This is a genomic window from Mycolicibacterium elephantis DSM 44368, from assembly GCF_004014805.1.
In the GTDB taxonomy this organism is placed as follows: Bacteria; Actinomycetota; Actinomycetes; order Mycobacteriales; family Mycobacteriaceae; genus Mycobacterium; species Mycobacterium elephantis.
This window is the reverse complement of record NZ_ATDN01000023.1, coordinates 1-56,928: the sequence shown is the minus strand read 5'-3', so window position 1 is coordinate 56,928 and position 56,928 is coordinate 1. Positions and strand designations below refer to the sequence as shown.

The window sequence follows — 56,928 nt, the reverse complement described above, 5'->3', positions numbered from 1 at the left end:
CATCAGCACCCCCGGGCTCTCCAGCCAAATGTTGATGAAGACGTCGATCAGGTACAGCTGGAACAGGCCCTTCCTGGTCACCCCGGTGCTGTAGACCCGGTAGGACAGATAGGCGAGCCCACCGACATACCAGATGTAGACGAAGTTGATGTACAGCGGGAAGTCGCGGCCCATCGCGGAGAACGTGGTGAGCGTCGCGCCCTCGCGGATGTAGCACAGCCCGAGCGTGTCGACGATCGGCTCGAACAGACACGCGATCCCGCCGCCGATCAGACAGAAGGCCAGCAGCGGACCGCGCCCGGTGACCAGGTGCTTGATCGCGAAGAACACACCGAACACCACCGGGATCCCCAGAAAGATCGTGAACAGGATCTCGGCCATGAACGGCACCGGTGTGGTGGGGTGCTCGGGTACCGGCGTTGCGGCCATCAGGTTGTCGATCGTCGTCTGCAAAGTCATCGAAGAGATCCTCAATCTGGTCTGGCGTCTGCTGCCCGATCGGGTGTGAAGCGGACGCGCGGACTGAAGGTGACGCGGCACACACTAACGCCAATCGATTGAAGTATCAATGATGAAAATTGATTCATTTTCGAGGCCGTTCCCCGCACGCCCGGTGCCGTGCATGCAACGATGGTCGGGTGACTGCAGAACCGGTCGGGGTCGGCCGCCGCGAGAGGCGTAAGGCGCGCGCCAGGGAGAAGTTGCTCACCGCCGCGCGTCAGTTGATCGCCGAAAACGGGGTCAGCGCGTTGCGAATCGGCGATGTCACCGACCGCGCCGATCTGGGATTCGGCACCTTCTACACGTACTTCGAGTCCAAAGAAGCACTGGTGGAGGCCGTGGTCGCGGACACGCTGACCGGGCTCGCCAGCTCGATCGGCGCAACCGCCGTGGCGGCCAGCGACGCCGCCCGGGCGGCTGCGGACGCGTACCGGCGGTTCCTCCGTTTCGCCACGTCGGAGCCCGAATTGGCCCGCCTGGTAGTCGAACTCAACCGAGCCGACGCCGCGTTCGAGGACTCCGTGCGGCCATGGGCTCGCGAGACCCTGGAACACGGTTGCGCCAGTGGACAATTCGCTATCGAGGACATCGAGTTGGCGCTGGTGTCGATCAGTGCCGCCGCACTGGCCGCCATCCGCGCCATCCTGTCGGGCCTGCTCGAACCGGGGCCCGAGACCGAATCGCGGGGTGCGGAGATGATGCTGCGCGGATTCGGAGTCGACCCCGAGACCGCGCACAAGATCGCCTGGCTGGGACTGCCCGACATCGACACCGCCTCTTAACGCCACTCGAAACCGCGGTTCCACACCGTCATTCGGTGGTGGAGGGCAGCCCACATCCGGACCACACCTGGCGTTCGACAGGCGCTGGACGCTACGTCCAAACTCGATTTGTGAATCGTTATTGATTTTTAAATCGTGTTGATGCCACGATGGCGGTATGACCTCCCCCACACCTCCGCCCGCGCCCGCAGTGCCCCGTGAGACCGACTACGTCATCATCGGCGCAGGTCACAACGGTTTGACCGCCGGCTGCTATCTGGCGCGAGCCGGTCACCAAGTGACCGTCATCGAAGCCTCCCCGCAGATCGGCGGCATGACGACCACCAACGCCATCCTCGAGAAAGCGCCGAACCACCTGTTCAACGAGGGCGCCATCCAGGCGACGGGGATCTTCGGGCTGTCCGGCATCTCCGAGGAACTGCAGCTGCACAGGTACGGCCTGCGGATGATCCCGGTCGACCCGGCGCACGTCCAGCTCGCACCCGACGGCAGTTCGTTGGCGATCTGGCGCGACGCCAGCAAGACCGCCGACGAACTGCGGCGCTTCTCACCGGCGGATGCCCGGGCCTGGCTCGACCTGGCCAACGCGCTGGCCCCCGCGATGAAAATCGTGGTGGCGTACATGAAGGCACACCCGCTGCGGCCGTTCACCAAGGAGATGGTCACGGCGCTCGCCAACGCCGTACGTCAGCCCAAGCGGCTGTGGTCGCTGCGCAACTTCGCCACCGCGTCGCACACCGAATTCCTGGAAGAGACGTTCGAGTCGGAGCTGCCCAAGGGCGCGCTGGCGGCGATGGCGGCGTTTTCGCAGATGCGGCTGGACATGACGGCCTGGGCGATGATCTACCTGGGCGTGGTGCAGCAGGTACCCAACCTGATGCCGATCGGCGGAACCGGTTCTCTCCCAGCAGCTTTGCATCGCTGCCTGACCGCACACGGCGGTACTGTGCACACCAATTGCCGGGTGCAGGAGCTCGTGATCTCCGGTAATCGGGTCACCGGCGTGCACCTCGACAACGATCAGGTCATCCGTCCACGCAAGGGGGTCCTGAGCACCTGCAATCCGGTGATCACGCTCAACGAGCTCTTGCCGGAGGGTGCGCTTGAGCGCAAATTGGCAGTGCGGGCCAAGGACATTCCGCTTCGCAAGACGCACGCCACGTCGTTGAAGATCAACGTCGCCCTCGACGGCCACGTCTCCATGAAGCGGCATGAGAAGTGGCGCGGCAACGATCTCGATCTGCGCCGCCACCTCGCCGCGTGGCACACCCTCGAAGAGCAGGACGCGGCCTGGAACGCGGTTGTCCGCGGCGAGTGGCCGGACCCGGTTCCGGTGAGCTGCTCGATGATTCCCTCCGCCGTCGACGCGTCCCAGGCACCCGAGGGAGGCAGCACGTTCTATCTGTGGTCCGGGGTGATACCCGTGACGCCCAGAGAACCGTGGGAGGACGTCCGCGACAAGATCGGCGACTCGGTGCTGCGCGACTGCGCCCAGTACTACGAGGGCCTCGACAGCCTGGAGATCGATCGCGCGGTGCTCGGCGGGCCCGACATCGAGGAGCGGTTCAACGCACCCGCTGGCAACGTCTACCACGTCGATCCGCTGATCACCCGGTTCGGCCCGATGAAACCGGCGCCGGGGCTGGGCGCCTACCGCCTGCCGATCGACGGTCTCTACCTCAGCGGCGCCGGGACCCACCCCGTCGGCGGTGTGTGCGGGCTGCCCGGCAAGCTCGCCGCCCAGACGGCCCTGCGGGATTCGGAGAAGTAAGACATGCGACCGGCATCCGGTCTGACGGACACGATCGGTGCGGAATCCACCGATCGTGAGCCCGGCATTGCGTCGGCCGTGGCGAAATCCTTCATCGGAGCGTCGCGTCCACAGTTCTTACCCGGAGCTGGTGCGGCGACCGCTGATCCCAGGCGGGGCGGCGCGGTCACCGTATGGGCCTGCCTCGGCGCGCTCTGGCTGGTCTTCATCGGACAGGTCATGTTCCGCTGGGTCACCAGTACAGACGGATCATTCAGTCCTGCAACGATTCTCGGGCCGAACGAGTACGAAACGTGGCGGCTCGCCGCGATGCGGGTGATCGAGGGCATCAGCGTCGTGATCATGGTCTCGATGGCGTGGTATCCACCGCGTCCGGCCCCGGGCCCGGTTCCTGACCCGCCAGCTGGCGCTCATCGGGTTCTTCGCCTTCTGGGCCGCGATCACGTACTTCCTGCCCTGGAGTTGGCTGTCGGTGAAGGTCGATTCCGATGTCACCCACCTACTTCCGTCGTACATACTGCCGTCGCGGTTGTAGCGGCCTCGCAATCGAACAACCCAATCCAACTACCCGAGGAGAGCCATGGCACTGAAGAATCAGACCGACCCGCAGTGGGCGGCAGGTCAACTCACCGAGGCCATCACCCGGCACGTCGCCCCCACCTCCCCGGTGGAGGTCACCGACGTGACCATCCCCCATTCCAACGGCATGTCCGGGGAGACCGTGCTCTTCGACGCGACGTGGGACGGCATCAAGCACGCCCTGGTGGCGCGGGTGCAGCCCTCCGGTCCGGCGGTATTCCCACGCTACGACCTGCAATTGGAGTTCGAGGTGATGCGGGCGGTCGGTGAGCACAGCGCCGTACCGGTGCCACGGATGCTGTTCAGCGAACCGGATTCGGCATTGCTCGGCGCGCCGTTCATCGTCATGGAACGCGTCGACGGCCGGATACCGTCCGACGATCCGCCGTACACCATCGAAGGCTGGGTCCTCGAGCTGACGCCCGAACAGCAGGCGACCCTGTACGACAACGCGCTGTCGCAGGTCGCGGCCATCCACGCCGTCCACATCGACGCAGCGGGACTGGGCAAGCTGCGCGACCACCCCGAGGCTGGCTTCGACGGACAGCTTCGGTTCTGGGAGAACACCTTTGCATGGGCGGCCAACGGCGAGGCCAATCCGACTGTCGAGCAGGCGCTGGCCTGGATCCGCGAACATCGGCCCACGAGTTCCGGGTCCGAAGTGCTCAACTGGGGCGACGCGCGGATCGGCAACATCATTTTCGACGACCAGCTTCGGGCGGCCGCGGTGCTGGACTGGGAGATGCTCTCGGTGAGCCCGCGTGAACTCGACCTGGGCTGGTGGCAGTTTCTGCAGCGGTACTACACGGAGGGTATCGGCGCGCCGCCGCTGCCGGGATTCTCGACGCCCGAACAGACTCTCGCCCGCTACAGCGAGTTGGCCGGGGTTGCGGTCGACCCGGAACTGGTCGCGTTCTACGAGGTGTTCGCCGCAACCCGGTTGTCCATTCTGATGCACAGGGCCGGCAACATGATGGTGGAGGCGGGGCTTCTTCCGCCAGGAGCACCGATGCGGTTGTCCAACCCCGCGAGCCAGACACTGGCGCGACTGCTCGATCTGCCTGCGCCCGAAGGGGAAACGCAGAGCTTCGTCGGAAACCGCTGAATGGACGTCGTTGCGCACGGTCCGGAGTCTGAACTGCCCCAGACTCCGGACGCCGACGAATGGTGGCAGGACAGCGCGTTCCTGGTCTTCAACGACCGCGACGCGGGCATTGGTGGTGTCTTCCGCATCGGCCATGAACCGAACCACGCCGGCGGCATCGCCGCACTCTGGTTCGGTCTGGTCACTCACGACGGAATCCGGCTCCGCCGCAACACCACCAATGCCCTCGGGAAGGGCGACCGGCTACCCGACGGGTTCGGCGCTCTCGGTGGCCGGTACCGCATCACCCACGACGGGCAGCGCCTGCGCTACCGGGTCGACGATGAGCACTGCCGCGCCGATCTGACGGTCGAGGATTTCTATCCGCGCACCGACTTCTTTCCCAAGAGTTCGGGATCACTGGTCGACGAGTTCGCCAGCTCGCATTTCGAATGCTCGGGCGCGATCACCGGCACGATCGAGCTCGACGATCGCACGTATCAGGTCAACGGCCTGTGCCATCGGGATCGCTCCTGGGGGCTGCGGCGCTGGGACACGCTGCTCAACCACCGCTGGATCCCCGGCACCATCGGGCCCGAGCTGTCCTTCGGCTCCATCGCATGGCACGCCGTCGATGGCAGCATCCGGCAGTTGGGCTACCTGGTCCGCGACGGCGAGATCACCTATGCCGACGATGTCGACATCGTGGTGCATATGGAGGTGGACGGCACCAGCTATCGCGGTGCGGTCGCGACGTGGACGTTCCCCGACGCGGAACCCTTTGTGCTGCACTGTGTGCCATACGATGCGATGGTGTTCGAGCACCATAACGTCGGCGACGTCGATGCCATCTGCGAGATCGAGGTCGATGGCAAACCCGGGTTCTGTGATCTGGCGGTGTCGACCAATCCGCGGCTGGGCAGCGGACCCATCACCGCCGCGGTGCGCGCCGTCACCACCGACGGGCTGAGTCACCAACCCCCCATTTCCGGGCGAGCAGACGCAAAATTGCCCATTTTCCACCTTGGGTTTTGGGGGTGATTGCAGCAGCCACCTAACTGGAGGTTGTTGTGAACCTAAAGGCCTACCCGCAGGTTGTTTGTCAGTTTGAACCGTCCTGGTTCCGCTGGAGACTCTCATCAGCCGGAGAGGATGAGAGCATGGCTGCACAGCGGAAGTACCCGGAGGAGTTGAGGGAGCGGGCAACGAGGATGGCCCTGGATGCGCGGCGGGATCCTGCGACGGCGAGGGGCGCGATCAAGCGGGTCGCCGACCAGTTGGGCGTGCATCCGGAGGCGCTGGGGACCTGGGTCAGGCGGGCAGAGATCGACGGGGGCGACCGGCCGGGCACCGTTAGCGAGGGCGCGGCACGGATCGCCGAGCTTGAACGGGAGAACCGCGAGCTGCGTCGTGCTAATGAGATATTGCGAACGGCGAGTGCGTTTTTCGCGGCGGCGGAGGTCGACCGCCGACTTCGGTGATTGTCGAGTACATCGACGCGCACCGGCAACGGTTCGGGGTCGACCCGATCTGCCGCGTGCTGACCGAGCTGGTCGGCGTGCAGATCGCCCCGTCCAGCTATTACGCCGCCAAGCAGCAGGGGCCGGTGTCGGCGGCCGATCTCGACGACGCCTACGACGCGAACACCCTGTTTGACCTGTGGGTGGCCGATCGCCGGGTCTATGGCGTGCGCAAGCTCTGGCACGCCGCCAAACGCGCAGGTCACGGCTGGGGCCGCGACCGGGTGGCGCGGCTGATGCGGATCGCTGGCATCGACGGTGTCGTGCGTGGTAAGCGCACCACCAAGACGACCGAGCGTGACAAGGACGCCCCGTCGCGGCATCCGGACCTGATCAATCGGGCCTGGTCGGCGCCGACGCGTCCGGATCGTTGGTGGGTGGCGGATTTCACGTATGTCTGGACGCTGCAAGTATTTTGCTACACCGCGTTCTGCGTGGATTTGTTCTCTCGCCGCATCCTGGGATGGCGGGTGATGAGCAGCAAGACCACGGTGCTGGTGACGTCGGTGCTGGAGCAGGCCTTGTTCACCCGGCGCTACGCCGAGTTCCGGTTCACTGCGACGGGTTTGGTGCATCACTGGATGCGGGCAGCCAGTACACCGCGATCGCGTTCACCGAGGCGCTCCGTGACGCCAGCATCGCCGGGTCGATCGGCAGCGTAGCGGACGCCTTGGATAACGCGTTGATGGAATCCGCTGTGGGACTGTATAAGTCGGAGCTGTCGAGAGCCGTCCGGCCTTCACCGGCCGTGCCGAGCTGCAACGGGAAACCGCCTCTTGGGTGCATTGGTATACACGTCCAGGCTGCACTCGTCGATCGGGTACCTTCCACCGATCGAGTACGAGCAAGGCTACCATCGGGCAGTCACCTCGACCGAGGTGGCGTGAGCCGAGAGTCTCCGGCATATTGTCGGCCAGTTCGCCGTCGAGCGCGACGATACGTTTGGCCAGCCGGACCGCTTCCTGTCGGCAGGTAGCGGCGACAGCATCTTCGCGACGGTCACACCAGCTGGCAATAACCTTGAACTGACTGTGCGACAGTGCTTTACGCGCATCAATACCGAGGTCAACCGTACGCAAGAGTGCGGTCAACGCGTTGATCGCACGGGTACGCTCAGCGACCATCTCCTCACGAGCGACCGTCAGAACGCGCAGCACCACCCGCTGACCAGTGGCCCGCGGCCACCGTAGCCGTGAAGTATCGACGGCCACCGAGCGTGCGATGCGGACCGCGTCCAGCGCATCGGTCTTGCCGACACCGCGACGCTCGGCTGCCGGCATCACAGACGGTTCGGCCACCAGCAAACCGGCGTTGGCCACCCGGTCAGCAAATCCCGCCCCGTAGGATCCCACACCCTCGATGACCACCAGCGCCGACTGGCCGCCGACCTGGCCGGTGATCCAGCTCAATGCTCGATCAAGCCCGGCCCGCGAGTTGGGGAACACCGCCCCAGCGATCACCCCGCCAGTCACGGCGGTGACCAGCGCTAACGAGTGGGTGGCGGCGTGGGTGTCGACTCCGATGACAAACGCATACTCCTCTGCGACATGGGCATGGCGACGTGGTGTTCCTTCCAGTAGACGACGTCGTAGCGGCGTCGGGCCGGAAGAAAGCACTTCGAGGCAGGCCTGTAATGGGCCACGACTTCGCGGCAACGAGTCGGGCAGGCTTCTAATCAAGCCACCGAAGCAAGACCGGCCGACGTCGCCGCCCATGACCGGATGGACAGATCCTGGGAAGAGCACCCTTCACGGGGCCAGGCGATTCACGAGTCACACCCAATCAGGACGGCGACACCGATCCTGTCAGCCAGCACCGGGCCAGCCCTGCAAATACTTACAGACGGTTCAGTTTTGGGATCACATCCGTGATGGGATGTCGGCCGCTGATGCGGGTGTGGTTGTCGGCGTGTCGGTCTTTACCGGGCGTAAGTGGTTTGCTGATGCTGGCGGGGTGAGACCGATATTTCCTGCCGACGGCCCACGTAAGCGGCCGACGCTGACCCTGGGCGAGCGTGTGATCATCGATGTGGGCGTCAGGATGGGCAAGTCCATCCGCAAGATCGCCGATGAATTGGGTCGGGCGCCGTCGACGATCATGCGTGAGATCAAGCGAAATGCGTTCTGTTATGGGCGATACCGAGAACGGTATCGCTTCGGTGCGCCAAACAAAGGCGGCCGCGACGCCAAGCCACGCTACAACGCCGCCGGGGCGCAGGCCCGCGCCCAGCAGCGGGCGCGCCGGCCGAAGCCGCGCAAGCTGGCGGCCAATGAGAAATTGCACGATGAGGTGCAGACTCGGCTGAAGGACAAACACAGCTCCGAGCAGATCGCCCAACGGCTGGTGCTGGACTTTCCCGACGATGCGGAGATGCGGGTGTCAGACGAAACCATCTATCAGTCGATCTACGTGCAGGGCAACGGCAACCTGCATCGTGAACTGCACCAATGCCTGCGTACTGGGCGGGCACTGCGCAAACCGCAACGGCGCCCCGACGAGCGTCGGGGTCGCATCCGCGACATGGTCCACATCAGCGAACGCCCACCCGAAGTCGAGGACCGCGCCGTGCCCGGGCATTGGGAGGGCGAAGTTATTGTGGACGCCGAGGGCAAGTCGGCGATCGGCACCTTGGTCGAGCGGATGACCCGCTTCGTCATCCTGCTGCACCTGCCTGCTGACCACGACGCGGTTGCGGTGCAGGACGCGATCGTGGCGAAAATGGCTGTACTGCCAGCGATCCTGTGCAAAACCCTGACCTGGCATCAGGGCCGCGAGATGGCCAACCACGCCGCCATCGCCGCCGCGACCGACCTGGACATCTACTTCTGCGATCCGCACTCGCCATGGCAACGCGGCAGCAACGAAAACACCAACGGCTTGCTCCGCCAATACTTTGCTAAAGGCACCGATCTATCGGTCTTGCCCGCCGACTACCTCGACTACGTCGCCATGCAACTGAACACCCGACCCCGCAAGACTCTGGGCTGGAAGAAACCCGCCGAAGTCCTCGACGAACTACTCTCAGACCCGCCCCAACCACCCACTGCTGCAATCACCGCGTGAAACCGCCCACGAATTTTGGGCAGTTTTGCGTCCGCTCGCCAGTCTAGGGGGACCGGCTAGCTGTAGCAGGGTCCGCCGCCGGGCGGGCTGCACGATGCCGGGCCGAGCACCATCCAACTGAGGTCCATCCACGGCGGCGACAGCCAGGTTCTGGTGGGTTCGATGAGAAAGCGCAGCGGGCCGCGTTCGCAGTAGGTGAAGTTGTCCGGTGTCACCGCGCAGGTAGTTCCCTGGTGGGTGATGGAACTGCGCGGCGGCAACGGCTGCTGCGCCTGCGTCGGGGGAAACCGCACGGCCATCGACCAGTCGTAGTGCACCGCGCGGTCACCGTCGATCCAACCGATGTGGGTGGTCGCGGCCGGAGCACCCGGGATCGGCCCCGCACAACCGAAGTTGCCCAGACCCCAGATGCCGCAGGACTGCCCGGTCGGGGCCCTGAACCAGATTCCGCCCGGAAGCACGAAAGCGTTGGGATCCAACCGGTCGTAGTACCGGATGTCCGGCCACGGCTCTGCCTGGGGGACAGACTCTTCGGGCTCGGCGAGCGCAGGGCCTGCCGTTGCGAGCGCCGCCGTGATCGCACCCGCGATCGCCAATACCAGCTTCATGGCCGGCTTCATAGCCCGGCACCTCCGCATGTCCGTCGAGTTCGTGATCATGTGACCCGCCGCGTGATGCCGTAGCAGGCGGCATTGCCGAGGTCGAGGGTGTTCTGGCAGATCACCTCGCCTCGGTAGATGATCCTGACCGTGACCCAGTTGGCGGGATAGGCGTTCGGCCGCCAGTCGGCGCGCACCTGGCTACCCCCCGGCGGCGGCCCCAGCGGGTCGCGCATGCGGACGTCCGCGCGCCACGGCAGCGGAGCCCACGCCGCGAATCGCCGCCCGGTGTCGTCCTGCCACTGGATGTTCGCCGCTCCGATCCGATCGGACACCACCTCGTAGGTGATCGACTCCTCGGTGACCGCATCGTCGGCCCGCGCAGCAGAAGCGGAAACGGCGACAGTGCTGGCGCACAACGTAGTTGCGCCGGCAACCAACGCGACGCTGCGGCGAACCCAAGGCCTGCTCATGGGCCCACCATCACGACAACGGCGAGACTGTAGCCCGACTCCGGTTCGTAGAGCATGCTGACCCCGTAGTCGGTGTACCCGCAGTCGGACAGGGCCTGGTACCCCTCGATCAGCACGCCCTTGATTGCGTCGGTTTCGGTCCTACCCGCACCTTGAAGCGACATCACCATGGTGCCTTCGATCCCCAGGTCCTTGGCGATCGCCGTCGGGTGCGGGTCGTCGGCGGGGATGTTCTCCGCGGTGAAATTCATGTAGTCGTGCGTCGATCGGTTGACGATGTCCGCGGCATGCTCGGCCTTCGGATTGTAATGCATTGCACCGCAAGGGGCGCCCGCCCGTGCCGAGTTGACCGCCTCGGCCAGCGCCGGATGCGGATCGGCCGCGCCGGACGGCATCCCGAGCCACCCGGCGGCAGCGAACGTCACGACAGTGGCGGCCATGGTTACCTTCCGGCGGTAGACCGCCGACCATTCAGCGTCAATCGCAGACATGGGACCTACTGATCTTGTTACCCATACGTTGTGCATGCAGGAATGACGGTCCGGTGAACCATGTCGGTTGGCGGGCCTTCAATCCGTTGCTCACGTTCGACAACTGCTGCCACAGTGCGTAGAAGGCATCCCCCTGATAGATGGGGAAGTACATGTCTCCCGCGGAGTCGTAGGCCTGGGTCAGCGCCTGCGCCCGCGGCGTCATGAATGCCAGCGACTGATCGAGGTTGGCTACCACGACGTCGAAGCGCTGGCGCACCTCGGGGGCATCGAAACTGCCGTTGTGCCGGATGATGGCGTTGTTCAGGGCCTCGATCTGGTCTTTGAGTTCGAAGAACTGGGCATTGAACCACTGGCACAGCTCCCGTTCGGCGGTGATGTCCCGCTCGGTGACGAAGTGCCGAAGCTGGTCGTACGGGAACGGATACTTCGGCTCCCAGTCACTGGGAGCGGGTACGATGACCGGAAGCGGCTGCGGCAGACCGTCGTGATCGGGAAGCGGCTGTGCGCCAGCCGAAGCGGTGGGGAGCAGCGCTCCCGCCAGCGCTACGGCAACCGTCGCGGCTGCGAGTCCGATGCGTCGCACCGCGGCTACTTTCCGAGGGCAGCGTCGATACCGCCGACATCCGTGATCTGCCAATCGTTGTTGCTGTCCAGCGTCACGCTGTAGGTGGCGGTGGACTGCAGGCCGTCCGGCGCCTGCATCGTCTTGGTCAGTACGCTGACGAACGCGTCGACGACGTAGATCCCGTTTGACTCCGAGCGCACCTTCGCGGTCAGCGGGCGTGCACTCGACTTCCATTGCAGCGGTGTGAGGATCTCCTGGATCGACCCCGCGGCCGTGGCCAACTTCTCGTTCAGCTCCGGCGATGTTCTGTTGACCAGCTTGACCTTCCACTCCTCGAAGTCCTGGTAGTCCATCTGGGCAGCGTTGACCGCGTAATCCAGCGCGGCCTCTTCGGCGTGCTTGCGCTGCTCGTCCGCACGCGCCTCGGCGCTCAACTTGTTCGATGCGCCGATGTACAGCCAAGACAGTACGCCGACCGCCACGGCCAGGACGGTGATGACCGAGCCAATGGCGAGGCTCTTCAGTGAGATCGAGACCTGGCGTCCCTTCTTCACCTCGCGAGAGGTGTCGCCGGCTTCGGCTATGGTCTCGACGCTGTCGGCGGTCGATCCCCCTGTGTCGTCGGTGCTTTCGGGCTTTTCAGTGTCGGTGGTCGACATCGTCTCTCCTCATTACCTATGTGCTTTACCTATGTGCTCTATCAGTTTTCAGCGGTCTGGGATGGTGACACGCAGTGTGATCGCACCCTCTTCCGGTATCCCGGACAGCGCGTTGTCCAGTAGCCGCCCCGTGTCGAAGTTCATCAGGGCGCCGCCGATTCCGCTGAACTGGGGAGTCAACGCCTGCGCCAGGACCTTCACATCGGGACCCCGTGAATCCAGGAAGGCCTGGATGCGCGCGAGGAACTTGCCGAACAGGTCCATGTTCTCGGGGGTGTTCCAGGCGATGGTGTTCATCATGCCGCGGAATGTGCCTGCGACACCGTCGCCTGCCGCGCGGGCCTGGGGGGCGATGTCGGCCAGCGTCGGTCCCACCCAGTCGGAGTTCTGCAACAGGGTCTGGAAGTTGGCGAGCACTTCCTGTCCCCTGCCGTCCATGCTCACCGTCATGTTTCTGAGCAGCTGACTGGCTCGGACCAGATTCGGTAGCAGCCGATCCGGATCGGGAAGCGCCAGGTCCGCTTCGTTGACCGTGCGCTCGAGTTGGCCGGGATCCAGTTGGTTGAGGACGCGGACCACACTGGTGGACAGCTCTGAGATGGATGGTGCAACCACCACCTGCGCCGCGGCGATGTGTTGCCCGTCCTTGAGGACAGGTCCCTCATCGGTGCGGGGAATCAATCCGACGTAAGTTTCGCCCAGCGCGGACAGATTGTCCAGCCGGACATCGGTGTCGACCGGGACGCGATGATTTCGGTCGACGTAGAAGTGGACAGTGGCGTTGCCGACCGACGTCTCGACCGCGGTGACCTTGCCCACCGGCACGCCGCGCAACAACACCCGTGAGCCTGCGACCAGGCCCTTGACGTCGGGCACGTCCATGGAGATGTCGATCCGGTCGTCCGGCGCGCCAGCGTGTAACCTGAACGAGGCGATGTAGCTGACCGTGACCACCACGATCACCGCGAACGCGGCGAACGAGAGTACGTTCTTGACCGTTCTCATGGCATCGCCCCCAGGATCCGCAGAACGTCTTCGACGTTTCCGATCAGTTCGCGGCCATCCGGTGTCTTTATCGAGGTGATGTTGATCGCCGGGTTCTTGTCCTGGGGAAGCCAGTAATCAAGGAACAGCTTCCGCCAGGCCGGCACCTCGGATTCGACATTCCATTTCGTCTGCTGAACCGCGCCCATCGCATCGGCAAGTGAATTCAGCAACGGGACCAGCCAGTAACCTCCGCTGTAGATGCTGCCGATCGAGGGCAGCACCGTTCCGATGTAGGCTGCCGCCTGCGTCGCCCGGTCGAAACCGACCATGCCGGCAGGGGAGAACCAGTACTTGTACACCTCCTGGTTCTGACGCATCACCTCAGCGGTGCCTGCGACGCCATCGAGCCAGAGGTCGACCGTCTCGATGTTGTTGGAGAGATCGGCCAGGTCGACCGTGACCCGTTCCACCATCCCGCGCAGTTCCTCGGTGCGGGCGGGGGTGACCCTGTTGATTTGGAGGATGGATTTCTGAATCCGCTGAATCGAGCCGCTACCGACGAAGTTGGCCAGGTTTGCGAGCGTATCCTCAAGCTGTGGCGGCGAGGTGGTCTGCGCCAACGGAACTCGCTCACCGGGTCGCAGGGCCGGAATGTTGGCGTCACCGAACGAGGTGCGCTCGAGCGCCACGTACGTGTCGCCGAGCACCGTCGACTGCTGAAGTGTCGCGTGGATATCGGCAGGCACCGCGACGTTCTGTTCGATGCGCGCGATGACGTCGACGCGGTTGCCCTTGAGCTCAATGCGGTCGACGGTCCCCGCCACCGTGCCGTCGAGCACGACCTTGGCCCGGTCGGGCAGGTTCAGCACGTTGTCGAACTCGAGGACGGCGTCATAGCCGTTCCCGCCCTTGGCCCCTGGCTGTGGCAACGAGTTGACGCTGATCGACGCGCACGACGACAACAGCACGGCAAGCGCCGCACCCACGGCTGTTGTCCAGATCCGCCGCATCATCGCTGATTCGCCTGCATCAGGACGTACTGCAGCAGTGCGACGTCGACGGCGTACGGTATTCCGTTCACGTCGGCACAGCTCCCCGGCATGGTGCTGTTCATGAAACCGCAGAGCGCCAGACCGTTGTGTGCTCGTACCCGGAACATCGGTGGTCGATAGGCGATGTTGAAGATGTTTAGGTGCCGCTCGTTGTAGTGGTTCGCGATGGAGTTGATCCACCACGGCACCGGATCCAGCAGCCCCGCAAGGGCGGTGGCATGCGGAGTGACTTTCCGGACCGTCGCGCTCAGCGTGTCCAGGGTCAGCTGCGTTTCATCGCCGAGGCGGGTCTCCACCACCGCGACCGCCTCGATCAGCGGGCCGAGGTTGCCGATGTCGGTCGTGCCGGTCAACCGGGTCGTTCCGTCCAGCGCTGTGGCGACATCGCCGGTGGTGGTCCGGGCGTCCAGGAGGATCTCCTTCAGCGGTCCCCTCATATCCTTCAGCGCCGTGGTCAGCTCGGCGAGGTTCTGGATGATCGAGCCGATGTCGCTGATCGACTCGTCGGGGCTGTCGAGAAGAGCCGATGTCCTCGTGACGAGTTCACCCACAGCTGCGCCGTTGTCGTGTGCGAGCTGATCGATACCGCGGACGGTGTCGGCGATATTGGTCGATCCGTCAGGGCTGATCGCGTCGATGAACGTGTCTGCCGAACCGATGACCTCCGACAACGTCTTGGGAGACATCGACCGGTCCAGCGGTACACACCCGCCCGGCTCCAATCGTGGGCCGTCGATGTAGTTGCCGACCAGCTCAAGGGATCGGTCGGCGAGGATCGACGGGGATCGGATCACCGCTTTGACATCCTCTGGCAGGGGCCGGTCCTCGGTGACCGTGAAATCGACGCGCACGCTTTGCGATCCAGCGGTAATGCCGGTGACTTCACCGATCCGGTAGCCCATCTGGGTGACCGGATTGTCGACATAGAGACCGATGCTGTCCGGCATCATCGCGCAATAGGCCACCTTCGCGGCACTCCCCGCGGCGGTACCGCAGGAGGTTGCCGCAGCGGCGACCGTCGCGGCCGCCGCTAGCACCGTGGCCGTGTGTGTCCATCTGCGAGTTGAGGCACCACCCATCAGCACGGACTCCCCGGCATCGGGATGCACAGATCCGTGGCGAGTAGCTCCGGCCTGGCGTTCTGCGCGTCCAACACCCGCTCGATCTTGTTCCGGATGCGCCGCAGCCGCGGAATGATCCGGCTGTTGTTGTCTGCCCATCTTCTGAACCTGTCCTGCCATTCGCGGACCTTTTCGATGAACTCCTCGCGGTGGTTCACCCAGAACCTCCCAAACGGCTCCAGGAAGGCGTCGCCGATGTCGCCCATCCCGGCCAGCGCGCCGCTGAAGCCCTTGCCGTATATGACGAGCGTCTGCTCGAGAGTGGCGATCTTCGACACGAGTTCTTGGAGTTTTCCTTTGAACTGGCTGAGCTCGCGGATGTATTCGTGTGATATGGAGAGGATTTCGGAGATCTGGCCGCGTTGCTTCTCAATAGTGGTCGTCAGGGCATTGCCCGCGTCGATGATCGCCGACAGGGTGTCGACGTTCGTCCCCCGCAGACCCTGTTGAAGTTGGTTCAGCGATTCGTTGATGGGCTTTGGGTCGACGCGGTCCGTGACCTTCGTCGCGTCTGTCAGCGCCTGCATCAGGTTGTAGGGAGCGTCGACGCGTTTTGCCGGAATCGGGTTGTTGCCCAGCGGTCTATCGCCCAGCGAGATGAGGTTGACGTAGTAGCCGCCGACCACCGTGAGCATGCGCACCTGGACCTGCGACTGGTCTCCGACGAACGCGTCGCCGTCGACCGTGGCGCGCACCCGCACCTGCTCGGGTTCCATCGCGAGGTCCTTCACCTTACCGACGGTGATCCCGGCGATGCGTACGTCGTCGCCCTGACGAATGGCAGCAGCGTCGGTGGTGTAGAAGACAACCGTCTGCTCCCCCGGTGGGCTGATGTAGACGACGGCCGCGGCGACGGCCACTACCGCCACCATCACCAATGCGGTGATACCCCAGAACACATGGCTGGACAAGAACTTCAGGGATTGCACAAGATCACCCGCTGTCCGTTGAGCAAGATGTCAAGCGACTCCGGCAACCGCGCCTGGCCTCGTGAGCATGGCAGCGGCGCATCCGGTTCGGGCGGCAGTTGGACGTTGTCCCACATCACCGGGATCCGCTTGAAGGCATCGCTGTAGTCGTCGAAGACGGTGATCGCGCGGTCGATACCGTCGTCGATATTCGCCTGTCCTGGTTTGAATCCCATGTTGTGCAACAACCGAACAGCAGCAGAGGTAAAGCCCGGCCCATACAGTTCGGACTTACGGAACTCGTCCAGCACGGTCAGCGATGCATCGATCGGACGGTTGAGCCACTCCAGGACCTGAACCAGATCCGTTGAGTGCCCACCGAATGTTTCGGCCAGGCTGGACAGGTTGCGCATCAGCGCCGCCACCACCTCCTGGCGGTTGGAGACGAACTCGGTGAGCTTCCGAATGCTGTCGAGCATCGGTCCCAATCCGCTGCCGTCACCGGACAGAAACGACGCGACGTTTTCTGTGAAGATGTCGATGTCCTCCGGGCTCAGGGTGGCAAGCGCGGGCTCGAGCCCGTTGAACAGGGTGGTGATGTCGAACGAAGGCTGTGTCTGACTCAGCGGCACGTGGCTCACGACTCCCTGTCGCGACTCGCCCTCGGCCGGGTCGGCCACATCGATGTACCGCAGGCCGGTCAGTGCCTGGTACTTGACCGCGAGGCGGGTGTTGCTGACCACCGCGTAGTTCTTGTCGAGGCTCATCTTGACCAGGGCAATGCTCTGCCCGGCCTTGCGTTCCAGATCGATCGACGAGACCTTGCCGACCCGTACCCCGCGCACACGCACGTCCGAGTCGACGTGCAGACCCGACACGTCGGTGAACTCCGCGGTGTAGGAACGGATCTCGCTGGCCACCGGCTGCCGTAACACATTGACGATCACGATGAAGATGAGCGCCGCGACTGCGGCGGCCACTAGGAAGCGCCACAGCGCACCCAATGGTTTCATCACGGTCCTCCCAACGCATTGACGGGCGCCTGCACGCCGGGAAGGTTGTCGAGCAGGATGTGCACCTGCAGTGCACGCTGCTCCGGCGAACCGGCGTAAAGCTTTTCGAACCGCGTCCGCAGTTCCACCATCGCGTCGCCGATTCCGGCGGGTGCCACCAGGCCCGGAACGGTATCGCTGATGGTCTTGACGAGGTTCACGGCGGGCAACAGATCACTGGGGTGGGAGGACAGCAGCTTGCCGACCGCGCCGAAGAACGAGTTCGCGAGCAGGTCGAGCGTGGCCCGCGACCGGGTATCCCAGAACTCCTGCGATTGGGGATTTCCGGGAATCGGGACCTCGCCGGTGCCGGGCAGTGCCGCCTCGCCTGACACGTTGAACGTCACGAACCCGCTGCGCTGGTTGAATCCGTAGCCGGCAGCGGTCGCGGCGTCAACGAAGCCGGGGAAGGCCACGCTGATCCCGGTGGCGTTGCGGAGGAGTTGCTCGGTGCTGACCGTCTGCACCTTGGTGATCGCCCCCGCGGTCAACACCATCGTCTCGAGAAGCGGGTTAAGGGCGTCGGTATACCGGGTGGCCTTGTAGACGACGTCGATCAACTGGGGTGTCACCACTCCGTCGGTGATCTCCCCGAGACGGGAGAGCAGAGTCTGCAGTGTGAAGTTGCCCTTGGGCGCCACAGTGATCCGGCTGCCGTCACGCAGGGGTGAACCACCCTGTCCGGCAGACAGATTGATTCCCGTTACGCCGAAGTAGTTGGCCGGCCGGAAATCCACGACCATCGCATCTGTCAAGCTGGCGGTGGGTCCCGACTGCAGTTCGGTGTCCAGCCGCACCGCGCCGCCGGGCAGGTTCGACACCTTCGTGACCTGCCCGACCTCGACGCCGTGCAGCAGCAACGGCGTTCCCGCCTCGACCCCTTGGCCCACCCACGGCAGCACCAACTCCACGTCGAGCTGCCCTTTCGGGCGGCCGGCGAAGGGATTGAACGCAGCGAACAGCGCGACCGCCGTCACGCACAGCGTGAGCACTGTGCCGATGATGGCCAGCCGCCGCGCCTCGGCCTCCGCCGACATCCGGAACAACACCTTGCGACCCCTATCCCTTGAACACGAATTCCGGCCGCAGCCCCCACAGCAGGATGGTCGTGGCGAGGTCCAGCACCATGATGGTGACCAGGCTGGTGCGGATCGCCCGCCCGGACGCCTCACCGACGCCAACCGGCCCGCCTGCGGCGAAAAAGCCGTAGTAGCAATGGATAAGCGTCACCGCCGTGCAGTACACGACGGCCTTCAAGAGTGACTGAGCCACGTCCGTCACGGTCAGGAACTGCACGAAGTAGTGGTCGTAGGTGCCACCAGGCTGGCCGTAGATGATCTTGATCATCACGCTCGACGTGACGAAGCTGATCGCCAACGTGAGCAGGAATCCGGGAATGACACACAGCAGACCGCCGATCACCCGGGTTCCGACCACAAAGGGGATGGCGCGCAAGCCCATCGCCTCGGTGGCATCGATTTCGTCGGCGATCCGCATCGAACCGATCTCTGCGGTCATCCGGCATCCGGCCTGCGAGGCGAAGGCCACCCCCGCCACCAACGGGGCCATTTCGCGCACATTGCCCCAGCCCCCGATCACACCGGCCAGAGCGCCCAACCCGATGAGGTTGAGCGTGGCAAAGGCCTCGATCGCCACAATGGCGCCGACCGTCACACCCAGGATCCCCAGCACGCTGACGACACCGCCGTCGACGATGATCGAACCCCGCCCCCAGGCGAGATTGTTCATCACCACCATCGTTTCGCGGCGGTACTTCCGGATGGTGACCGGTAGCAACCAGAACGTCTGGGCCACGAACGTTAGCCACCGCCCGGCGCTCTGCATGGCCCGCACTAGTCCGTTGACGGGTGCCCGCAACAGGCGCAGAGGCTTCACCAGTGGCTTCGAGGGCACCGATGCGGTGTGCTGGGATAAGCCGGCCATCATGCCACCGCCATTGGGAAGAACATCGTCTGCAACTGCGTGATCGCGAGGTTCACCACGATGATCAGCAGCACGTTCAGCACCACCGAAGCGTTCACCGCATCCGCCACCCCGCGCGGACCGCCCTTCGCCTCCATCCCGCGCTGGCAGGACACGATCGCGACGATCGCCGCGAACACCAGACCCTTGCCCATGGTGAACCAGACGTCGACCATCTTGGCGAACGCCCCGAACGACAGCCAGAAGCTGCCCGGCGTCACGTCATTGACGACGGTCGCGATCAGGAATGCGGCCCCCACACCCATCGCGATGACGATCACGACCAGAATCGGGGTGATCAGCTGCAGCGCCAGAAACCGCGGCACCACAAATCGTCGCACCGGATCGACACCGAGACTTCGCAGTGCGTCAAGTTCCTCACGTATCGCCCGTGCACCGAAGTCAGAGGCGATCGCCGCAGCAGCTGCACCGCCCATCAACAGCCCTGCCGTGACGGGTGCGCCCTGACGAAGCACCGCGACGCCCGTGATGGAGCCGACCAGAGAGTTCGCACCGACCTCGTTGACCAGACCCGACACCTGCACCGCCACCATGGCCCCGAACGGAATGGCCATCAGAACTGCAGGCAGCGCAGTGACTTTCAGCAGGGTCCAGGCCTGGATGATGAGCTCACCGAACGGAAGTTTCAGCGTGAGTGTGTCGGTGACGGCGTACCGCAGCACCTTCGCAGCGAGGAGCACACCCCGCCCCGTGGTGGCCACGCTCGTCGACGGGATTGAGCCTGCTTTCGACGCCGCCCTGCTCGCGGCCTTGCCGAGTCCGTTCACCACCGCACGGGTCGAGGCCTGAAACCGGTCGGTCTGCGGACCTGCCGGATCCACTTCGACCGGCCGGCGATCCAAGACGGCGACGGCACCGCCGGGATGGGCGTCCGCCGCCTCGTCGTGAGCCAGTCCGGGCGCAGCCGACAAGAGCTGGCCCTGGAGTTCGTCGCGATCAGACTGGCCGGTCAACGGTCGTTCTCGTACTGGTCCGTCACCGATTCCATCTCTGCGCTCCTGCCTCCCGTTATGCCGTCGTTCTTCACCACCGATCCGGTCAGCTTACTTCTAATTAAAATTAAATTTGTCAGGTAAAAAAATTTGGCTACCACGGACCCGCCGGAAGCGCCGAAAACGCGGGTACCTGCTGGACTGTCCATAGGAGTCTCCCGTTCTCAGTGGGTTCTGAATTGTCTGGGGTCCGAATCTCAACTTCGTGGGCCGACATTCGCCGAAGCGACTTCTGTTAGCAGCGGCCCGGCCGACTCGGGGTGTGATGGTATGACGCGGGTCATAGTGAGTCAACCCGTGTGATCTGAGTTGCCGAAATCGGGCGGCCCAGCCGCCTTGAGCACCCGGCGCAAGCAACATCCCCAGCGTCCTGCGTCAAACAGCACTTGAATTTCGTTGAATTGGACTCAAATTGAGAACTTGCCTCACATCAGCCGAAACGACGCGTTATCGCAAGTCATCAGCGTCATCCTTGGACCGCGCCGACATCGAGATAGCTGGCAACCAGCCGTTCGAGGGCGTCGCGGAACATCCGATCGTCCCGACTGGCCGATATCAACTGGTCCTGCACCCGTTGAACCACCGGGGCCTCGACGCCTGAACGCGAGAAGTCGTTACCCCCACGGCCACGTCGTGAAGTCCGGTAGAGCGCACTGCCCAGGGCCAGGCTGAAAGCAGAGACGACAAGGGTTGCGGCGTCGTCTCCGGTGACGCCGCTGCGATGGAGAAGCGCCAGCACCTGATCGCCGATTCGAGTCGCCACCGGCCCGACAAGTGGCCGCTCGCCTGCAGCCCGCGCCAGCCCGGGGTGCACGAGCAGGAACTCGTAGAGCCCGCCGAAACAACGGAGCAGTTCGGGTACAACGTCCCCATCAGGGTCGACCAGTGGTACAACGCCCAACGATTCGTCGACGACGACGTCGATCAGCCCCGACTTGTCCGGCAGGTAGCGGTACAGCGCCATCGGAGTTACCCCCAACTCCTGTGAGACGCGGCGCATGCTGACCGCCTCGATGCCCTCGGCGTCAGCAATGTGAACCGCGGCACGCACGACCGCCTGACGGTTCAACCCCGCTCGCGCCATGCGTGCACCTCCAACTGGACGTCTCGCGGCCATGACCCGGTTGCGTCCGCCAAAGTATACGCCGTAGACTCCATTTTTATTCTTGATTCGAAACGTGACGGGAGTCGCAATGCAGCGTGACTTGATGTCGGATCTCACCAAGCCAACCCCGCTGCATATGACGTCGCCGGCCGAGGCGACCTGGAGTTCGATCAACCTCGCCGAGGCGGTTCCCGGTGTCATGACGCCCTTGACCGCCAGTGTCTGGGTACCGGCCAGCGAGCTGGGCCTTCGCGAACCCTTCGTGGCGATGGGAGCGCTGCCGCCCCATCGCCGGGGCATTCCGCAGGATCCAGCGGAGCACATCACCGGCGCCTTTTTCGGTCGCATGGCCGTTCGAGTGGACTTCCTATGCGAGATGGGCGATCTCATACCAGGCCACTCCGGCGAGGCGCTGGCCCGTGACTTCTTCGGATTCGTGCCGCCGGACTTCCACAGCCGTCCCTCCAACCGACGGCTGCCCTTCATCGCGGCGCGCTATCCCCGGACGCTGCTAACAATCGGGCGCAGGATCGACCGGTTGCGGGTTGACACCGCCACCTGGTGGGGGTGGGAGATCGCAGGCATGCACCTCAAGGACCTGGCGCATGCAAAGCGGACAGCTGCCGAGGCACGCGACCGGTTCTTCGATGCCCTTGCCGCTCAAGCTGTTATCTCCGCGACCGTCATCCAGCCCGTGCAGGATCAGCTGTCGAAACTGGCCGCGGCCGGCGGTGTCGACGCCGCCGCGCTGCTACGCGGCAGCTCCCACGAGGAGGGCGCAGTCCTCGAGGATCTGTGGGCCGCATCCCGTGACTCGCTCGATGAGGCGGAGTTCATCCGCAGGCACGGCTACCACGGCCCCGGGGAAGGTGAACTCGCCACGCGGGTCTGGCGGGAGGATCCCGAGGCCGTGCATGCGCTGGTGCAGCGATATCGCGCAAAACCCGACTCGGAATCGCCTCATGCCAACGCTTTTGACGGTCTGCGCCAGCGCGCCGAGGCCGAACGACGGCTCTTCTCCTCGCTGTCGCCTGCGGCCGCGGTCCGGGCCCGTCTGGTGCTCCGCCTGGCGCGTCGCTACATTCCGCTTCGCGGCACCGGCAAGGTCTCGTACTTGCAGTCCCTCGACGTACTGCGCGCCGCCGCCCGTCATATCGGCGCGATGCTGGTCGATGCCGGCCGACTGGCTGACCCCGAAGACGCGTTCTACCTCACCATCGACGAACTCACCGGCGACGTCGTCGCCGACGCCCGCACGGATCTCGCAACCCTGCTCAATGCACGACGCCTGGAGCGCCGCGGATACCAGGCCGTGGCCATCCCCAGTGCCTGGACAGGGCAACCGACACCGCAGCCGACGGGTACCTCTGATGCCACCGACGACAGCGAGACCGGCTTGCTGTCCGGAATCGGTGCGTGCGCAGGCGTTGTCGAAGGTCGGGCCGTTGTCGTGCACGATCCAGCCGAGGCCGACATCACCGACGGCGACATCCTGATCACGCATACCACCGATCCGTCCTGGGTGTCGCTGATGTTTCTCAGTGCCGGGCTCGTCGTCGACATCGGCGGTCTGATGAGCCACGCCGCCGTCGTCGCCCGCGAACTCGGCATCCCGTGCGTGATGAACACCAAGACCGGAACCACGGTGTTACGCACCGGCGACATCATCAGGGTCGACGGAGACGCCGGCACCGTACAGGTTTTGAAGTCCGCCCACCTGTCCACAGCGACCCTAGAAAGGACGTCTCGATGACCGAAACCCTTGCCGCCGAAGCCTCGCCGCACGCGGGCGGCATCGCTGCCTGGGGCCCGTTGGCCACCTCCATTCATGCCGATGCCGCGGGTCCGGACGATCCGATCTGGAAGGACAACGCGTACCTCTCGTTCTGGGATGTGGCCGGAGGTGTCTACGGCAGCATCCACGTCTCCACTTCTCCCAACGACGCCGAGGCGCGCCGCGCCCGGTTCTCGATCCAACTCGGCCCCAAGAGCGGTGCGGAAGCCGTCGAGATCATCGAGGACCTGCCCGCCGGTTCCTTCTCCAGTGAATCTCTGTCGTTCGAGCTCGATGGAACGATCCGCGTGGATCATCCCGACCTGAAGGTCTTCTTCGGCAATGCGCCGCTGTGGACGCCTGCCGACTTCAGCCTGAACGACTTGATCCCACCGCTCGTCCCAGGCAAGCCCCTCCAGCATTTCCAGCAGGCCTGTACGCTGCGCGGCACGGTCGAACACGCCGGAATTGAATATCGGGTCGACGCAACCGGGATGCGCGACCGCACTTGGGGTTTCCGCGACGAGGCCGCGCAGTGGATCGAGTATGCGGGCCTGGTCGGCGTCATCGACGGAGCGTTCCTGTCCGCGATGAAGTTCCTCGGAGCCGACGGATCGCTTCGTTCGGACGGCTACTGGGTCGATGACAACGGCGCCGTTCATATCACCGACATCCGCTTCCGGCGCAACGCCGCGGCCCAGTTCCTCGCCGGCACATTGACGTTGGCCGACGGCCGCACCAAGACCGTCACGATGGCGACTCGCGAGGCCAGCTTCTTCGTCCCGATGGGCCGCGAAACCGACGGGCCCGCCTTTGGCACTTACGACGACTTCATGACGCTGCGCTGCGGTGAATCCAGCGGCGCCGGCTTCGTCGAGCAGGGCGTTGTCCACCGCGTGCACTGAGAGCAGACAGGAACGATGATGGCTACACCGACAGATAACAAGGTGGATCTGGACCGGCTCCGGTTGCTCCGGACACTGCAACTGAAGGGCCTGGTACTCGCCGCCGATCTGCCCGCCTCGACCGGGCTGCCTCAGCCCCGGTGCACGGAGTTGATCGAGCAGTTCATCGCCTCCGGTTTCGTCGATGAAGTTCGCGGTCGGCTCAAGGTGACGGCCCAGGGCCGCGACCACCTCACCGATCAGCTCGACGCGGAGCGGCAGACGATCGACGGCCAGCAGATTGCAGCGCTATACGCCGAGTTCGGCTCCTTCAATGCCGAGCTGAAGGCCCTGATGACTCGCTGGCAGCTCAAGGACCCGGACACCCCGAACGACCACAACGACCCCGACTACGATCAGGCGATCATCGATGACCTTGCGACGCTCGATGTGAAATTCCGGGATCTCTTGGCGCGTATAGTCGCTGCCGCACCTCGCCTCGAGCACTATCCGGCTCGGTTCGGCAACGCAGTCGACCGGGTGGCTGCCGGTGACCATTCGTGGTTCGCCAAGCCGCTGGCCGACAGCTATCACACCGTGTGGTTCGAACTGCACGAGGACCTCATCGGCCTGGCGGGGCTCTCCCGTGCGGAAGAAGCCGCGGCTGGGAGGGCGGAGTGAGCGCACCGGCCCACAGCGTCACCCGACGGGTGCAACCGCTGCACGTGCACGGAGATCTCCCCCGCGAACTCATCGGCGGAAAGGCCTGGAGCATCCAGAGGATGCTGTCGCTGGGGATTCCCGTCCCCCCGGCCTTCGTGTTGACCACCGATGTATGCCGCGAATACCACCGCGCGGGCCGGAACCTCCCAGTCGAGCTCGACGCCGAGGTGAGATCCGCGATGGCGGAACTCGAGCGGCGCAGCGGTCGCGCCTTCAGGCAGGCAACAAAGCCCCTGCTGGTTTCGGTCCGCTCGGGCGCCGCGATCTCGATGCCCGGAATGATGGACACCGTCCTCAACCTTGGTATGACTCCGGCCGTCGAGGCCGCGCTGGCAGAGGAGACCAAAGACGCTGGTTACGCCGCCGACACTCACCATCGATTTCGCGAGCAGTTCGAAAAGGTCGTCGGCACAACACCGCCCGATGACCCGTGGGCGCAACTGGACTTGGCCATTCGCGCCGTGCTGGACTCCTGGCACTCGAAACGCGCTGTGACATATCGGCAGTCGCGCGGCATCTCCGATGAGGGCGCAACGGCCGTCACCATCCAGGCCATGGTATTCGGCAACCTTGACGATCAGTCGGGCACCGGAGTGCTCTTCACCCAGAACCCGCTGACGGGTGCGGCCGAGCCCTACGGCGAGTGGCTGCCCCGCGGACAGGGTGAGGATGTCGTCTCCGGCCGGGCGGATGCGCTGCACCTCGCCGACCTCGCCGAACAGATGCCGGCGGTGCACCGTGAGCTACTGGCCGCCGCCGCAACCCTCGAACGCGATGGCCGCGACGTCCAGGACATCGAGTTCACCGTGCAGAGCGGCACGCTCTGGCTGTTGCAAGCGCGGCCCGCCAAGCGGACACCCCGAGCCGCGCTTCGATGCGCGACACGGTTTCAACGCAACGGGCTGATCAGCATCGCCGAGGCGCTCGACCGAATTACCGCCGACCACGTACGCGCGCTGCTGCGGCCACAACTCGATCCTGGCGCCGTCGCCGAGTCACCTCCCGTGGCTGCCGGCAAATCGGCATGTCCCGGTATCGCCACCGGTGTCGTCGTCACCGATGCCGATGAGGCTGAACAACTCTCGGACGAAGGGCATCAGGTGGTCCTGGCGCGCCCCACAACCGACCCAGACGATGTCGCGGGCATGGCGGCGTCGGTAGCGGTCGTGAGCGAGATCGGGGGATCCACCTCGCACGCCGCCGTGGTATGCCGGGAGATGGCCGTGCCGTGCGTCGTCGGCTGCGGTGTCGACACCGTCACCGCACTGGCCGGTCAGGTCGTGACGGTGGACGCCGACGCGGGCACCGTCCACCTCGGTGAATTGCCGGTTCGATCACCGGACCCGAAGAACGATGAAGACCTCAACCTGGTGGAGCGTTGGCTGCGGGATGAACTGGGTGAGCCCGATCCCGCAGTCGATCTCGTGAGCCTTGTAACCCGACGCCAAGACCAGGATGGAGCCCGGTGACGACTCTCGAGGCCATGTTCGACTCCCTCAATACGACTGATTCTCGCCCGGACCAGACCTGGACCACCGGCAACGTCGCCGAGGCGTTCCCCGGCGTATTCACCACCTTTGGGTTCGATTTCGTCTTCACCGCAATGGAGATGGCGTTTCGGCGAATTTTTTACAACCTCGGCGTCTACTCGAAGCAAGAGCTGGTCGTACCCGCCCGCGCCGAGGACTGCTTCTGGGCGGTGTTCGAGGGTTGGGGCGCAGGCAACATCGACAAGTTCCGGGAGATCGCTAACCGCATGCCGGGCACCACCGCGAGCGCGGTCGAACAGCAATTGTTCGGGTTCGTCCGCCCGGGGACAGTCAACGAGAACAGCTTCCGCCGCTACCCCGCTATTCTCACGAAAGCACCTCGGTGGCTGGTCCGGACGCCGAAACGGCACGACACCATGTCCGCCGAGCTGCGCGGATGGCGGCTGGAGAAGCTCGCGCAGATCGCCGATATGGATGAACGCGCCTGCCTGGCAACGCTTGCGGACGCGCGGGTCAGGTTCGAGGACATCATGAGCATCCACATGGGCGTGGCGATGGTGAGCTCGTCTCTCGCCGAGAAGGTCGCCGCACTCGCAAAATCCGCCGACCGGCCCGGTCTGGAGGCGGCGCTGCTGTCGGGTGTCGGCTCGGACGAGAACGAGGTGGCCCACGACCTGTGGGCACTGGCCCATGAGCAGATCTCCTTGCGGGAGTTCACCGATCGGCACGGCTATCACGGCCCCAACGAGGGACAGCTGTCCGGAGTCACCTGGCGGGAAGACCCGGCACCGGTGCTTGCGCGCCTTGACGACTACCTCTCGATCAGCGCCGACAGTCCGCGTGCGCCCCGTAACCGCAGCGCCGCACAGGCCGCAACCCGGGCTGAGGCCCTTCAAGATCTGCTGGCCGCGACGCCACGGCTGAAGCGGCCCCTCGTCGCCGGGGTCGTCAAGCTCGCCACCCGTTATCTGGTGCTGCGCGAGCAGGGCAAGGCCGGTTATCTGCGGACCTTCGATGTGGCGCGAGCCGCGGCCCGCCGGATGGGCACGCTGCTGGCCGAACGCGGGCTGATCGCCGACCCCGATGACATCTTTCACCTGCGCTATCAGGGGCTCGTGGCCGGGATCCACACAGATCAGCGGGACCTCGTCGCGGCGCGGGCCGCGGAATACCAACAGCGCCAGGCGATTCGACTGCCGAAGTCGTGGTCCGGGCAACCTCCGATACTCAAGACCGCCGACGAGGACCGCACACCCCTCAGCCCCGGTGAGGTGCTCACCGGGGTGGCGGCCAGCGGCGGCGTCACCGAGGGACGGGCCCGGGTGGTGCGGAATCCCGACGCGGTAGAGCTCGACGAGGGTGACATCCTCGTGTGCGAGACGACCGACCCGGCGTGGGTGCCGCTGTTCCTGGTGGCCGGGGCCGTGGTCACCGACCACGGTGGGCTACTCAGCCACGGCCCGATCGTCGCGCGTGAGATCGGCATCCCCTGCGTATGCGGCACCGAGGTGGGCAGTCGCCGCATCCCCGACGGCCAATTGATCAGGGTTGACGGCGACCGCGGCACCGTCGAAATCCTGCACAGCTCGCCCGCAGTGACATCATGACAACACGTCTCGGCGCGTACTTGATCGCCGGTCGGGTGGTGTCTCATCCACCGTCGAACCCGCCCGACACCGTCACCACCGAGACGGCGGCGCGAACAGTCGTGAAGGGAATCGACGATGGTGTCGAGGCCGAAAGCCTGGGCTTCGCCAACGTCTACCTCTCCGAACGGTGGAACCTCAAGGAAGCAGGTGTCGTCCTCGGCGCAATCGGCGCCCGAACGAGCCGGGTCGGGCTCGGCACCGGTCTGGTGTCGCCGGCGCGGCGCCACGTACTGCACATGGCTGCACTGGGCGCAACGATGCACGCCGCATTCGGTCCGAGGTTCCTTCTGGGTCTGGGCCGCGGGGACCACGCCTACCTCCGGTACGAAGGGCTGCGCACCGCCGGCTTCGACGCAATCGTGGATTACGTCAAGATCCTGCGCCGGTTGTGGGCCGGCGAAACGGTGACCTACGACGGCCCGGCGGGCAGGTACCGCAACATCAAGCTCGGCGACACCTACCAGGGCCCCGCGCCGAAGGTGCTGTACGGAACGTTCGGCATGCCCAAGGCAGCTGCCGCGGTGGCCGAAGCCTTCGACGGTGTGATCCTGCCGCCCATGATGCCTCCGGAAGCATCCGCCGCCGCGGTGACGCGGCTACGCGGAGCGTGCCAGACCGCCGGCCGTGATCCGGGCTCGCTGCATATAGTCCAATGTGTCGTTACCGCACCGGATCTGAGCGAGGAAGAGACCCGGGCGCTGGCGCATGCCCGTGCGGTGACCTATCTGCAGGCACCCGAGTACGGCATGGCACTGGCAAGGGTCAACGGCTGGGACTTCGCCCCTGTTGAACGGCTGCGGGCGGCGCTGGCCGAAACCTTGAGCGCCAGGGGCGATGAGCTCGCCGATACCGCGTTTCACCGGATCCAACTGCTGGAAGCCGCCGACCTGGTGCCCGACGAGTGGATGTCCGCGTCATGCGCGTTGGGTACCGCGGCACAGTGCGCCGCCAAGCTCCGCGAGTTCGCCGCCGCCGGTGTCGACGAGATCGCAACGTACGGAAGCACTCCGCGACAAAATGCCGGACTGCTCGCCGCCTGGACAAGCAACCTGTAGGTAGCCGATCATGACGATCGATCTGCACGCCCCGAATCCGATGCACTGCGAGTCCGGGCCCAACGATGCCTGGTCGACTATCAACACACGGGAGAACTACCAGGGTGTAATGAGCCCGTTGGGCGCCACTCTGTGGCTGCCGGTCAGCGATTTGGCCGTCAATGGCACCTTCTACGACCTCGGCGTGTTGCGCCGAAGCGAAGTGACCGCGGGCCGGACGCCGGAGGAATCGTCGTCGTCGGTGTTCTACGGCCGATACACCGCCAGCATCAACTACTTCCGCCGCATCAGCGACCTGATTCCCGGTCAATCCGGTGCGGCGTTCGAGGAGCAGGTCTTCGGCTCGTCCCGGGAAGGCGCGCCGGACACCTCCTCCCGGCGGCGGTATCACGTAGTGGCCGTCAAGGCGCCGCTGGCTGTCGTCACTCTGCCGCGGCGCATCCGGCGGATGTCGCGGGATCTGGACGCCTGGTGGCGGTTCAGCACCTCGGATCGGGGCATGGCCCGGCCGTTCGAGACTCGGATCAGCCAAGCGCTGAAGAATCTTGAATACGCCATGCGCGTGCACGTGGCAGGCACATTCGTCGCCCAGGCCGTCTTTGACGCACTGGGCGGTCTCGCCGAGTCCGCGGGCCGGCCCGGATTGCACCTCGAGTTGTCCACCGGCTATGGCCAGATGGTTGAGACCGCGCTGGTGGCGGCACTTAACGACGTCGCACTCGGACGGCTGTCGATGCCGGAGTTCCTGGCGGAGTACGGCTTTCGCTGTGCCGGGGAGATCGAGGTGTCCAACCCGTCGTGGCGCGAACGCCCCGATCTCGTCCAGCGGATGGTCGACAAGTACCGAACCGCCCCGCAACGCCAGGATCCCGCTGCGACCGCCATGGCTCGGGCTCAGGTCCGCCAGCAGGCCGAACACGACCTGTTGACCGCGCTACCAAGATGGAAGCGGCTCCTTGGACGGCTGCTGATCCGATTGGCCGCCACTTACATTCCGTTGCGGGAGGAGGGAAAGGCCGCACTGGCCAAGGGTTTCGACGCGGCCCGCGCGGCCTGTGCCGCTCGGGGCGCGGAGTTGGCGGCGAGTGGCGTCATCGACGACCCACGCGACGTCTACTACCTCACCATCGACGAGATCCGCGGCACGCCACTGGCAAACGCGCGCGAGCTGGTGGCGCAGCGCCGAGAGCTGCGCGCGGCCTACGAACAGATCGATGTCCCCGACGCGTGGGTGGGGCCACCGGTTCCGGTGGCCCTGACGAAGACGGGCGACCGTGACGCCGTGACGGTGTCGGGTGTGGCGGGGGCCCATGGTGTCGCTGAGGGCTTCGCCCGGGTGCTGGCCTCAGCCGACGACCTGGACGACCTGGAGCCCGATGAGATCCTGGTCTGCCGTACCACCGACCCGTCGTGGGCCTCGGCATTCCATCTGGCTGCCGGCGCGGTGATCGATATCGGCTCGACGGCGTCGCACGGCGCGATCGTGGCCCGCGAGATGGGCATCCCCTGCGTGATCGGGACCGGCGACGGCACCCGCGTGCTGCAAACCGGTGACCTCATCCGCGTCGACGGCGGCGCGGGCGAGGTGACGGTGCTCGAGCGGGCACGAGCCTCCGAAAACGCCAGTTAGTGCGCCCGGCCGTTCACCGTTCCTCGGGTGAGGGCAACATCGACGGCCGGTAGTCCCGCTCGATCACGCCGTAACCGACGGCGCCGTCGGGGGCGACGGCGCGCACCGTGCTCTGCGTGATGATCAGCGGATCCGGTTGACTGACAAGGTCTGCGCCAATGATGGCTTCGTTGGGCGCCAAGAAGGTCATCGTGTAGCCGTGCAGCCACTCGGCACGCAGCCGATAGGGCCCTGTCTTCCGGGCCATCGTGATCGACATCTGACGTGGCTGATGGATCTGGAACGACTCCAGCCCGGTCACCCGTAGATCGAATCCCGTCTCGGATACCCCGTGTTCGTGCACGCTGAAGACTCGGTGGTCGACGGTTCCGTCAACCCGCCAATTCACCAAACCGTTCGCCACCCGGGCGGATTCGGGAAACACCAAGACGAAGAAGTTGAGACCGCCCAGACGGCTGACATCGCGAATTCCACTGGAATGATCGCGGTGCGCCACCCCGTGCAGACCGTATCGGGAGCCGCCGGTGCGCAGTTCGCCGTCGGCGTGGAAGCCCTGGGTGTGGTGAAACGACGCCCAGGACAGCTCGCCGATCCGCGGTTCGGGGGCACCGAGCGCACGGGCCATGTCCCACACCGGCGCGGCGGCCGTCAGCTCGATGTCGAACGCGAACGCCTGCGCAGGCCCGGCACCGGCCGGGGCGGCGGACATGGCGTGCAGATCGGTGATCTCACCTGCACCGTCGAACCGTAACCGCCAGCGCCGCAACGGTTCTACACAGGTCACCTGCAGGTTCCCGGTCGCCGGGCCGCGGTCGTCGCTCGCCCGCCCCCACGACCGGTCGACCAGCAACCTGCCGTCGGGCAGCATGGCGATCGTCTGCGCCCACCACAGGTCGAGGTCATCGGGCCAGCGGCCGGCGTGAACAAAGACGCCGACGTTCTCCTCGGCCGACCAGACGTGGAAGTACATGGTCTCGCTCCACCCCGGCTGGTCGGCGGGGGGAACGTGCAGCAGGTCGTCGGCGCCGTCCACCGCGAACGGGTTGTCACCCGTCCGGAACCGAGTCGGCTGGGTCTCTGGGACCGGGGTCATGGCCACAGCTTCTCACGCTGCGGTACAAGGCCTTTCACCCAGGGCCCGGCAGCGAGGCTCAGCCCGGCAACAGGTAGCTGGGCAGGTCCGCGTACGACGTGCCGATGAGTCCCAGCCAGTTGAACGGCAGGTGGTAGACGAACACCAGCGTCACCATGCAGAACCCGAGCACCGCGAAGTTGCGGACGTGCGGCTGCAGCGACGGCCGCCACCGTTCCACGCCGACCTCGATCGGCGAGGCGCCGACCGGACGCTCGTCGGCCTCGATCCGCGCCCAGGTGAACACGCAGCCCACGAACGCGACCAGGATCGACTCGTAGATCGGGAACTGGTGCACCTCGCCGGCCCACAGTGTCAGCGGCTCATAGGTTTTCGCGAACGCGTAGGCGTGGGTGGTCCTGATGACGATGTTCTCGACGATGAAGTCGAACAGGAACTCGAAGATGAAGATGAAAACGAACAGGCGGAACTTGCTGATGTTCGGCCAGCGCCGCCGCACCCGCTTGGCCTCGTGACACGCCACGATCGCCACACCCGCGCAGAAGTAGATGTACATCGGCGGGCCCCAGATCAGCGACTCCGCATAGCGGGTGGGGGCATCCGGATTGTGGAAGGGCAGGAAGCGAACCCACACGCCGCGGTTGACGTTGGCGCTGTTCCACGCGAACAGGTACTGCTGCACGTTGAGGAACGCGTCGGCGACGAAGCAGATGATGCCGCCGATGACGAACTTCCCGTCGAGGCCTATCCGGCCGGTCTCGCGCAGCGGCTTGATGACGCAGTACCAGACGAAGGCCGCCATCACCGCGAGGCTGATCGCCTCGAACACCCGCAGGGCGATCAGCCGCCAGTCCTCCATGACGTCTGGACCGATGTGCGGTGCGGGGGTGAAATCCTCACCCGAGGTGACCCAGCGTGCGATGACGTACACGCACACGACGAACCAAACGACACCGATCAGCGCCAGGAACGTGGCCGGGCCCTGCCGGCCGAGAGGGGGTGGGTCGGGTCGGTCCTGCGGTTTGCCGACCTCGCCCGCTGGCCGCGCGGTCAGAGACATCTGCGTCCTTCTGGTCACAAATTGGTCAATGTGTATACGATGTGGGCATGATGTCCACGTCCGCTGTTGTTTGTCAATAGCCGCGACAGCCGTCCGGCTGTCCGCGGTAATCTGCCAAGGTGACGCAACCCACGCGCGCGGAGGTTCGTCGTCGCATCCTGGATGCGGCGCGTAATCTTCTGCGCTCCAAGGGTATTCGCAGCGTGACGATGACGGAGGTTGGTCGCGTCGCGGGTTGCAGCCGGCAGCTGGTCTACAAAGTGTTCTTCGATCGCCGGGAGCTGCTGCTGGCGGCCGTCATCGACCGCATCCTCGAGATCGCCGACGACGCGGCGGCGGGCACCACCGTTCCGGGTGAGGCTTTCCACGAGGCGTTCGTCGAGCTGTCGGTCAGGATCATCGAGGCGCTGCGCAACGATCCCGAGCTGACAGCGCTGTGGGGAGACGGCAGCCCGATAACGGCCCACGAGGCGCTGTGGACGCCCGAGCTGACCGAACGAGCGCTGCAGTTCTGGCGTCCGTGGCTGGACTACGGCCGCAGCCACGGACTGCTGCGCAACGACTTGTCCAACGAAGAGCTCGCCGACTGGCTGCACACGGTTTACGCGTCGATCATCCTGCGCCGGAACATCCCACAGCAGCAGGAGCGATCGCTGATCGAGCGTTTCGTGATGACCTCGCTGACGATGGCCACCACCCCACCCCAGTCTTGACACGGCGCTACCCGCCTCCCAGTATTGACTTTAACATAAAATAAAAAAGCTATTCGTAAGGATCCCAATGTCGTCCCCGTCGAAAGAGGTCGTTTTGAGCACCGCAACGCAGGCCCCCCGTGAAGCAGACGTCGTCGTGGTCGGTTCCGGCCACAACGGGCTGGTCGCGGCGGCGTATCTGGCCAAGGCAGGACTCGATGTGCTGGTTGTCGAGGCGGCGCCCACTCCCGGCGGTATGACGTCGACGAACCCCTTTGAACCGGAAGCCCCGGGCTTCACGCTCAACGAGGCGTCGATTCAGGCTTCGCTGTTCCGCACCACCACGATCAACGACGATCTCGAGCTGTCGACTCGTTATGGGTTGCGCCAGACCGTCATTGACCCGGCCCACTTCCAGCTCGCCGCGGACGGCAGCTCGCTGGGCCTGTGGCGGGATCCGCGCAAGACCGCAGCCGAGCTGGAGTACTTCTCCAAGAAGGACGCCCGTGCCCTTCTCGAGCTCTACGAGGTGATCGATGCCGCGGTCGCGATGGGTCTGCCGATGATGCAGACCAACGTCATGCAGCCCGACATCAAGGCGATACTCACGGCCGCCAAGGGGGTGGTCAAGAATCGCAGGCACCTCATCGCACTTGGGCGTTGGATGTCGAGTTCACAGGTCGAGGCGGTCGAGGAGAGCTTCGAGCACGACATGATCCGCGCGCCGCTGTTGACCTCGCTGCCGTTCATGCCGTTCGATGCGGATCTGTCGGGGTGGTCGCTGATCTATCTCGGCGTGCTCTCCAAGTACGGCGTCGCCATGTTCCACGGCGGCACCGGGTCGTTGCCCAAGGCGTTGATCGCGGTGCTCAAGGACAACGGCGGCGACATCATCACCAGTTCCCCCGTGGAGCAACTCCTCATCGAGAACGCGCGATGCACGGGCGTTCGGGTCCGCGGTGGCGAGGAGATCCGGGCTCGCCGCGGGGTCCTGACCGCGTGCAGCCCGAGAACCACCTTGACCCGCCTGCTGCCCCGCGGCGTTCTCGAGCACAAGAAACAGGTTGCCGCCGACCATATCCCGACCCGGAAGCGCGGCATTGCCGACGCCAAGATCAACGTGGCCCTGTCCGGACGCATCGACATGTCCAAGCACGAGAAGTGGCGCGGCGACGGCATCGACCTGCGCATCGCCTGCAACTGCTACCACACCTACGAGCAGGCCAAGGCCGCCGCGCGCGCTTGCGTCAGGGGGAAGGTACCCGACGCCATTCCCGGCCTCGCACAGGTGACGAACGCGTTCGACCCGTCGATGTCACCGCAGGGCAAGGATCTTTGGTGGTTCTGGACCGGCCTGACCCCCTCGTTTCCCGAGGACGGGTGGGACGTCGCGCGCAAGCAGATCACCGACAGCATCATCAAGGACGCCGACGAGTACTACAAAGGCGTGGAGGATCTGCAGGTGGCAGTGCGGCCGCTGGTCCTGCCCGACATCGAGGAGCGGTTCTGGGCCATCGACGGTTCGGTCTACCACGTCGATCCCACGATCAGCCGCTTCGGGCCGAACAAACCCGTTGCCGGTTTCGCCGGCTACCGCACCCCCGTCGAGGGACTGTTCCTCACCGGGTCGGGCACACACCCCGTCGCGGGCATCAGCGGCATGCCCGGCCAGAACGCCGCCAGGACGATGCTCAAGCAATTCCGGCTGGAGGACAAGGGCGGACGCCTGGGCGCCCTCAAGGATCGACTCCGGCGCGAGCGCAGGCGGGCGGCACTGGTCGACGACCCCTATTCGTCCGGGCCGAACGATCCTTTCCCGGGCCAAGAGTGACGCAGCGTCGCTTCGGCCCTTACGCCCACGACGTGTGATCGGGTGATGGCCAAGAAGTTCAGCGCATTCTCCGCGAACGGCGAGAGCGGTGATTCGAAGTCACACCGCACCCGTGTTCGGATCCTGGACGCCGCCGCACATGTGCTCAGCGTCAAGGGTTTTGCGGGTACCCGGTTGACGGATGTCGCCGAGTACGCGCAACTACAGGCACCGGCGATCTATTACTACTTTTCGTCGCGGGAAGACCTCATCGAGGAGGTCATGTACAGCGGTATCAGCGATATGCGACGACGCCTGGAGCAGAAGCTCGACGAGCTGCCGCCTGATGCCACGGCCATGGACAGGATCATGGCCGCGGTGGATTCGCATCTGCGGCACGAACTGGAGCTGTCCGATTACACCACCGCGTCGATCCGCAACTCCGGTCAGATTCCCGAACACCTGGGCGCCCGGCAGAAGAGGGAGGAAGCGGTCTATGGCCGTATCTGGCAGCGCCTGTTCGCCGATGCGATCGCCGACGGCGAGCTCCGAGCCGACGTGGATCCTCGGATAACCCGGCTGCTCGTGATCGGCGCCCTCAACTGGGCCGCCGAGTGGTGGGATCCGAGTCGAGGCACGGTAGACGGCGTCGTGAGAACGGCTCAGATACTGGTACGGACCGGCCTCGGTGCCGATCGGTCCGAATAGGCGGTTGCCACAACGGTTTTCGATAGCCGGTTGCTCACCTGTAGAGAGTACCGTGCCACATGGCCACCAGCGGCCCGACGGCGCCCTCTTCGTCGACCAGCGACGGCTCCACACCAAGACCCGCCGCGTACAGGACCCGCTCGGTGCCCCAGAAGAGCACCGCGGCCAACGCCCGACTCGACTCCGAGGAGGCGATCTTGCCCGCCGCGCGCTCGCGCTCGATCTCCTCGGCGCCGGCACTGATGAAACGTTCCGCGATCTGTAGCCAGAGCGCATTCAGCTCCGGGTTCGAGTGCCAATGATGAGCCGCGGCCTGCAGGACGCTGCGATGGCGGTGCCACGCCGAGGTGACTGCCCGGATGCTGCGTTCGAGGGCCTCCTCGGGCGAGTCCTCCTCCGCGCGGCTGAGAAAGGGTTGAACCGTCTCGAAGATGTCGCTCATCGCGCGCTCGAGCAATGCGCTCAGGACCGAGAACTTGGAGGCGAAATAGAAGTAGAAGGTCGTTCTTGAGACCTTCGACTCGGCCAGGATGTCGGCCACGCTGATCTCGTCGAAGGTTCTCTGGCCGAGCAGCCCCAGCGTGGCGGTAAGGATCTGATCTACCGGCCGCACGCCCTCTGTTTCCACCGACCTGAACCGCTTGGCGTAGCGGCGAGAGGTCTCGGTCATGTCCCCGACCATACTTCCCGGGCGGTCCCACCCGCCGGGCCGGTACCGCGTTTAATCTGAATTCGAATTGGGTGTACATAGTGTACGGACATTGTGTTAATGTGAGCCAGTCCACATGTGGTCGTGATTGACAGATCGCGCCACCGACGCGCGTTTGCGCAGGTGATGCCCGGCCACTGTTTCTCTGAGGAGGTCATACGCGATGGATCGGATACTCGCCACCAGTTGGTGGCCGTTGGTCAGCGACGAGCAGGGGTGGCCGCCCCAGATGCAGCCGGCGCCCGGCCACTTCGAGGCCAGCCTCACCGCCGAGATCGTGTTCTTCTTCATCGCCGGCGCCGCGGTGGTCATCTTCGCCACCCCGTGGGCGATCCGGGCCGCGGTGCGCGCCAAGAACTACATTCCGCTGATCGTGCTCGGCAGCGGCCTGATCTGCAGCCTGCTGGAACCGATGCTGGACCTGCTCGGCCATCTGCACTGGGCCAGCAACCTCACGCCCGCGTTCACCAACTTCGGTATCACGGTGCCTGCACTGATCCCGCTGTGTTACGTGGCCTTCCTCGGGTTGGAGGCCTACTTCTGTTACTTCGTCATCCGCAACGGCGCTCACCGCAATGTGTTCTTCATGCTGCTCGGCCTGGGTATCGCCACCGACGCGTTGATGGAGACCATCGGCATCAACCTCGGCGTGTACCTCTATTACGGCGTGCAGCCCTACGAGTTCCTCGGCTTCCCGTATTGGTGGGGCTTCATCAACGGCGGTTCGTTCGTCACGGTCGGCGCGGTCTTGGCGTTCGCGGTGCCGCGTCTGCAAGGCTGGAGCAAGCTGCTCCTGCTGCTGGCCGCACCGTTCGGCATGATGGTGGCCTACTTCGGGGTCGGATCCATCCACATCCTGGCCCTCAACTCGACCATGCCCGTGTGGATGCGCTGGGTGGCGACCACGATCATGATGGCGATGATGGTCGGTTGGATGGTCGTCCTGCACCGCCTCGTCGGGCGACCCGACCATCTGCCCGCGCCGCGCTGGACGCTGTGGCGGGTCTTCCTCTACGGCAAGTTCACGCCCAGCCGTACCACTCGAATGAATTTGTGGCAGAAGATGTGTGAAGAGGGCGGCGTCAAGCCCGGTGATGGTATTCCGACCAATCCCGAGGATCCGTCGCAGGCGCTCATCGTCGGGCCGACCTTCATCGGCAACGCGGCCAACCAGGCCCGTACCCCACAACCGGTTACGGTCTAGGTCGCACGCAATCGGGCCGACGGCAACGTCTCTGGCGTTGTCGTCGGCCCGATTTGCGTCGCCTCAGGCCTCGCTACCCGGGTGGTACCGCTTGACGAGGTGCAGGGTGTTCTCGTCGGTGTGGTGCATCTCGCCGCCGATGGCGCTCAGCCGCAACTGCAGATCAGACTTGTAGCTGAAGGTGCCGTCGTCGTTGAACGTGAAACTGCTGGTGAAGCCCTTGATCTCAGCGCGGTCGAGCAGGTAGCGATTCTGTAGCACCCCGTAACAAGGGTCGCCGGGTGTCGCGTTGAAATGCAGGGTGCGGTCGCCGACCGCGGCGTCGCTGCCGGCCAGGATCGCGATGCCCCGGCCGAACACCACGTTGCGAATCACCTGTCCGTTGGCCTTGTCCCAGAGCAGGAAACCGATTTCGTCGTGGAAGGGGTCCATGGCCTCCTCGCCGTGCCGCCAGGCCGTCATCGAGTAGTTGAGCCCCCAGAGCACCTGTTGGCCGTTCTCCTGGATCGGGATCGGTTTGAAGACGGCCGTCTCGAAATAGGTTGTCTCGCCGGTGACGTCGTCGTTGTTGTGATAGCTCAGGTCGACGCCACCGTTGCCCTCCCACTCGCCTACCAGCGGGGTCAGCGGCCCGAGTTTCTGCGGGCCCCGGACGGCGGTGCGGTCGAGAATTTGTGTCATCTGCGATGCTCCGTTCAATTGGTGGTTTCGGTTGACACAGCTCGGCATGCCGGGCAGAGGCCCCAATACGTCACCTCGGCCTCGTCGATGCTGAAGTTTCGGTCGTCGCTGGCCTGCAAGCACGGCGCTTCGCCTGTCGCACAAGCAACGTCGACGATCACGCCGCAGCTGCGACAGACCAAATGGTGGTGGTTGTCGCCGGTCTCGATCTCGAAGAGGGTCCGGCTGCCCGCCGGTTCGACGCGACGTAACAGCCCGACCCTGGTGAGCGCGTGCACGACGTCGTAGATCGCCTGGGTCGACACGGCGCCCAGGCGCGCCCGGGCGCCGGTGGCGATTGTCTCGACGTCGGCGTGGGGATGGTTCTCGAGTTCGGCAAGAACTGCGAGGCGCGGCCGGGTCACCCGGAGGCCGGCGGCGCGAAGCTTGTCCTTGGCGCTCTGCATCGCTTCCTCGTTTCTGGAGTGCGCCAAGATTACCGCTGATTATTGTCTTGCGCAAGACAAGTCTTGCATTCGGCAATTCGGTGGGTGTTCGGACGGCCCTGTGTCAGTACGGGATCCGCGGGTCCTCTGGTGCTTCCAGCACCTCGTGCAACCGCTCCAGCGCCGTGATGCACTGGGCTCGATCGTCGGGTTCGAGCCGAGCCAGCGCATTACCGAGCTCGCGCCGCCGACGCGCCTCGACCCTGTTGACCAGCCGCCGGCCCTCGTCGGTCAAAGCCAGCACGACTGCGCTGCGGTTACCGGCATCCGGCCGACGAACCAGATGTCCCGACGCGTCGAGCCGATCCACCAACCGGGTGATCGACGACCCCCCGACACCCAGCACCTGCGCACATTGCGTGGCGCTGGCCGCACCCAACTCGTCAAGAACGCGCAACAGCCGAAACTGCGGAAGCGAGACTTCGAGGCCCTCGACGCTGCGCAAGGCCACCCCGACCAGATCGCTGGTGGCGCGTTGAATGATCGCTAGCTCCCGCGCTGTCGAGTCGGTCGACCTCTTGCGCACCACGCCCGCGAGTATCGCACGCGCGCGCCAGCGGTCGCCGGGTGTCAGTTCGCGAGCAGTGCGTCGATCTGGTTGATCGCCTCCCTCGAACCTTCCTCGACGCCCATCTCGAGGACCTTCTGCAGGCCTTCGGCCGACTCGTACTTGCTGACGTAGGTGACCCTGGTGGCGTCGTCGCCGACCGGCTCGAACGTGTAGGTGCTGTGCGCGACCGGCATGTCGCCCGCCGGTTTGAGCTCGTCGTCGGCGAAGCCGTCTTCGAAACTGAAGCTGCGCGGCTCGTCGACGGCGGTGACCTTCCAGTAGCCGCCGTACTTCGCGCCGTCGGGCCCGGTCATGTAGTACGTGACGGTGCCGCCCGGGGTGAGGGAGTGCTCCACCACGGTCGCCGGAAAGCCCGGCGGACCCCAGATCTTCTCGAGCTGGCGCGGGTCGGCGTAGATCTGCCAGACCCGCTCGACGGGCGCCGCGAACTCCGCGGTGATCGTCAGGGTGCGGTCGTCGATGTTCTTGCGGATATCGGTGACAGGCATGGTTATTCCTCGCTGAGTAGGTCGTCGATGCGGGCAATGCGGCCACGCCAGACGTCTTCGAGCTCGGTGAGCATGGAGGCGACTGATCGCACCGCATCCACATCGCCGCTCGCCAGTTGCTCTCGCCCCTCGCGACGCTTGGAGATCAGGCCTGCCTTCTCCAGCACGGCGACGTGTTTCTGCACCGCGGCGAAGCTCATGGCGTACTTCGCCGCGAGCGCGGTGACCGAGTGCTCTCCGGCCAACACCCGGCGCAGGATGTCCCGCCGAGTCCGGTCGGCCAGGGCGTGGAAGAACGCGTCCGCTCGGTCCTCGTCCTGCTCGGCCACAGGCCCCAACATACAACCGATTGGTTGTACGTTGTCAACCCCCTGCCGACACGACGAAGCTGACCGTGGTGGCGGTGCTGCCGCCGATGTTGAGCGTGGCGAACCGGCGCGCACCCTCGACCTGATAGTCCCCCGCCGCGCCGCTGACCTGCCTGGCAGCGTCGACGAGCATGCGAATACCCGTGGCGCCCACCGGATGTCCACCCCCGATCAGCCCGCCGCTGGGGTTCACCGGCAGCCGGCCGTCGATCTCGATCTCGCCGTTCTCGACGGCCTTCCACGATTCCCCCGGCCCGGTCAGCCCGATGTGGTCGATGGCCAGGTACTCGCTGGGCGTGAAGCAGTCGTGGACCTCGAAGCCGTCGACGCCGTCCAGCGTGACCTCGGCCCGGCGGAACGCGTCGTGCACCGCGTCGCGCACGTGGGGCATCACGTACGGCGGGTCGGCGTCGCGATCCAGTTTCTGCTGCAGCCCCAGACCGACGGTGCGATGCCCCCAGCCGTCGATGCGCCCGATCGGCCGGGTGCTGGGGTGATCGCGCAGGTAGCGGTCGGAGACCAGCACCAGGCCGGCCCCTCCGTCGGTGAGCTGACTGCAGTCGTAGCGGCGCAGCCGACCGTCGACGCGCGGGTTGACCTCGTCGTCGTCTCCGTCGGCGGCGAGGTCGGGAATTTGCCAATTGCGGGTCTGCGCATGGGGATTGCGACGGGCGTTGGCGTAGTTGAGCGTGGCGATCGCGCGCAGATGCGCGTCGTCGATGCCGTAGCGGCGGTCGTACTCGTCGGCCACCCGGGAGAAGGTGTCCGCCCACATGTTCGTGGCGCCGGGGTCGTCGTGCCCGGTCCACCCGGCCGCGGCCAGATGGGCCGCCCCGACGTCGCCGGGCACGGTCTTCTCCAGTTCCAGACCCACCACCAACGCCACGTCGTAGGCCCCCGACCGCAGATCCGCCATGGCGGCCAGCGCCGCGATGCTGCCGGACGCGCACGCCGCCTCGTGGCGCGCCGCAGGCACTCCCCACAGCGCGCTGTCGACGGTGGCGGGCATCGCACCGAGATGCCCTTGGGCAGCGAACAATTCGCCGAAGGCGTTGCCGACGTGGATGACCTGGACAGCGGACGCGTCCACCCTGGCGGAGGTCAGCGTGCCGTGCACCACCTCGTCGGTCAGGTCGGCGAATGCGCCGCCCTCCCGGGTGAGGTTGCGGGCGAAGTCGGTCCGGTAGCCGCCGAGGATCCACACGTTCGTCATGAGGGTTATGGTTCAGTTGACAGAGTCACTCTGTCAACTGTAGTTTCCGCGGATATGCGGGTACGGCTGCTGGATACGTGGACCTCGACGCTGCCGAGCGATGACGACCATCCCTATCGTTCCGGTCCGTGGCGGCCCCAGGTGAACGAGTGGAGCGCCGACGACCTCGACGTCGTCGAGGGCGAGGTGCCCGCCGACCTGGACGGGATGTATCTGCGCAACACCGAGAATCCCCTGCATCCGCCGATCACGAACTACCACCCGTTCGACGGCGACGGGATGATCCACATCGTCGAGTTCGGCAATGGAAAAGCCCACTACCGCAACAGGTTTGTGCGCACCGATGGCTTACTCGCCGAGCAGGAAGCCGGCGGCTCACTGTGGGCGGGGTTCATCGAGATGCCCGCCACCGCCAAACGCGACGACGGTTGGGGCGCGCGCACCCGCATGAAGGACGCGTCCAGCACCGACGTGATCGTGCACCGCGGGATGGCGCTGACCAGCTTCTACCTGTGCGGTGACCTCTACCAGGTCGACCCCTACACCGCCGACACCATCGGCAAGGAGACCTGGCACGGAAAGTTCCCGGCGTGGGGTGTCTCGGCGCACCCCAAGGTCGATCCCGTCACCGGCGAGCTGCTGTTCTTCAGCTACAGCAAACAAGCGCCGTATCTGCGCTACGGCGTGGTCGACAAGGACGCCAACCTGGTGCACCACACCGACATCCCGCTTCCGGGGCCGCGGATGCCGCACGACATGGCGTTCACCGAGAACTACGTGATCCTCAACGACTTCCCGCTGTTCTGGGAACCGTCCCTGCTCAAGCGCGACATTCACGCGCCGGTCTTTCACCCCGACCTGCCGTCACGCTTCGCGGTGCTGCCCCGGCGGGGCGATCAGTCGCAGGTGCGGTGGTTCGAGGCCGCGCCGACCTACGCCCTGCACTTCGTCAACGCGTTCGAGGACGGCGACGAGATCGTCCTCGACGGGTTCTTCCAGGCCAACCCGTCGCCGTCGACGGAGGGTGCTCGCTCGTTGGAGGAGGCAGCGTTCCGCTATTTGGCGCTCGACGGCTTCGAGTCCCATCTGCACCGCTGGCGTTTCAACCTCGCCACCGGTGTCGCATCCGAAGAGCGGCTGAGCGACAACTTCACCGAATTCGGCATGCTCAACGGGGATTTCCAGACCCGGCCCTACCGCTACGTCTACGCCGCCACCGGTAAACCCGGGTGGTTCCTGTTCGACGGTCTGGTCAAACACGACCTGCATACCGGCACCGAGGAACGGTATTCGCTCGGCGACGGCGTGTTCGGCAGCGAGACGGCGATGGCGCCGCGGCCTGGCGGGAGCGCCGAGGACGACGGATATCTCGTCACCCTCACCACGGACATGAACGACGACGCCTCCTACTGCCTGGTGTTCGATGCCGCGCGGGTCGGCGACGGCCCGGTGTGCAAACTGCGGCTGCCCGAACGGATCTGCAGCGGAACGCATTCCACCTGGGTCTCCGGCGAGGAGCTGCGCCGCTGGCCACGGCCCCAGTGACCGGGCCCGACGACGTCAACGCCGTAGGGCGGATGCTCGCGCTGCTCGGTGACGAGTGGACCCTGTTGATCGTGCGCGAATCTCTGCTGGGCGCACGACGTTTCACCGACTTCGCGGCGCTGCCGATCTCCAACGCCGTGCTCAGCAACCGGCTGCGGTCGCTGGTGGACGACGGGCTGTTGGAGCGTCGCATCTATCAGTCCCAGCCTCCTCGTGCCGACTACCACCCGACGGAACCCTGTCGGGCGCTGTGGCCGGTGCTGGTGTCGATATGGCATTGGGAGCGCACCTGGGTCGAGGACCACACCCGGTCGTTGCCGGCCATGCGCCATCAGGGATGCGGTCAGGACTTCTCGCCGGTTTTGCGGTGCGGGCACTGCCGGCAGCCGGTGCACGTCTCCGACATCGACGCCTCCTGGGGACCCAGCGGCGGCTGGCGGCGCTCGGTCCCGCGTGCCGTCACCCGTCGTCGCGTCCGCGGTGCCGCGTCGGCCGACGCGGGCCTGTTTCCCGAAACCATGGCGATCTTCGGCAACCGGTGGGCGTCGGCGATCATGGGGGCCGCCTTCCTCGGCATCCGCCGATTCACCGACTTCCAGAGCCGGCTGTCAGCACCCGGGGCGGTGGTGGCCGACCGGTTACGACTGTTCTGTGACATCGGTGTCCTGCAGGCCGCCGCCCATCCCGGCCGGGCGGACTGGTCCGAATATCACCTCACGCCAAAGGGTCTGGCGTTCTATCCCGTCATCGCGACGTCGATCCACTGGGGTGAGACCTATCTCGGCGCCGCGGACGGCCCGGCGTTACTGTTCGCCCACACCGCGTGTGGGCATCCGTTCGTTCCGGAGTTGGGCTGCGACCAGTGCGCAGAGGCGTTGGCGGGCAGCGCGATCGAGATCGTCGCGCCGCAGCGCATCGATGACCTCTACGGCCCGCCTAGCCGGTGAAGCCCTCACCCTTTGTCGAGCCGTCGTGGCTGGTGAAGTTCAGTGGGATCTGCCTGCCTGCGGCGATCTTGTCCAGCATGGCGATCCGCTCGCGCGCGGCGGCGCCGGTCCTCTTGCGGTGCTCGCGAATCGGATTGGACCACGGCAGGCGGTCGGCCAGCATCGCGATGCCGACGTTGAGCCGGGCGAGGTTCTCGAAGACCTGTACCCGGCGCTGGTAGTTGTAGCCCAGCGGCTCGAAGAGGCTCCCCTCGATCATCGCCTCGATCTGTTGGTAGCCGAACACCACGCCGGCGGGGACAAGCGCGATGCTGGCGGTGAGCTGGTTGGCGTGCCGGGCGACCAGCTTTCTGACCACCCCGGGGAGGGTTTCGGTCAGGGTCATCAGGTGCGCGGGACCGGCGATGGCGTCGACGAGCTGAGCGCGCCACGGCGACGGGTTGCCGCCCCTGGCCAGGACGTAGTTCAACGACTTGATCAGCTCCAGACCGTCAGCGGACTGCAGCCGCTCGGGAGCGCCCCACAACCGCCCGGAGAACGACGAGTACTCCGCGAGATCCTCGAGCTGCTGGCGGGTCAGCTTGCGTCCGAACGCGTGATCGATGAGCCGGCTGAGCAGCATCCCGCTGCCGAACCCGAGCAGCGACGTCACCGGAATGGGTTCGCCGAACTTGAGATAGACATCGTCACCCCATTTCCGGCGCAACCCGCGGCTGGCCAGCGCGTGCATCAACCGCACTCGCACCACGTCCTGGAAGGCTTCCGACCAGCGGTCGAAGATGTCGGGCAACGTGAACTCCGCGAAGACCCGCGCGGTCTCGATGAAGCGCCGAGGGCCGTCGTCGGCGAACCGGCCGGTGGCGCCCGTCGCGGCGGAGATGTCGCCGGTCATCGCGGTCTCATAGAACGCCCACCCGCGGATGATCGTGGTGGCGGCAATGGTGCTCGACATCGCCGCCATCCGCCCCCGTTCGGCGGCTTCGAGGTCGAACTGGCCGGGCAGCTGGTCCAGGTGCTCGAAGAGGTCGACGAACTCTTGCGGCGGATCCTCGAGTGTGTCGATGCCCTGGGTCAGGGCCTGCTCGAACAACACCCGACCCTGCTGATACCCGATGCGCTCGAACGCGTCGACCACGCCGACCATGTACTCGTCGCCCTGCCAGAAGTAGTCGTCGCGCAACCGGGTGAGGTCGCTGGGTTCGACCTCTGTGTCGATGTCGATCCAGTCGCCGAAGATGAACTCGCGCATGTGCCGCCACTGAGGGGCGAAATGGTCGCGTCCCGGTGGTATGGGCCGCAGCGGCTTGTCGGGATGAGCGCGGCGATTGAACTCGACGTCCTCGAGGAGGATTTCTGGACGCTCACCAGTGACAGTCATACGGCAAATCCCATCTGCGAAGTAAAGGGCACTGATTTCGACGTTAGCCTAGGAGCTGCCCTTATGTGAATCACGCTTCCGGCGCGCAGCCCCGTCTCATGACTCCGGATTGAGGGCCGCGTCGAAGAACGCCAGCTCCAGGCGCATTGCCCGGCGGTAGGCGACCCGCGCGGCGGCGAGGTCGTCGACGTGTCGATCGAGCAGCTTTTCCAGCAGCGCGGCCACTTCCTCGAAGCCGGGGTCGGCGTAGGTTTCCACCCATTGGCGGTACGGGCCGGCGGTGTCGGCGTCCAGCGTGGTGCCGATGTGGGCATAGAGCCGCATGCAGGGCGTCATCGCGGCGCACACCACCCCCACACCGCCGGTCGCAGCGGTGGCCAGGAGAAACTCGGTGTAGGCCAGGGTCGCCGGGGCGGGCTGCACGTTGGCCATGTCAATGCCCCACGACGCCGCGTACGACTCATGCAACCGCAGTTCCTCACGAACGCCCGCGAGCAGGTCGGCGAAGGTCAGCAGAGACGTCGTGTCCGGGCTGCGGGCCAGCGCCAAAGCGTAGGCACGGGCGAAGGATTCGAGGAAGTACGCGTCCTGGGCGACATACCCGGCGAACAGCTTGCGGTCCAACGAGCCGTCTCCGATGCCGCGCACGAACGGGTTGGCCAGCACCTCGGCCACCACGTCGGCGTTCTCTGACCACAGTTGCTCGGCCAGCGTCATGCCGCCTCCTTCACCTCTGCAGTTCGAGCTCATCACTTTAGGCAAGACCGAGATCATCGGCCCCGCAGGCCGAGAACCGGCTGGCTGCGCCGACCGTGCCGCCAGCCGGGGTCCCACGGCCACCGTCCGCGCTCGTCGGCCCACACCAGTTGGAGCGCGCGAACCTGCGGGCCGAACAGTCTGATCGCGAACGTCAGGTGCACGTCGGGGTGCTCGACCTCGACGACTTCGATGAGGGGACCGTCCTGGCAGTCGATGCGCATCGCTGGGACCAGCACCATGGCATCGCCGATCATCCTGCGCGCCACGGAGTTCAACACGTGCGTAGCCCCTCCAGGTGACACACCGCTGATCAGCAGTTCCGGCACACCCAGGTCGTGCAGGCCGATGGTGTACGCGAAGGGCCGTTTCTCGTCTTCGACGAACTGGACCGCCCAGCCGTGGTCCCTGATGATGGCCCACAGTTCGTCCAGATAGTCCTCGATGGGCCTGTCGGGGTTGTCGCATCGCCAGCACATGGTGCGCACCCTTCTCTCGTAGGTGCGACCAGCATGCGCGCGGCCACCGACAAGCTCAGATGGTCATCCGCATCTCCGCACCCGGGTGCGTACTGAGCGTGACGACGACCGTGCCGGTCCCGGTGGGGAGTGTGGTGTTGGCGTAGCCGATGAACCCGTAGTGGCCGTCGATGGTCGAGACCGCGGTGATGTCGTCGCTTCCCGATGCGCCGGTGTCGAGGTTGGCCCATGAGGCGGTCACCGTCAGCGCGCACGAACCGTCGTAGACGCCGGCGTCGTAGTGGATCGCGACGCGGACGCCGTTCTCGACTCGGTCGTCGACCTGCACCGGTGTCACCTGGGCGTCGGCGCTGACGGTTCCCGCGCACGTGGGCGAGGCGACCACCGGAACCGCACCGAGCTGCGCGAACGCGTCGGCCCGGGCGGTCGTCACCGACGCCCAGGGTGCGGTCAAGGCGACCGCGAGGGCCTCGGCAACACGGAGCAAGGTCACGCCCTGTCATCGGCGCCGGCGACGACGGCGTTAGCCACCCGCAGGGTATATGCAACGAATCGAATACAAACCGGCGTCGTCCGCGCGTCGACACGCCTGTCACGGCAGTCACTTTGGTAACTTCGCGCGGTGCAGATCTCCCGGCGCGACGCTCTGCGCTGCGCTGCCGCGGTCTCCGCACTGGCCGGCCTCGGTATGGCAGCGGGTAAGCAGGCGCCTGCGGCGGCGGCCGCCGCTCCCACGCTGATCGACTACGCCATGCGCCAGATTCCGGCGGAGGCCATCCGGGGCGCGGGCCACGCCGGGGTGATCAACTACGTCTCGACCTCACGGCCCGGCTCGTCGTTCGGCGCCAAGCCGATCACGCTGCCCTACGCGCGGTCGCTGTCCGCGGCCGGTTTGGTGATCGTCAGCAACTACCAGTACGGCAAGCCGGGCGGGACGGCCCCGTCGGATTTCACCCGCGGATATCCCGGCGGCGTGGCCGACGCGCGCACCGGCTGGCACCTGCATACCGCGGCGGGCGGCGGTAAGAGCGCCCCGATCTACTTCAGCGTCGACGACGACATCGACCGCCAAGCCTGGAACGACCTGGTGCTGCCCTGGTTCCGGGGCATCAACTCGGTGATCGGCGTGCAGCGCACCGGTATCTACGGGGGCATCAAGGCCTGCCAGTGGGCGGCCGCCGACGGTGTCATCGGCAAGTCACGCACGCCCGGGCGGGTCTGGGCCTGGCAGACCCGGTCCTGGTCGAACGGGCAGGTCTTCCCCGGCGCGGTGCTCTACCAGCGCATCATCGACACGGCATCGAATCCGGGACCGGTGGTCGGCGGCATCCGCGTCGACGTCAACGATGTGCTGGCCCAGGATTGCGGCCAGTGGAACTTTCATCCCTGACGGGCGCAAGTCAGCGCGGCAACGTGGTGATGTGCACGTGGTCGAAATGGCCGTAACCCGACGCTTGCGGACCGGCCGGCGTGTAGTAGGTGCCACGCCAGATCACGTCCTGTAACCCGAACCGGCCGGCGTTGGCCATCGCGTACGCGAGGATCTCGTTGCCCAGCGCGATGCCCTCGGGGCTGTTGTGGTTGGGGATCATGATGTCGATCGCCAGGCCGCGGGGATGCCACGGCTTCGAGTCCGGTCGGACCCCGTCGATGGTCGAGATCTGGGGGAACCGGGCGCTGACGGCCCGGGCGACCAGGACGGAGTTTCGCTGTAATCCGGCCTCGTTCGCGACGCCGACGGGCAGCGCCTCGGGGATGTCGATCTGGGCGGCGGCCAGCGAGGGAACCGGGTCGGTGGCCGGCTGGCCGGGCATCGCGACGATCGCGGGGTCTTGCGGAGCGGGCGCACTCGGCGGCGGGGCGGCGTTGTCGATCGCCGCTTGTTGTTGCGGTGTCAACGCCGCGTACTGCGCCTCGGCGGCGGCGATCTGGCGCAGCAGTTCCTTCCACTTGGCCTGCAGGTCCGCCCGTACCGCGGCAGCCTTCTCGGTCGCGGCGCGCGCGTCGGCGGCGGACTTCTCCGAGGCCTGGGCGGCGGCGGCCGCGCGCTCGGATGCTGCCTTGAAGTTCTTCATCTGGTCGGCCGTCGTCGCGGCGACCACCCGCTGCACCGACAGCCGGTCGATCAGCTGTTGCGGCGAGGCGGCGGTGAGCACCGTCACCATCGCGCCGTCGCGGCCGCCCATGTAGTTCATCGCCGCAAGCCGGTCGACCGCCTCCTGATAGGGCGCCAGCTGGGCGTTCGCGGCGGCAAGGGCCTCGAGGTCGGCGCGGCGGCGGTCTTCGGCCGCCTCCTGGGCGGCCACTCGCTCGTCGACGTCGCGTTGTGCGGCCGTGACGGCCTCGCGCGTCTGCACCGCCTGGCTGGAGAGTTCGTTGAGCTTGGCCAGCGCGTCATCCGCCGGGTCCGCGGTGACGCCGGCCATCGATAAGCCCAACGACGATGCGAGCACCAGGACAGCGGTCGCCACACCGCACACCGTTCGCCGAAATGAACGACGCGCCCCGACCATTTGGATTGCCACGATCCTTCGCTGCAAGGACCGACTCCGGTCCAGCTTTTACGACCCCGGACAGGTTACGAAGTGGTCTTGATGATGTCCACCCGTGGTGGATCCGGGCTAGTCGTAGATGACGTCGAGGCCTCGACGTCTGAGGTCGGCAAGGACATCGCGCATCGCCTGAATCTGCTCGTCGGTATGCCCCGTCCAGTCGATGATCTCGCCGACGATGCGCACAGGCTCGCGCGTGCGGTACGAGCGCGTCGGATTGCCCGGCAGCTTCTTGTCCGTCACGTTCGGGTCGTCTTCCACAGCGCCCAGCGGTTCGACGATGTAGATACGGCCTCGACCGTCGCCCTTGGCCAGTTCGGCGCCCCACACGGCCGCGTCCAACGTCCGCGTCACGTAGACGTGGTTCATGACCCGGCCCTCCTCGTAGTTCGAGACGCGTCCTGGCACGAGCAGATCGCCCACCGGAAGGGCGGCTTTCGTGCCGTGCAGGTATGCGCCGGACTCGTGTACCTCGAAGGGCTTCGGCGGACTCGACACGTGGACCTCCATCAGTCGGATTGGTTGGCCGCAAGATTGTGCCGCGCCTACCGGGCCTTGCCGCAAGCCCCCCACCTGCCCATATAGTGAGGATGGGAGGCGCGTCTGGCCCTTCCGCCGCACCACGGCCCCCCCGCCGACTGTCGGCAACCACCAATCGTGCTCGGAATCCATGACGATCGCCGGACCATCAGAGCGACTGCCGGCTCAGGCCATGGCACGCCTAGCTGGACCGCTGCTGGGCGCCTGTCGAGATCTCAGCCCACGACTTGCCGCGCTGCTTGGCCCCAAGCCGCGCGCCACAATCGAAGCTCTCGATCGATAGCCGCTGTTCGAACGGATTGTGACGCAGGAAAATTGTTCGTGGGATCGTCGCTGCAACTCGACTGCCGCCACGAGTAACGCGTTATGACTTCGCCATATTGGTGAATCGAGACAAATGCAGTTGGTGCGCAACAGTAATCGTCTTCGTTGGACCATTGCGGTGCTTGCCGATAATCAAATCCGCCTCACCACCGCGCGGATCGTCACGCTCGAACGCATCCGGGCGGTGCAAAAGTATGACCATATCCGCATCCTGCTCGAGACTATTATGCAAGCTAATTAGATTCGCGACGAAATTGTGTGTCCCACTTACGGTTCCGTCATAGACATCCTGCAAACCGGTGCTCGTGATCTCGACAATGGAATCCCAGAACACGTCGTTGGTTGCGAGGTCATGCAACTCGCGATCGTCCAGCAGTGCGGACGCTCTATGTAACCGGCCCCGGCTCGGTGCATGCTTCCACATGGTCGGCCCGCAGAACTTCGTGTCCATTGCCGCCGCGAACGCCCGGTGCGACATCGTCTGATCCGCCAACCCGGCCCTCACGAGATCCCACACCTCCTTGGGCCCCGTATCTAGATTCGTATTACGGCGGACTCCTTCGAGGTTGGCCAGTACTTCCCGTGCTGCGAACCACTTTTCGGCGTTGACGTCGACGTTGCGGAGGAACCGCATCTGGTTATCAGCGCCGTAGATGTACAGGTGCCAGGAGTCGCGATAGCCGGCCTTCTTGGTGCGCTTGATGCGGCCGAAGACTCCGACCCGTAGCAGAAGTTGGCTTACATCGTCGACGAGACGCCGGCTCGTCGATGCATAGTAGATCCGCGCCTGCTTATGTTTCGCGTCCCAATGAACACATCCGTCGGTCGCCCACAGATGCCGTAGAAACAGTGCGATCTGATCGTTTGGCAGTGCGAAAACCCCTGCGGGAACGAATTTCTCGTAGCTGCGCTTACCGAACAGTCCCAGTTTGTCCAGCCATGCGGCGATCGGGTTTCGCTTGCCGTGGGTCAAGTGGTACGGCGCCGGTAGACGTAGCGTCGTCACCCGCGCCGCAGGGAATTCGTCGCGAATGGCGGTCACGCCGAAGTGCCGGGCCGCCTTGGTCACCGCAAGAAGGTTCTCCTCGTCGATGCTTGCGTAGCGGATCGGCTGATTCGTCACGCAGGAACCGTCGCCGATCATGTGCGCCAGCAGGATCACTTCGGAGTCGTCCATCCGCTGCGTCTGTACCGGCTCCGGAACCCGCCGCGGCACCGCCACTCGGTCGCCAACCGTCAACTCCCCCAACGGGGTCCATCCGTCAAGTGTCATGAACGGATGGTTCGCCGTCGCCTCCACCACACGTCCCGACGCGAGCCGCACCTTGAACACTTCCTTGTGCCCGCTGTAGAACACGTTGGTCATCGGCCGTGCGACCATGCGCTTGCGCTCATCCAGCGACCACACCAGCGGGCGCTCGCCTGTGCGCATCAGCTCGCCGAAGGTCACCTCAGCACCGATGTCCGCCCGCAGGATGCGCGTGTTGGCCGTCAGACATCCCGACTCGCGCAGGTCCGAGATCATCGGCTTCTTGTCGGTGCGCTGTTCCGGGCCGCGGTTCAGCTGGCTGATCGCCACCACTGGGACGTCGAGTTCTTTGGCCATCAGTTTCAGGCTTCGCGAGAAGTCCGACACCTCTTGCTGGCGGGACTCGTACTTCTTGCCCGACGTCATCAGCTGCATGTAATCGACGACGATCAGCTTCAGCCCGGCCCGCTGCGAGAGCCGACGCGCCTTGGCGCGGATCTCCATCATGGTCAGGTTCGGCGAATCGTCGATATACAAAGGCGCTTCGCTGATTTCGCTCATCCGCCGCGCGAGCCGGGTCCAGTCATCGTCGCTCATCCGGCCCGACCGCATGTCGGCCAGCTTGATTTTCGCCTCCGCCGACAGCAGCCGCATCACGATTTCTGACCGGCTCATTTCCAGGCTGAAGATGATGCTGGCCATCTGGTGCTTGATCGAGCATGACCGTAAAAAATCCAGTCCTAGCGTCGATTTCCCCACGCCCGGCCTGGCCGCGATGATGATCATCTGGCCCGGATGCAGACCGTTGGTGACCTCGTCGAGTTCGAAGAAGCCCGTCGGCACCCCGCGGGCCAGACCGCCCTGCGAGGCGATCGCGTCGATCTCGTCCATTGTCGGCTGCAGCAGGTCCTCGAGCGGCACGAAGTCCTCGGCCATTCGCCGTTCGGTGACGTCGTAGATCTCGGACTGGGCGCGGTCCACGATCTCGGCGACGTCGGCGCCCTCCGCGCCGGCATAGCCGTACTGCACCACCCGCGTGCCGGCCTCCACGAGGCGACGCAGCAGCGCCTTCTCCGCCACGATGCCCGCGTAGTAGCCCGCGTTGGCTGCCGTCGGCACCGTCGAGATCAACGTGTGCAGATACGGCGCTCCGCCGATCCGGCGCAACAACCCACGCCGATCCAGCTCCGCGGCCACCGTCACCGCATCGGCGGGCTCACCGCGGCCGTAGAGGTCCAGGACCGCGTCGTAGATGTTCTGGTGGGCGGGCCGGTAGAAGTCGCCCGGACGCAGCCGCTCCAGCACGTCGGCGATGGCGTCCTTGCTCAGCAGCATGCCCCCGAGCACTGCCTGTTCGGCAGCTGCGTCCTGGGGAGGTTGACGGCCGAAGTCTTCGCTCGGCGGCGGCACATCCATGCCCGAATGTCCGAGGTCGTCTACAACAGCCACCTAGCGCTGCACCTCCCCTCGCCCGACGCTCGAACTCACATTCGATACCTGGTACCGCAACCGTAGGACCGCCCTCCGACAAAACTTCGCCGTGTCCCCGCCGGGACTGCCCCGCGACGGCTCACGCTAGACGTTGCTGGAGGCGAGGCAAAGGGGGGCTGTTCATAGACCTGTGCATGGTGTGTGGATAGCTCGCTTTCCCCATGTTGACGGGCTGGGGAGAACCTGTGGACTAACACCTTCGTTGAATACATTTCCGCAGGCAAGCGCACCACAGCAGGGATGTGAATCTGTGGATGACAATTCCTTCGGCGTGTCGTGCCGGGTTGCGGTTTCGGGCGTGTTGTGTGTCGAGCCGAAGACGGGCCGGTTAACAGCCGGTTGTCTTCGCTGTCGAGCAGAGGGCCGCAAAGTTCGCCAGCACAGACAGCAACGGCCGGGTGGAGGCTGATCAAGCCCTCACCCGGCCGTATTGACGCTGGCGCTAGTGCGCGGCGACGACGTTCAGCGACACCGAGGCCTCGACCTCGGGGTGCAGACGCACCTCGATCTCGTGGGTGCCCGTCGTCTTGATGTGCGCCTTGGGCATCCGGACCGTCCGCTTGTCCAGGTTCGGCCCGCCCGCGTTCTTGATGGCGGTGACGACGGCGGCCGGCGTCACCGACCCGAACAACTTGCCGGTGTCCGGTGCCGCCTTGACCGACAGCTCCACCGGGCCCAGGTTCTCGATGGCGGCCTTCAACTCGCCGGCATGCTCCAGGCTCTTGATGCTCTTGGCTTCGCGGGCGCGCCGGATCGCCTCGGCCTGCTTCTCGGCGCCCCGGGTGGCCACGATGGCCAGCTTGCGGGGCAGCAGGAAGTTACGGCCGTAGCCGTCCTTGACCTCCACGATGTCGCCCGTCGAACCGAGGTGGTCCACATCGGCGGTGAGAATCAGTTTCATTCTGTCGTCCTCTTATCGCGCCGACGAGGTGAACGGCAGCAGCGCCACCTCGCGGGCGTTCTTGACTGCGACGGCGATGTCGCGCTGGTGCTGTACACAGTTGCCCGTCACGCGGCGGGCGCGGATCTTGCCGCGCTCACTGATGTAGGTGCGCAGCAACGCGGTGTCCTTGTAGTCGATGACCTGCCCCTTCTTGGAGCAGAACACGCACTTGCGGGTCTTGACCGGCTTCTCGGGCGCCGGCCGCCGCTTGTTCGACTTGGCCATGTCTATCTCTTTCTTGCTATTGCTTGATCAGTTGTGTGTCAGAAGGGCGGCTCGTCGTCGGCGCCGGCGAAGGAGCCGGTCGCGGGCGCGCTGCCCCACGGGTCGTCCTTGGGCTGCTCGGCCGGGCGTGCACCTCCGCCGCCACCGCCGAAGCCTCCGCCGCCACCGCCGCTGCGGCTGGCCTTGTTCACCTTGGCCGTCGCGTACCGCAGCGAGGGGCCGATCTCGTCGACCTCGAGCTCGACCACCGTGCGCTTCTCGCCCTCGCGGGTCTCGAACGACCGCTGCTTGAGCCGGCCCTGCACGATCACCCGCGTACCGCGGGTCAAGCTCTCAGCCACGTTCTCGGCGGCCTCACGCCAGATGTTGCACCGCAGGAACAGCGCCTCGCCGTCTCGCCACTCCCCGCTCTGGCGGTCGTAGATGCGCGGCGTCGACGCGACGGTGAAGTTGGCGACCGCGGCACCGGACGGCGTGAAGCGCAGTTCGGGGTCGGCGGTCAGGTTTCCCACGACGGTGATGATGGTGTCACCTGCCACGATGTCCTCCTGGGATTGGCGGTGTAAGGCTGCGAGCGGTCGCAGGCGAGCCTACGGAAGCACTCCGACGCCTACAGCCTGTTCTTCGGGACTAGTCCTTGTCCGTCCGCATGACCTTGGTCCGCAGGACGGACTCGTTCAGGTTGAGCTGGCGATCCAGCTCCGACACGGTCGCGGGTTGAGCCTTCACGTCGATGACGGCATAGATGCCTTCGGCGTGCTTGGCGATCTCGTACGCGAGACGGCGCCGGCCCCAGATGTCGACCTTGTCGACGGTGCCGCCGTCCTTGCGTACCACGTTGAGGAATGCTTCCAGCGACGGAGCTACGGTGCGCTCGTCGAGGGTGGGGTCGAGAATGACCATGATTTCGTATGGACGCATGAAGACCTCATCACCTCCTACGGTCTAGTCGGCCACGGACGCTCCGTGGCAGGAGGGTCACCTGCGTCGGTAACCGAGCCAGGCTACAGGAAACCCCGCTGATCTGCGAAATCGGCGATGGCTGGGCCCGATGTTTCGCCCATTTCTGCGCCAGGGCTGCGCACGAGCGATTTGCACGACCCTCACGCAGAACTCGCGGGCTTCGGTTGCGAGTCGCGGGTGAAACGCGCTCAGCTAAGCGGGAACGCGCACGCGAGACCGCTCGCGGTCTGGTCGAAGCCAGTCCGGGAGCCACCGCGGCGGATTGTCCGGCGCGCGGTCGAACACCCCGCCGGCCGGGTCGTCGACCTCACCACGGGTCCGCACCAGATCCAGCTCGGGCCGGTAGATCTGGCGGATCACCAGCGCGCACAAGGCAACGACGGCGATGTCGCGCAGCAACACCGTTGCGGTGAACCACTGTTCGGGCAGCCCGCGGTTCTCCTCGCCGTAGAGGTACAACATCCGTGGCACCCACACAAGCGCGTCGATCGTCATCCACGCCAGCAGAATGCGCCGGTGCGGCAACGCCAGCACGGCCAGCGGCACCAGCCACAGTGAGAACTGCGGACTCCACACCTTGTTCGTCAGCAGGAACGCCGCCACCACCAGGAACGCCAGCTGCATCACCCGCGGCCGGTGTCGGGCGGTCAACGCGATGTAAGCGATTGCGACACAACAGGATAGGAACAGGATCGCCGACACCGTGTTGGTCACCGTCGGCGGCTGCCAGAAGCCGAGGTCGGGATCGAACCCGCGCCAGCCGGTGAACGACTTCACCACGTTGTACAGCGAGTCCATGTCGTCGCCGCGCCGGGTGTTGAGCCGGAAGAACTCCGACCAGCCCCGCGGGAACAACATCATGATCGGCAGGTTCACCAACAGCCACACCACGAAGGCCGACAGCGCGGTCTTGCCGACTTCGCGCAGCCTGCCGGTGCGCACCGCGAGCACGGCCAGCGGCCCGAGCAGCAGCAGCGGATAGAGCTTGGCCGCCACCCCCAACCCGATCAGCGCTCCGGCCAGCACCGGTCTTCGCCGGGCCCACGCCAACAGCGCACCGGTCGCGAAAGCCGTTGCAAGGGCATCGAAGTTCGTGAAGACCTGGAAGATGAGCAACGGCGACGCGGCCACCAGCGCGGCGTCCCAGATCCGGCGCGGACCGGCCAGCTGCGACGCCGCCCACACGGTCACCAGCCACGCGAGCGCCAGCCCGAACGCCGCGATGTTGAAGAACATCACCACCTCGGCGATGACCGGCACCGACACCAGCTTGGTCAACGCCGTGTAGGTCTTGGCCAACGCCATCGACACGTACTGGTAGAGCCCGGTGAGCACCGGATACTCCATGTAGCGCACGGCGATGTTGCCGTCGTACTGGATGTGGGGTTGGCCGGTGGCGTCCTTCTCTATCCAGCTCGACTTGTACGGAAACTTCCCGAGGTTCAACAGTTCCGCGGTGTAGAGCGGCACCGTGTCCGAGTAGCACAGCTGGTAATAGGCGCGCTGGTTTTCCCAGTTGCCGACGCGCTGATCGGCGGTGCCGGTGCCCGTGGTCTGTAGGCACGCGGCCTTCGTCGAATACCCCAGCGCCAGAAACACCAGCGCGATGATCAGCATCACCCGCAGCGGTGTCAGGAACCGTTGCCTGCCGATCAGCGCGTGCTTGCCGACGGGTCCGCCGATCACCTCCGCGAGCGCGGCGCCGATCGTGTCGGTACGGCTGGGCAGGTCGCGTTGGTCGAAGCTCCGCCTATCTTCTGCCAGCGGGGCCGGCGATTCGACATCAGCGAGCCGGGCCGGCGATTCGAGGTCGGGTTCGCTCACGGGGGCGGCAGCGGACCGGGCGGGGGCCCTTGCTGCCCCGGCGGCGGCGGTGCGGGACCGACGGGCGCGGGCTGGCCGACAGGCGCGGGCTGGCCGACAGGCGCGGGCTGGCCG

55 protein-coding genes, 2 pseudogenes and 1 other annotated feature (1 of these 58 only partly in view) are annotated in these 56,928 nt (G+C 65.5%); of the genes and pseudogenes, 20 read left to right on the top strand and 37 right to left on the bottom strand.

What is annotated here, in order from left to right; all coding sequences use genetic code 11:
• On the bottom strand, positions 1-459 hold the beginning of the coding sequence (locus MELE44368_RS16350) for a hypothetical protein (RefSeq protein ID WP_128109425.1). Its footprint begins 474 nt before the window's first position; only the first 459 of its 933 coding nucleotides appear in the window; its start codon is at positions 457-459; its stop codon lies beyond the left edge, outside the window.
• A 179-nt stretch (positions 460-638) separates the two neighbouring features.
• Here MELE44368_RS16350 and MELE44368_RS16345 point away from each other — a divergent pair, with 179 nt between their 5' ends.
• From MELE44368_RS16345 to MELE44368_RS16325, 5 genes and pseudogenes are all read left to right on the top strand, one after another.
• A complete protein-coding gene (locus tag MELE44368_RS16345; RefSeq protein ID WP_241566657.1) occupies positions 639-1,283 on the top strand; it encodes a TetR/AcrR family transcriptional regulator in 645 nt (214 codons plus the stop codon).
• A 157-nt stretch (positions 1,284-1,440) separates the two neighbouring features.
• Positions 1,441-3,054 carry a phytoene desaturase family protein gene (locus tag MELE44368_RS16340; protein ID WP_128109424.1) on the top strand — a complete coding sequence of 538 codons (1,614 nt, stop codon included), beginning with the start codon at positions 1,441-1,443 and terminating at the stop codon, positions 3,052-3,054.
• Between the two features lie 580 nt (positions 3,055-3,634).
• Entirely contained in the window at positions 3,635-4,738 is a 1,104-nt protein-coding gene (locus MELE44368_RS16335; protein WP_128109423.1) for a phosphotransferase family protein, read from the top strand.
• Positions 4,739-5,758 (top strand): DUF7064 domain-containing protein, encoded by a 1,020-nt coding sequence (locus MELE44368_RS16330; protein WP_206613785.1) that lies wholly within the window; start codon positions 4,739-4,741, stop codon positions 5,756-5,758.
• A 119-nt stretch (positions 5,759-5,877) separates the two neighbouring features.
• A pseudogene (locus MELE44368_RS16325) lies at positions 5,878-7,124 on the top strand (IS3 family transposase).
• Positions 6,156-6,290 (top strand) — a sequence feature (AL1L pseudoknot). It overlaps the preceding pseudogene by 135 nt.
• A gap of 195 nt (positions 7,125-7,319) precedes the next feature.
• Here MELE44368_RS16325 and MELE44368_RS16320 read toward each other — a convergent pair.
• A pseudogene (locus MELE44368_RS16320) lies at positions 7,320-7,952 on the bottom strand (IS110 family transposase); the annotation flags it as partial.
• A 160-nt stretch (positions 7,953-8,112) separates the two neighbouring features.
• Between MELE44368_RS16320 and MELE44368_RS16315 the strand changes: the two are divergent.
• Positions 8,113-9,300 carry an IS30 family transposase gene (locus MELE44368_RS16315; RefSeq protein WP_206613784.1) on the top strand — a complete coding sequence of 396 codons (1,188 nt, stop codon included), beginning with the start codon at positions 8,113-8,115 and terminating at the stop codon, positions 9,298-9,300.
• 56 nt (positions 9,301-9,356) lie between these two features.
• Here MELE44368_RS16315 and MELE44368_RS16310 read toward each other — a convergent pair whose 3' ends face one another.
• The 14 genes from MELE44368_RS16310 to MELE44368_RS16245 form a co-directional block, all read right to left on the bottom strand.
• Complete coding sequence (locus tag MELE44368_RS16310; RefSeq protein WP_128109422.1) at positions 9,357-9,908, bottom strand: hypothetical protein; 552 nt, start codon at positions 9,906-9,908, stop codon at positions 9,357-9,359.
• A gap of 47 nt (positions 9,909-9,955) precedes the next feature.
• Positions 9,956-10,372, bottom strand: a complete 417-nt coding sequence (locus MELE44368_RS16305) for a hypothetical protein (RefSeq protein ID WP_241566656.1) — start codon at positions 10,370-10,372, stop codon at positions 9,956-9,958.
• Entirely contained in the window at positions 10,369-10,812 is a 444-nt protein-coding gene (locus tag MELE44368_RS16300; protein ID WP_241566655.1) for a hypothetical protein, read from the bottom strand. The genes MELE44368_RS16305 and MELE44368_RS16300 overlap by 4 nt, the downstream gene beginning before the upstream one ends.
• 37 nt (positions 10,813-10,849) lie before the next feature.
• Positions 10,850-11,449, bottom strand: a complete 600-nt coding sequence (locus MELE44368_RS16295; RefSeq protein WP_241566654.1) for a hypothetical protein — start codon at positions 11,447-11,449, stop codon at positions 10,850-10,852.
• A 5-nt stretch (positions 11,450-11,454) separates the two neighbouring features.
• The gene (locus MELE44368_RS16290; protein ID WP_128109421.1) at positions 11,455-12,090 is read right to left on the bottom strand and encodes a hypothetical protein; all 636 of its coding nucleotides are present in this window, start codon (positions 12,088-12,090) and stop codon (positions 11,455-11,457) included.
• Between the two features lie 48 nt (positions 12,091-12,138).
• A complete protein-coding gene (locus tag MELE44368_RS16285) occupies positions 12,139-13,095 on the bottom strand; it encodes an MlaD family protein (protein ID WP_128109420.1) in 957 nt (318 codons plus the stop codon).
• Entirely contained in the window at positions 13,092-14,087 is a 996-nt protein-coding gene (locus tag MELE44368_RS16280; RefSeq protein ID WP_206613783.1) for an MlaD family protein, read from the bottom strand. Before MELE44368_RS16280 ends, MELE44368_RS16285 begins: the two co-directional genes overlap by 4 nt.
• The gene (locus MELE44368_RS16275) at positions 14,087-15,238 is read right to left on the bottom strand and encodes an MlaD family protein (RefSeq protein ID WP_409366133.1); all 1,152 of its coding nucleotides are present in this window, start codon (positions 15,236-15,238) and stop codon (positions 14,087-14,089) included. Before MELE44368_RS16275 ends, MELE44368_RS16280 begins: the two co-directional genes overlap by 1 nt.
• Positions 15,208-16,122, bottom strand: coding sequence for an MlaD family protein (locus tag MELE44368_RS16270; protein WP_128109577.1), 915 nt, complete (start codon positions 16,120-16,122; stop codon positions 15,208-15,210). Before MELE44368_RS16270 ends, MELE44368_RS16275 begins: the two co-directional genes overlap by 31 nt.
• A gap of 44 nt (positions 16,123-16,166) precedes the next feature.
• Positions 16,167-17,174: an MlaD family protein gene (locus tag MELE44368_RS16265; RefSeq protein WP_128109418.1), complete on the bottom strand. Its 1,008-nt coding sequence runs from the start codon at positions 17,172-17,174 to the stop codon at positions 16,167-16,169.
• On the bottom strand, positions 17,171-18,247 hold the full coding sequence (locus MELE44368_RS16260) for an MlaD family protein (RefSeq protein ID WP_128109417.1): 1,077 nt from the start codon (positions 18,245-18,247) through the stop codon (positions 17,171-17,173). Before MELE44368_RS16260 ends, MELE44368_RS16265 begins: the two co-directional genes overlap by 4 nt.
• Positions 18,248-18,269: 22 nt before the next feature.
• The gene (locus MELE44368_RS16255; RefSeq protein ID WP_409366132.1) at positions 18,270-19,154 is read right to left on the bottom strand and encodes an ABC transporter permease; all 885 of its coding nucleotides are present in this window, start codon (positions 19,152-19,154) and stop codon (positions 18,270-18,272) included.
• Complete coding sequence (locus tag MELE44368_RS16250; RefSeq protein WP_241566665.1) at positions 19,154-19,984, bottom strand: MlaE family ABC transporter permease; 831 nt, start codon at positions 19,982-19,984, stop codon at positions 19,154-19,156. The genes MELE44368_RS16255 and MELE44368_RS16250 overlap by 1 nt, the downstream gene beginning before the upstream one ends.
• 688 nt (positions 19,985-20,672) lie before the next feature.
• Positions 20,673-21,290, bottom strand: a complete 618-nt coding sequence (locus MELE44368_RS16245) for a TetR/AcrR family transcriptional regulator (RefSeq protein ID WP_128109416.1) — start codon at positions 21,288-21,290, stop codon at positions 20,673-20,675.
• A 220-nt stretch (positions 21,291-21,510) separates the two neighbouring features.
• Between MELE44368_RS16245 and MELE44368_RS16240 the strand changes: the two genes are divergently transcribed.
• The 7 genes from MELE44368_RS16240 to MELE44368_RS16210 all read left to right on the top strand — a co-directional run bounded on the left by MELE44368_RS16240 (position 21,511) and on the right by MELE44368_RS16210 (position 30,516).
• The gene (locus MELE44368_RS16240) at positions 21,511-23,064 is read left to right on the top strand and encodes a PEP-utilizing enzyme (protein ID WP_128109574.1); all 1,554 of its coding nucleotides are present in this window, start codon (positions 21,511-21,513) and stop codon (positions 23,062-23,064) included.
• Entirely contained in the window at positions 23,061-23,990 is a 930-nt protein-coding gene (locus MELE44368_RS16235) for a DUF7064 domain-containing protein (protein ID WP_128109415.1), read from the top strand. Before MELE44368_RS16240 ends, MELE44368_RS16235 begins: the two co-directional genes overlap by 4 nt.
• Positions 23,991-24,140: 150 nt before the next feature.
• Positions 24,141-24,650, top strand: coding sequence for a hypothetical protein (locus MELE44368_RS16230; RefSeq protein ID WP_241566652.1), 510 nt, complete (start codon positions 24,141-24,143; stop codon positions 24,648-24,650).
• Entirely contained in the window at positions 24,647-26,161 is a 1,515-nt protein-coding gene (locus MELE44368_RS16225) for a pyruvate, phosphate dikinase (RefSeq protein WP_128109414.1), read from the top strand. Before MELE44368_RS16230 ends, MELE44368_RS16225 begins: the two co-directional genes overlap by 4 nt.
• The gene (locus MELE44368_RS16220; RefSeq protein ID WP_241566651.1) at positions 26,158-27,789 is read left to right on the top strand and encodes a PEP-utilizing enzyme; all 1,632 of its coding nucleotides are present in this window, start codon (positions 26,158-26,160) and stop codon (positions 27,787-27,789) included. Before MELE44368_RS16225 ends, MELE44368_RS16220 begins: the two co-directional genes overlap by 4 nt.
• A complete protein-coding gene (locus MELE44368_RS16215; protein WP_164890125.1) occupies positions 27,786-28,886 on the top strand; it encodes a TIGR03857 family LLM class F420-dependent oxidoreductase in 1,101 nt (366 codons plus the stop codon). Before MELE44368_RS16220 ends, MELE44368_RS16215 begins: the two co-directional genes overlap by 4 nt.
• A gap of 10 nt (positions 28,887-28,896) precedes the next feature.
• The gene (locus tag MELE44368_RS16210) at positions 28,897-30,516 is read left to right on the top strand and encodes a PEP-utilizing enzyme (RefSeq protein WP_128109413.1); all 1,620 of its coding nucleotides are present in this window, start codon (positions 28,897-28,899) and stop codon (positions 30,514-30,516) included.
• A gap of 13 nt (positions 30,517-30,529) precedes the next feature.
• Here MELE44368_RS16210 and MELE44368_RS16205 read toward each other — a convergent pair whose 3' ends face one another.
• A complete protein-coding gene (locus MELE44368_RS16205) occupies positions 30,530-31,609 on the bottom strand; it encodes a DUF7064 domain-containing protein (protein WP_128109412.1) in 1,080 nt (359 codons plus the stop codon).
• 58 nt (positions 31,610-31,667) lie between these two features.
• The gene (locus MELE44368_RS16200; protein ID WP_128109411.1) at positions 31,668-32,669 is read right to left on the bottom strand and encodes a spirocyclase AveC family protein; all 1,002 of its coding nucleotides are present in this window, start codon (positions 32,667-32,669) and stop codon (positions 31,668-31,670) included.
• Between the two features lie 119 nt (positions 32,670-32,788).
• Here MELE44368_RS16200 and MELE44368_RS16195 point away from each other — a divergent pair, with 119 nt between their 5' ends.
• The 3 genes from MELE44368_RS16195 (at position 32,789) to MELE44368_RS16185 (ending at position 35,879) form a co-directional block, all read left to right on the top strand.
• Complete coding sequence (locus MELE44368_RS16195) at positions 32,789-33,382, top strand: TetR/AcrR family transcriptional regulator (RefSeq protein WP_128109410.1); 594 nt, start codon at positions 32,789-32,791, stop codon at positions 33,380-33,382.
• A 94-nt stretch (positions 33,383-33,476) separates the two neighbouring features.
• Entirely contained in the window at positions 33,477-35,192 is a 1,716-nt protein-coding gene (locus MELE44368_RS16190) for a phytoene desaturase family protein (protein WP_409366131.1), read from the top strand.
• A gap of 45 nt (positions 35,193-35,237) precedes the next feature.
• Positions 35,238-35,879, top strand: coding sequence for a TetR/AcrR family transcriptional regulator (locus tag MELE44368_RS16185; protein WP_128109408.1), 642 nt, complete (start codon positions 35,238-35,240; stop codon positions 35,877-35,879).
• A 34-nt stretch (positions 35,880-35,913) separates the two neighbouring features.
• On the opposite strand, the gene MELE44368_RS16180 is transcribed toward MELE44368_RS16185, so the two are convergent.
• Positions 35,914-36,549, bottom strand: a complete 636-nt coding sequence (locus MELE44368_RS16180; protein ID WP_128109407.1) for a TetR/AcrR family transcriptional regulator — start codon at positions 36,547-36,549, stop codon at positions 35,914-35,916.
• A 202-nt stretch (positions 36,550-36,751) separates the two neighbouring features.
• Between MELE44368_RS16180 and MELE44368_RS16175 the strand changes: the two genes are divergently transcribed.
• The gene (locus MELE44368_RS16175) at positions 36,752-37,792 is read left to right on the top strand and encodes a hypothetical protein (RefSeq protein ID WP_128109406.1); all 1,041 of its coding nucleotides are present in this window, start codon (positions 36,752-36,754) and stop codon (positions 37,790-37,792) included.
• A gap of 63 nt (positions 37,793-37,855) precedes the next feature.
• Here MELE44368_RS16175 and MELE44368_RS16170 read toward each other — a convergent pair whose 3' ends face one another.
• From MELE44368_RS16170 to MELE44368_RS16145, 6 genes are all read right to left on the bottom strand, one after another.
• Positions 37,856-38,473 carry a heme-binding beta-barrel domain-containing protein gene (locus MELE44368_RS16170; protein WP_128109405.1) on the bottom strand — a complete coding sequence of 206 codons (618 nt, stop codon included), beginning with the start codon at positions 38,471-38,473 and terminating at the stop codon, positions 37,856-37,858.
• A gap of 14 nt (positions 38,474-38,487) precedes the next feature.
• Positions 38,488-38,919 carry a Fur family transcriptional regulator gene (locus MELE44368_RS16165; protein WP_128109404.1) on the bottom strand — a complete coding sequence of 144 codons (432 nt, stop codon included), beginning with the start codon at positions 38,917-38,919 and terminating at the stop codon, positions 38,488-38,490.
• 103 nt (positions 38,920-39,022) lie between these two features.
• Entirely contained in the window at positions 39,023-39,484 is a 462-nt protein-coding gene (locus MELE44368_RS16160) for a MarR family winged helix-turn-helix transcriptional regulator (RefSeq protein WP_409366135.1), read from the bottom strand.
• 44 nt (positions 39,485-39,528) lie between these two features.
• Entirely contained in the window at positions 39,529-40,017 is a 489-nt protein-coding gene (locus tag MELE44368_RS16155; RefSeq protein ID WP_128109403.1) for an SRPBCC family protein, read from the bottom strand.
• Positions 40,018-40,019: 2 nt separating this feature from the next.
• Positions 40,020-40,358 carry an ArsR/SmtB family transcription factor gene (locus MELE44368_RS16150; protein WP_128109402.1) on the bottom strand — a complete coding sequence of 113 codons (339 nt, stop codon included), beginning with the start codon at positions 40,356-40,358 and terminating at the stop codon, positions 40,020-40,022.
• Between the two features lie 22 nt (positions 40,359-40,380).
• Positions 40,381-41,598, bottom strand: coding sequence for an acetyl-CoA acetyltransferase (locus MELE44368_RS16145; protein ID WP_128109401.1), 1,218 nt, complete (start codon positions 41,596-41,598; stop codon positions 40,381-40,383).
• A gap of 54 nt (positions 41,599-41,652) precedes the next feature.
• On the opposite strand from MELE44368_RS16145, the gene MELE44368_RS16140 reads away from it, so the two are divergent.
• Positions 41,653-43,143, top strand: a complete 1,491-nt coding sequence (locus MELE44368_RS16140) for a carotenoid oxygenase family protein (protein WP_128109400.1) — start codon at positions 41,653-41,655, stop codon at positions 43,141-43,143.
• Between the two features lie 32 nt (positions 43,144-43,175).
• Positions 43,176-44,090 carry a winged helix-turn-helix transcriptional regulator gene (locus tag MELE44368_RS16135; RefSeq protein ID WP_128109569.1) on the top strand — a complete coding sequence of 305 codons (915 nt, stop codon included), beginning with the start codon at positions 43,176-43,178 and terminating at the stop codon, positions 44,088-44,090.
• Here MELE44368_RS16135 and MELE44368_RS16130 read toward each other — a convergent pair.
• The 4 genes from MELE44368_RS16130 to MELE44368_RS16115 all read right to left on the bottom strand — a co-directional run bounded on the left by MELE44368_RS16130 (position 44,080) and on the right by MELE44368_RS16115 (position 47,196).
• Positions 44,080-45,468 (bottom strand): oxygenase MpaB family protein, encoded by a 1,389-nt coding sequence (locus MELE44368_RS16130; RefSeq protein ID WP_128109399.1) that lies wholly within the window; start codon positions 45,466-45,468, stop codon positions 44,080-44,082. The genes MELE44368_RS16135 and MELE44368_RS16130 overlap by 11 nt on opposite strands.
• A 96-nt stretch (positions 45,469-45,564) precedes the next feature.
• Entirely contained in the window at positions 45,565-46,185 is a 621-nt protein-coding gene (locus MELE44368_RS16125; RefSeq protein ID WP_128109398.1) for a TenA family protein, read from the bottom strand.
• 53 nt (positions 46,186-46,238) lie between these two features.
• Positions 46,239-46,703 (bottom strand): DUF4262 domain-containing protein, encoded by a 465-nt coding sequence (locus MELE44368_RS16120; protein WP_128109397.1) that lies wholly within the window; start codon positions 46,701-46,703, stop codon positions 46,239-46,241.
• Between the two features lie 55 nt (positions 46,704-46,758).
• Positions 46,759-47,196, bottom strand: a complete 438-nt coding sequence (locus MELE44368_RS16115) for a hypothetical protein (protein WP_128109396.1) — start codon at positions 47,194-47,196, stop codon at positions 46,759-46,761.
• 135 nt (positions 47,197-47,331) lie between these two features.
• Between MELE44368_RS16115 and MELE44368_RS16110 the strand changes: the two genes are divergently transcribed.
• Positions 47,332-48,093, top strand: coding sequence for a DUF1906 domain-containing protein (locus MELE44368_RS16110; protein ID WP_241566663.1), 762 nt, complete (start codon positions 47,332-47,334; stop codon positions 48,091-48,093).
• Between the two features lie 10 nt (positions 48,094-48,103).
• On the opposite strand, the gene MELE44368_RS16105 is transcribed toward MELE44368_RS16110, so the two are convergent.
• The 8 genes from MELE44368_RS16105 to MELE44368_RS16065 all read right to left on the bottom strand — a co-directional run bounded on the left by MELE44368_RS16105 (position 48,104) and on the right by MELE44368_RS16065 (position 56,814).
• A complete protein-coding gene (locus tag MELE44368_RS16105) occupies positions 48,104-49,216 on the bottom strand; it encodes a coiled-coil domain-containing protein (protein WP_128109568.1) in 1,113 nt (370 codons plus the stop codon).
• 108 nt (positions 49,217-49,324) lie between these two features.
• Complete coding sequence (arr, locus tag MELE44368_RS16100; RefSeq protein WP_206613782.1) at positions 49,325-49,765, bottom strand: NAD(+)--rifampin ADP-ribosyltransferase; 441 nt, start codon at positions 49,763-49,765, stop codon at positions 49,325-49,327.
• 394 nt (positions 49,766-50,159) lie between these two features.
• Complete coding sequence (locus MELE44368_RS16090) at positions 50,160-52,817, bottom strand: replicative DNA helicase (protein WP_128109393.1); 2,658 nt, start codon at positions 52,815-52,817, stop codon at positions 50,160-50,162.
• A gap of 484 nt (positions 52,818-53,301) precedes the next feature.
• On the bottom strand, positions 53,302-53,760 hold the full coding sequence (gene rplI, locus MELE44368_RS16085) for a 50S ribosomal protein L9 (protein WP_046752313.1): 459 nt from the start codon (positions 53,758-53,760) through the stop codon (positions 53,302-53,304).
• Between the two features lie 12 nt (positions 53,761-53,772).
• Positions 53,773-54,027: a 30S ribosomal protein S18 gene (gene rpsR, locus MELE44368_RS16080; protein ID WP_046752314.1), complete on the bottom strand. Its 255-nt coding sequence runs from the start codon at positions 54,025-54,027 to the stop codon at positions 53,773-53,775.
• Positions 54,028-54,065: 38 nt separating this feature from the next.
• A complete protein-coding gene (locus MELE44368_RS16075; RefSeq protein ID WP_128109392.1) occupies positions 54,066-54,566 on the bottom strand; it encodes a single-stranded DNA-binding protein in 501 nt (166 codons plus the stop codon).
• Positions 54,567-54,657: 91 nt separating this feature from the next.
• Positions 54,658-54,948 carry a 30S ribosomal protein S6 gene (rpsF, locus tag MELE44368_RS16070; RefSeq protein WP_128109391.1) on the bottom strand — a complete coding sequence of 97 codons (291 nt, stop codon included), beginning with the start codon at positions 54,946-54,948 and terminating at the stop codon, positions 54,658-54,660.
• Between the two features lie 234 nt (positions 54,949-55,182).
• A complete protein-coding gene (locus tag MELE44368_RS16065; RefSeq protein ID WP_128109390.1) occupies positions 55,183-56,814 on the bottom strand; it encodes a glycosyltransferase family 87 protein in 1,632 nt (543 codons plus the stop codon).
• Between the last annotated feature and the right edge of the window lie 114 nt (positions 56,815-56,928).

Excerpts from the sequence above, each read along its gene's own strand:
- MELE44368_RS16125 (WP_128109398.1), bottom strand. The coding sequence starts at position 46,185 with ATGACGCTGGCCGAGCAACTGTGGTCAGAGAACGCCGACGTGGTGGCC.
- MELE44368_RS16315 (WP_206613784.1), top strand. The coding sequence starts at position 8,113 with ATGTCGGCCGCTGATGCGGGTGTGGTTGTCGGCGTGTCGGTCTTTACC.
- MELE44368_RS16165 (WP_128109404.1), bottom strand. The coding sequence starts at position 38,919 with ATGCAGAGCGCCAAGGACAAGCTTCGCGCCGCCGGCCTCCGGGTGACC.
- MELE44368_RS16300 (WP_241566655.1), bottom strand. The coding sequence starts at position 10,812 with ATGGCCGCCACTGTCGTGACGTTCGCTGCCGCCGGGTGGCTCGGGATG.
- MELE44368_RS16170 (WP_128109405.1), bottom strand. The coding sequence starts at position 38,473 with ATGACACAAATTCTCGACCGCACCGCCGTCCGGGGCCCGCAGAAACTC.
- MELE44368_RS16120 (WP_128109397.1), bottom strand. The coding sequence starts at position 46,703 with ATGTGCTGGCGATGCGACAACCCCGACAGGCCCATCGAGGACTATCTG.
- MELE44368_RS16135 (WP_128109569.1), top strand. The coding sequence starts at position 43,176 with ATGCTCGCGCTGCTCGGTGACGAGTGGACCCTGTTGATCGTGCGCGAA.
- MELE44368_RS16210 (WP_128109413.1), top strand. The coding sequence starts at position 28,897 with ATGACGATCGATCTGCACGCCCCGAATCCGATGCACTGCGAGTCCGGG.
- MELE44368_RS16105 (WP_128109568.1), bottom strand. The coding sequence starts at position 49,216 with ATGGTCGGGGCGCGTCGTTCATTTCGGCGAACGGTGTGCGGTGTGGCG.
- MELE44368_RS16255 (WP_409366132.1), bottom strand. The coding sequence starts at position 19,154 with ATGGCCGGCTTATCCCAGCACACCGCATCGGTGCCCTCGAAGCCACTG.
- MELE44368_RS16140 (WP_128109400.1), top strand. The coding sequence starts at position 41,653 with ATGCGGGTACGGCTGCTGGATACGTGGACCTCGACGCTGCCGAGCGAT.
- MELE44368_RS16185 (WP_128109408.1), top strand. The coding sequence starts at position 35,238 with ATGGCCAAGAAGTTCAGCGCATTCTCCGCGAACGGCGAGAGCGGTGAT.
- MELE44368_RS16180 (WP_128109407.1), bottom strand. The coding sequence starts at position 36,549 with ATGACCGAGACCTCTCGCCGCTACGCCAAGCGGTTCAGGTCGGTGGAA.
- MELE44368_RS16155 (WP_128109403.1), bottom strand. The coding sequence starts at position 40,017 with ATGCCTGTCACCGATATCCGCAAGAACATCGACGACCGCACCCTGACG.
- MELE44368_RS16245 (WP_128109416.1), bottom strand. The coding sequence starts at position 21,290 with ATGGCGCGAGCGGGGTTGAACCGTCAGGCGGTCGTGCGTGCCGCGGTT.
- MELE44368_RS16240 (WP_128109574.1), top strand. The coding sequence starts at position 21,511 with ATGACGCCCTTGACCGCCAGTGTCTGGGTACCGGCCAGCGAGCTGGGC.
- MELE44368_RS16285 (WP_128109420.1), bottom strand. The coding sequence starts at position 13,095 with ATGAGAACGGTCAAGAACGTACTCTCGTTCGCCGCGTTCGCGGTGATC.
- MELE44368_RS16335 (WP_128109423.1), top strand. The coding sequence starts at position 3,635 with ATGGCACTGAAGAATCAGACCGACCCGCAGTGGGCGGCAGGTCAACTC.
- MELE44368_RS16330 (WP_206613785.1), top strand. The coding sequence starts at position 4,739 with ATGGACGTCGTTGCGCACGGTCCGGAGTCTGAACTGCCCCAGACTCCG.
- rpsR (WP_046752314.1), bottom strand. The coding sequence starts at position 54,027 with ATGGCCAAGTCGAACAAGCGGCGGCCGGCGCCCGAGAAGCCGGTCAAG.
- MELE44368_RS16145 (WP_128109401.1), bottom strand. The coding sequence starts at position 41,598 with ATGACGAACGTGTGGATCCTCGGCGGCTACCGGACCGACTTCGCCCGC.
- MELE44368_RS16290 (WP_128109421.1), bottom strand. The coding sequence starts at position 12,090 with ATGTCGACCACCGACACTGAAAAGCCCGAAAGCACCGACGACACAGGG.
- MELE44368_RS16310 (WP_128109422.1), bottom strand. The coding sequence starts at position 9,908 with ATGAAGCTGGTATTGGCGATCGCGGGTGCGATCACGGCGGCGCTCGCA.
- MELE44368_RS16215 (WP_164890125.1), top strand. The coding sequence starts at position 27,786 with ATGACAACACGTCTCGGCGCGTACTTGATCGCCGGTCGGGTGGTGTCT.
- MELE44368_RS16270 (WP_128109577.1), bottom strand. The coding sequence starts at position 16,122 with ATGGTGGCGGTAGTGGCCGTCGCCGCGGCCGTCGTCTACATCAGCCCA.
- MELE44368_RS16260 (WP_128109417.1), bottom strand. The coding sequence starts at position 18,247 with ATGTCGGCGGAGGCCGAGGCGCGGCGGCTGGCCATCATCGGCACAGTG.
- rpsF (WP_128109391.1), bottom strand. The coding sequence starts at position 54,948 with ATGCGTCCATACGAAATCATGGTCATTCTCGACCCCACCCTCGACGAG.
- MELE44368_RS16175 (WP_128109406.1), top strand. The coding sequence starts at position 36,752 with ATGGATCGGATACTCGCCACCAGTTGGTGGCCGTTGGTCAGCGACGAG.
- MELE44368_RS16150 (WP_128109402.1), bottom strand. The coding sequence starts at position 40,358 with ATGTTGGGGCCTGTGGCCGAGCAGGACGAGGACCGAGCGGACGCGTTC.
- MELE44368_RS16340 (WP_128109424.1), top strand. The coding sequence starts at position 1,441 with ATGACCTCCCCCACACCTCCGCCCGCGCCCGCAGTGCCCCGTGAGACC.
- MELE44368_RS16200 (WP_128109411.1), bottom strand. The coding sequence starts at position 32,669 with ATGTCTCTGACCGCGCGGCCAGCGGGCGAGGTCGGCAAACCGCAGGAC.
- MELE44368_RS16280 (WP_206613783.1), bottom strand. The coding sequence starts at position 14,087 with ATGCGGCGGATCTGGACAACAGCCGTGGGTGCGGCGCTTGCCGTGCTG.
- MELE44368_RS16130 (WP_128109399.1), bottom strand. The coding sequence starts at position 45,468 with ATGACTGTCACTGGTGAGCGTCCAGAAATCCTCCTCGAGGACGTCGAG.
- MELE44368_RS16235 (WP_128109415.1), top strand. The coding sequence starts at position 23,061 with ATGACCGAAACCCTTGCCGCCGAAGCCTCGCCGCACGCGGGCGGCATC.
- rplI (WP_046752313.1), bottom strand. The coding sequence starts at position 53,760 with ATGAAACTGATTCTCACCGCCGATGTGGACCACCTCGGTTCGACGGGC.
- MELE44368_RS16305 (WP_241566656.1), bottom strand. The coding sequence starts at position 10,372 with ATGAGCAGGCCTTGGGTTCGCCGCAGCGTCGCGTTGGTTGCCGGCGCA.
- MELE44368_RS16205 (WP_128109412.1), bottom strand. The coding sequence starts at position 31,609 with ATGACCCCGGTCCCAGAGACCCAGCCGACTCGGTTCCGGACGGGTGAC.
- arr (WP_206613782.1), bottom strand. The coding sequence starts at position 49,765 with ATGGAGGTCCACGTGTCGAGTCCGCCGAAGCCCTTCGAGGTACACGAG.